The sequence below is a fragment of the Shinella sp. OV683 genome (genome assembly GCF_057787725.1).
This window is the reverse complement of sequence record NZ_CM173543.1, coordinates 2,851,181-2,905,755: the sequence shown is the minus strand read 5'-3', so window position 1 is coordinate 2,905,755 and position 54,575 is coordinate 2,851,181. Positions and strand designations below refer to the sequence as shown.

The 54,575-nt window shown below is 59.2% G+C and carries 58 protein-coding genes and 6 tRNA genes (2 of these 64 running past the window's edge); 29 read left to right on the top strand and 35 right to left on the bottom strand.

The genetic code is table 11. The annotated features are described in order from the left end of the window. A protein-coding gene (locus ACXHRN_RS13880; RefSeq protein WP_488636903.1) for an OmpA family protein crosses the window boundary here: on the top strand, nt 1-1,452 show its 3' portion. The gene continues 483 nt to the left of window position 1, outside the view; only the last 1,452 of its 1,935 coding nucleotides appear in the window; its start codon lies beyond the left edge, outside the window; it ends in the stop codon at nt 1,450-1,452. Between the two features lie 120 nt (nt 1,453-1,572). Beyond that, nucleotides 1,573-2,052, top strand: a complete 480-nt coding sequence (locus ACXHRN_RS13875; protein ID WP_488636902.1) for a hypothetical protein — start codon at nt 1,573-1,575, stop codon at nt 2,050-2,052. A 5-nt stretch (nt 2,053-2,057) separates the two neighbouring features. Here the strand turns inward: ACXHRN_RS13875 and trmFO are convergent, their stop codons facing one another. The 4 genes from trmFO to ACXHRN_RS13855 all read right to left on the bottom strand — a co-directional run bounded on the left by trmFO (nt 2,058) and on the right by ACXHRN_RS13855 (nt 6,417). Next, nucleotides 2,058-3,467, bottom strand: a complete 1,410-nt coding sequence (trmFO, locus tag ACXHRN_RS13870) for a methylenetetrahydrofolate--tRNA-(uracil(54)-C(5))-methyltransferase (FADH(2)-oxidizing) TrmFO (RefSeq protein ID WP_488636901.1) — start codon at nt 3,465-3,467, stop codon at nt 2,058-2,060. 120 nt (nt 3,468-3,587) lie between these two features. Next, nucleotides 3,588-3,731, bottom strand: a complete 144-nt coding sequence (locus ACXHRN_RS13865; protein WP_488636900.1) for a DUF1127 domain-containing protein — start codon at nt 3,729-3,731, stop codon at nt 3,588-3,590. A gap of 411 nt (nt 3,732-4,142) precedes the next feature. Continuing rightward, complete coding sequence (locus tag ACXHRN_RS13860) at nt 4,143-4,880, bottom strand: hypothetical protein (protein WP_488636899.1); 738 nt, start codon at nt 4,878-4,880, stop codon at nt 4,143-4,145. A gap of 13 nt (nt 4,881-4,893) precedes the next feature. Next, nucleotides 4,894-6,417, bottom strand: a complete 1,524-nt coding sequence (locus ACXHRN_RS13855; protein ID WP_488636898.1) for a caspase family protein — start codon at nt 6,415-6,417, stop codon at nt 4,894-4,896. A 218-nt stretch (nt 6,418-6,635) separates the two neighbouring features. On the opposite strand from ACXHRN_RS13855, the gene tpiA reads away from it, so the two are divergent. The 3 genes from tpiA to pyrG all read left to right on the top strand — a co-directional run bounded on the left by tpiA (nt 6,636) and on the right by pyrG (nt 9,847). Beyond that, a complete protein-coding gene (gene tpiA / locus ACXHRN_RS13850) occupies nt 6,636-7,403 on the top strand; it encodes a triose-phosphate isomerase (protein WP_488636897.1) in 768 nt (255 codons plus the stop codon). Between the two features lie 150 nt (nt 7,404-7,553). Continuing rightward, the gene (gene secG / locus ACXHRN_RS13845; protein WP_488636896.1) at nt 7,554-8,078 is read left to right on the top strand and encodes a preprotein translocase subunit SecG; all 525 of its coding nucleotides are present in this window, start codon (nt 7,554-7,556) and stop codon (nt 8,076-8,078) included. A 140-nt stretch (nt 8,079-8,218) separates the two neighbouring features. Continuing rightward, nucleotides 8,219-9,847, top strand: coding sequence for a CTP synthase (gene pyrG / locus ACXHRN_RS13840; RefSeq protein ID WP_488636895.1), 1,629 nt, complete (start codon nt 8,219-8,221; stop codon nt 9,845-9,847). Between the two features lie 71 nt (nt 9,848-9,918). Here the strand turns inward: pyrG and ACXHRN_RS13835 are convergent, their stop codons facing one another. Together ACXHRN_RS13835 and ACXHRN_RS13830 are read right to left on the bottom strand one after the other, a co-directional pair. Beyond that, a complete protein-coding gene (locus tag ACXHRN_RS13835; RefSeq protein WP_488636894.1) occupies nt 9,919-11,064 on the bottom strand; it encodes an NADH:flavin oxidoreductase/NADH oxidase in 1,146 nt (381 codons plus the stop codon). A gap of 157 nt (nt 11,065-11,221) precedes the next feature. After that, complete coding sequence (locus ACXHRN_RS13830; RefSeq protein WP_488636893.1) at nt 11,222-12,127, bottom strand: LysR family transcriptional regulator; 906 nt, start codon at nt 12,125-12,127, stop codon at nt 11,222-11,224. Between the two features lie 144 nt (nt 12,128-12,271). Between ACXHRN_RS13830 and ACXHRN_RS13825 the strand changes: the two genes are divergently transcribed. After that, entirely contained in the window at nt 12,272-13,729 is a 1,458-nt protein-coding gene (locus ACXHRN_RS13825) for an MFS transporter (protein ID WP_488636892.1), read from the top strand. A 74-nt stretch (nt 13,730-13,803) separates the two neighbouring features. On the opposite strand, the gene radC is transcribed toward ACXHRN_RS13825, so the two are convergent. The 3 genes from radC to ACXHRN_RS13810 form a co-directional block, all read right to left on the bottom strand. After that, the gene (radC, locus tag ACXHRN_RS13820) at nt 13,804-14,637 is read right to left on the bottom strand and encodes a RadC family protein (protein ID WP_488636891.1); all 834 of its coding nucleotides are present in this window, start codon (nt 14,635-14,637) and stop codon (nt 13,804-13,806) included. An 8-nt stretch (nt 14,638-14,645) separates the two neighbouring features. After that, a complete protein-coding gene (gene map, locus ACXHRN_RS13815) occupies nt 14,646-15,473 on the bottom strand; it encodes a type I methionyl aminopeptidase (protein ID WP_488636890.1) in 828 nt (275 codons plus the stop codon). Between the two features lie 135 nt (nt 15,474-15,608). Beyond that, complete coding sequence (locus ACXHRN_RS13810) at nt 15,609-17,453, bottom strand: PHA/PHB synthase family protein (protein WP_488636889.1); 1,845 nt, start codon at nt 17,451-17,453, stop codon at nt 15,609-15,611. A gap of 152 nt (nt 17,454-17,605) precedes the next feature. Here ACXHRN_RS13810 and ACXHRN_RS13805 point away from each other — a divergent pair, with 152 nt between their 5' ends. From ACXHRN_RS13805 to ACXHRN_RS13770, 8 genes are all read left to right on the top strand, one after another. Next, entirely contained in the window at nt 17,606-17,926 is a 321-nt protein-coding gene (locus tag ACXHRN_RS13805; protein WP_488636888.1) for an SHOCT domain-containing protein, read from the top strand. A gap of 32 nt (nt 17,927-17,958) precedes the next feature. Next, nucleotides 17,959-18,591, top strand: a complete 633-nt coding sequence (locus ACXHRN_RS13800) for a LysE family translocator (RefSeq protein WP_488636887.1) — start codon at nt 17,959-17,961, stop codon at nt 18,589-18,591. Nucleotides 18,592-18,706: 115 nt separating this feature from the next. Beyond that, entirely contained in the window at nt 18,707-19,924 is a 1,218-nt protein-coding gene (locus ACXHRN_RS13795; RefSeq protein ID WP_488636886.1) for an LL-diaminopimelate aminotransferase, read from the top strand. Between the two features lie 26 nt (nt 19,925-19,950). Beyond that, entirely contained in the window at nt 19,951-21,273 is a 1,323-nt protein-coding gene (locus tag ACXHRN_RS13790; RefSeq protein ID WP_488636885.1) for a homoserine dehydrogenase, read from the top strand. A 48-nt stretch (nt 21,274-21,321) separates the two neighbouring features. Continuing rightward, nucleotides 21,322-23,127 carry a single-stranded-DNA-specific exonuclease RecJ gene (gene recJ, locus ACXHRN_RS13785; RefSeq protein ID WP_488636884.1) on the top strand — a complete coding sequence of 602 codons (1,806 nt, stop codon included), beginning with the start codon at nt 21,322-21,324 and terminating at the stop codon, nt 23,125-23,127. A 227-nt stretch (nt 23,128-23,354) separates the two neighbouring features. After that, nucleotides 23,355-23,429 (top strand) — tRNA-Glu (locus tag ACXHRN_RS13780). A gap of 435 nt (nt 23,430-23,864) precedes the next feature. Continuing rightward, nucleotides 23,865-25,430, top strand: a complete 1,566-nt coding sequence (locus tag ACXHRN_RS13775; RefSeq protein WP_488636883.1) for a glycosyltransferase family 39 protein — start codon at nt 23,865-23,867, stop codon at nt 25,428-25,430. Nucleotides 25,431-25,466: 36 nt separating this feature from the next. Continuing rightward, entirely contained in the window at nt 25,467-26,681 is a 1,215-nt protein-coding gene (locus ACXHRN_RS13770; RefSeq protein WP_488636882.1) for a glycosyltransferase family 2 protein, read from the top strand. Between the two features lie 43 nt (nt 26,682-26,724). Here the strand turns inward: ACXHRN_RS13770 and ACXHRN_RS13765 are convergent. From ACXHRN_RS13765 to ACXHRN_RS13750, 4 genes are all read right to left on the bottom strand, one after another. Next, nucleotides 26,725-26,799: transfer RNA gene (locus ACXHRN_RS13765), tRNA-Glu, on the bottom strand. Between the two features lie 51 nt (nt 26,800-26,850). Next, nucleotides 26,851-26,925: transfer RNA gene (locus ACXHRN_RS13760), tRNA-Glu, on the bottom strand. A gap of 198 nt (nt 26,926-27,123) precedes the next feature. Next, a complete protein-coding gene (locus tag ACXHRN_RS13755) occupies nt 27,124-28,440 on the bottom strand; it encodes a YcbK family protein (RefSeq protein ID WP_488636881.1) in 1,317 nt (438 codons plus the stop codon). Nucleotides 28,441-28,820: 380 nt separating this feature from the next. Then, nucleotides 28,821-29,261, bottom strand: coding sequence for a VOC family protein (locus tag ACXHRN_RS13750; protein ID WP_488636880.1), 441 nt, complete (start codon nt 29,259-29,261; stop codon nt 28,821-28,823). Between the two features lie 187 nt (nt 29,262-29,448). Between ACXHRN_RS13750 and ACXHRN_RS13745 the strand changes: the two genes are divergently transcribed. From ACXHRN_RS13745 to ACXHRN_RS13705, 9 genes are all read left to right on the top strand, one after another. Continuing rightward, on the top strand, nt 29,449-30,027 hold the full coding sequence (locus tag ACXHRN_RS13745) for a cold-shock protein (RefSeq protein WP_488636879.1): 579 nt from the start codon (nt 29,449-29,451) through the stop codon (nt 30,025-30,027). A gap of 508 nt (nt 30,028-30,535) precedes the next feature. Beyond that, the gene (locus ACXHRN_RS13740) at nt 30,536-30,790 is read left to right on the top strand and encodes a YMGG-like glycine zipper-containing protein (protein ID WP_488636878.1); all 255 of its coding nucleotides are present in this window, start codon (nt 30,536-30,538) and stop codon (nt 30,788-30,790) included. 443 nt (nt 30,791-31,233) lie between these two features. Continuing rightward, the gene (locus tag ACXHRN_RS13735) at nt 31,234-31,725 is read left to right on the top strand and encodes a DUF192 domain-containing protein (protein ID WP_488636877.1); all 492 of its coding nucleotides are present in this window, start codon (nt 31,234-31,236) and stop codon (nt 31,723-31,725) included. Nucleotides 31,726-31,816: 91 nt separating this feature from the next. Then, nucleotides 31,817-31,893 (top strand) — tRNA-Pro (locus ACXHRN_RS13730). Between the two features lie 96 nt (nt 31,894-31,989). Next, nucleotides 31,990-32,295: an ETC complex I subunit gene (locus ACXHRN_RS13725; RefSeq protein WP_488636876.1), complete on the top strand. Its 306-nt coding sequence runs from the start codon at nt 31,990-31,992 to the stop codon at nt 32,293-32,295. A gap of 74 nt (nt 32,296-32,369) precedes the next feature. Further along, a tRNA-Arg gene (locus tag ACXHRN_RS13720) sits at nt 32,370-32,446 on the top strand. Between the two features lie 78 nt (nt 32,447-32,524). Then, a complete protein-coding gene (locus ACXHRN_RS13715) occupies nt 32,525-32,989 on the top strand; it encodes a GNAT family N-acetyltransferase (protein ID WP_488636875.1) in 465 nt (154 codons plus the stop codon). A 63-nt stretch (nt 32,990-33,052) separates the two neighbouring features. Further along, nucleotides 33,053-33,265: a hypothetical protein gene (locus ACXHRN_RS13710; RefSeq protein WP_488636874.1), complete on the top strand. Its 213-nt coding sequence runs from the start codon at nt 33,053-33,055 to the stop codon at nt 33,263-33,265. 358 nt (nt 33,266-33,623) lie between these two features. After that, nucleotides 33,624-33,767: a hypothetical protein gene (locus ACXHRN_RS13705; protein WP_488636873.1), complete on the top strand. Its 144-nt coding sequence runs from the start codon at nt 33,624-33,626 to the stop codon at nt 33,765-33,767. 89 nt (nt 33,768-33,856) lie between these two features. Here ACXHRN_RS13705 and ACXHRN_RS13700 read toward each other — a convergent pair whose 3' ends face one another. The 10 genes from ACXHRN_RS13700 to purC form a co-directional block, all read right to left on the bottom strand. Further along, nucleotides 33,857-34,243, bottom strand: coding sequence for a hypothetical protein (locus tag ACXHRN_RS13700; protein ID WP_488636872.1), 387 nt, complete (start codon nt 34,241-34,243; stop codon nt 33,857-33,859). 93 nt (nt 34,244-34,336) lie between these two features. Beyond that, nucleotides 34,337-34,744 (bottom strand): GFA family protein, encoded by a 408-nt coding sequence (locus ACXHRN_RS13695; protein ID WP_488636871.1) that lies wholly within the window; start codon nt 34,742-34,744, stop codon nt 34,337-34,339. A 296-nt stretch (nt 34,745-35,040) separates the two neighbouring features. Next, nucleotides 35,041-35,274 (bottom strand): BolA/IbaG family iron-sulfur metabolism protein, encoded by a 234-nt coding sequence (locus ACXHRN_RS13690; protein ID WP_488636870.1) that lies wholly within the window; start codon nt 35,272-35,274, stop codon nt 35,041-35,043. 14 nt (nt 35,275-35,288) lie between these two features. Then, nucleotides 35,289-37,520 (bottom strand): phosphoribosylformylglycinamidine synthase subunit PurL, encoded by a 2,232-nt coding sequence (gene purL, locus ACXHRN_RS13685; protein ID WP_488636869.1) that lies wholly within the window; start codon nt 37,518-37,520, stop codon nt 35,289-35,291. A 110-nt stretch (nt 37,521-37,630) separates the two neighbouring features. After that, nucleotides 37,631-38,020 (bottom strand): hypothetical protein, encoded by a 390-nt coding sequence (locus ACXHRN_RS13680; RefSeq protein ID WP_488636868.1) that lies wholly within the window; start codon nt 38,018-38,020, stop codon nt 37,631-37,633. A 49-nt stretch (nt 38,021-38,069) separates the two neighbouring features. Next, entirely contained in the window at nt 38,070-38,744 is a 675-nt protein-coding gene (gene purQ, locus ACXHRN_RS13675) for a phosphoribosylformylglycinamidine synthase subunit PurQ (RefSeq protein ID WP_488636867.1), read from the bottom strand. After that, a complete protein-coding gene (locus ACXHRN_RS13670) occupies nt 38,741-39,292 on the bottom strand; it encodes an RNA 2'-phosphotransferase (RefSeq protein ID WP_488636866.1) in 552 nt (183 codons plus the stop codon). Before ACXHRN_RS13670 ends, purQ begins: the two co-directional genes overlap by 4 nt. Before the next feature lie 3 nt (nt 39,293-39,295). Then, on the bottom strand, nt 39,296-39,556 hold the full coding sequence (locus ACXHRN_RS13665) for a hypothetical protein (RefSeq protein WP_488636865.1): 261 nt from the start codon (nt 39,554-39,556) through the stop codon (nt 39,296-39,298). A 16-nt stretch (nt 39,557-39,572) separates the two neighbouring features. After that, entirely contained in the window at nt 39,573-39,815 is a 243-nt protein-coding gene (purS, locus tag ACXHRN_RS13660) for a phosphoribosylformylglycinamidine synthase subunit PurS (protein WP_488636864.1), read from the bottom strand. A gap of 43 nt (nt 39,816-39,858) precedes the next feature. Continuing rightward, nucleotides 39,859-40,632: a phosphoribosylaminoimidazolesuccinocarboxamide synthase gene (gene purC / locus ACXHRN_RS13655; protein WP_488636863.1), complete on the bottom strand. Its 774-nt coding sequence runs from the start codon at nt 40,630-40,632 to the stop codon at nt 39,859-39,861. A gap of 241 nt (nt 40,633-40,873) precedes the next feature. Here purC and ACXHRN_RS13650 point away from each other — a divergent pair, with 241 nt between their 5' ends. Further along, nucleotides 40,874-41,188: a DUF1476 domain-containing protein gene (locus tag ACXHRN_RS13650; RefSeq protein WP_488636862.1), complete on the top strand. Its 315-nt coding sequence runs from the start codon at nt 40,874-40,876 to the stop codon at nt 41,186-41,188. A gap of 54 nt (nt 41,189-41,242) precedes the next feature. On the opposite strand, the gene ACXHRN_RS13645 is transcribed toward ACXHRN_RS13650, so the two are convergent. Together ACXHRN_RS13645 and ACXHRN_RS13640 are read right to left on the bottom strand one after the other, a co-directional pair. Beyond that, nucleotides 41,243-41,812 carry an RBBP9/YdeN family alpha/beta hydrolase gene (locus ACXHRN_RS13645; protein WP_488636861.1) on the bottom strand — a complete coding sequence of 190 codons (570 nt, stop codon included), beginning with the start codon at nt 41,810-41,812 and terminating at the stop codon, nt 41,243-41,245. Between the two features lie 105 nt (nt 41,813-41,917). After that, nucleotides 41,918-43,303 carry a hypothetical protein gene (locus ACXHRN_RS13640; RefSeq protein ID WP_488636860.1) on the bottom strand — a complete coding sequence of 462 codons (1,386 nt, stop codon included), beginning with the start codon at nt 43,301-43,303 and terminating at the stop codon, nt 41,918-41,920. Nucleotides 43,304-43,517: 214 nt separating this feature from the next. Here ACXHRN_RS13640 and ACXHRN_RS13635 point away from each other — a divergent pair, with 214 nt between their 5' ends. Together ACXHRN_RS13635 and ACXHRN_RS13630 are read left to right on the top strand one after the other, a co-directional pair. Further along, complete coding sequence (locus ACXHRN_RS13635) at nt 43,518-45,149, top strand: long-chain-fatty-acid--CoA ligase (protein ID WP_488636859.1); 1,632 nt, start codon at nt 43,518-43,520, stop codon at nt 45,147-45,149. 129 nt (nt 45,150-45,278) lie between these two features. Next, nucleotides 45,279-46,082: a DUF2189 domain-containing protein gene (locus ACXHRN_RS13630; RefSeq protein WP_488636858.1), complete on the top strand. Its 804-nt coding sequence runs from the start codon at nt 45,279-45,281 to the stop codon at nt 46,080-46,082. Nucleotides 46,083-46,153: 71 nt separating this feature from the next. Here ACXHRN_RS13630 and purB read toward each other — a convergent pair whose 3' ends face one another. The 5 genes from purB to lipB all read right to left on the bottom strand — a co-directional run bounded on the left by purB (nt 46,154) and on the right by lipB (nt 50,310). After that, nucleotides 46,154-47,455 carry an adenylosuccinate lyase gene (gene purB, locus ACXHRN_RS13625; protein WP_488636857.1) on the bottom strand — a complete coding sequence of 434 codons (1,302 nt, stop codon included), beginning with the start codon at nt 47,453-47,455 and terminating at the stop codon, nt 46,154-46,156. A gap of 97 nt (nt 47,456-47,552) precedes the next feature. Then, nucleotides 47,553-48,089, bottom strand: a complete 537-nt coding sequence (locus tag ACXHRN_RS13620; RefSeq protein ID WP_488636856.1) for a hypothetical protein — start codon at nt 48,087-48,089, stop codon at nt 47,553-47,555. Further along, complete coding sequence (locus ACXHRN_RS13615; RefSeq protein WP_488636855.1) at nt 48,089-48,844, bottom strand: DUF2259 domain-containing protein; 756 nt, start codon at nt 48,842-48,844, stop codon at nt 48,089-48,091. Before ACXHRN_RS13615 ends, ACXHRN_RS13620 begins: the two co-directional genes overlap by 1 nt. Next, complete coding sequence (rpe, locus tag ACXHRN_RS13610; protein WP_488636854.1) at nt 48,841-49,518, bottom strand: ribulose-phosphate 3-epimerase; 678 nt, start codon at nt 49,516-49,518, stop codon at nt 48,841-48,843. The genes ACXHRN_RS13615 and rpe overlap by 4 nt, the downstream gene beginning before the upstream one ends. A gap of 75 nt (nt 49,519-49,593) precedes the next feature. Next, nucleotides 49,594-50,310, bottom strand: coding sequence for a lipoyl(octanoyl) transferase LipB (lipB, locus tag ACXHRN_RS13605; RefSeq protein ID WP_488636853.1), 717 nt, complete (start codon nt 50,308-50,310; stop codon nt 49,594-49,596). Nucleotides 50,311-50,401: 91 nt separating this feature from the next. Between lipB and ACXHRN_RS13600 the strand changes: the two genes are divergently transcribed. Together ACXHRN_RS13600 and ACXHRN_RS13595 are read left to right on the top strand one after the other, a co-directional pair. Continuing rightward, nucleotides 50,402-50,548, top strand: a complete 147-nt coding sequence (locus tag ACXHRN_RS13600; protein WP_488636852.1) for a hypothetical protein — start codon at nt 50,402-50,404, stop codon at nt 50,546-50,548. Then, nucleotides 50,513-50,597, top strand: a tRNA-Leu gene (locus ACXHRN_RS13595). Before ACXHRN_RS13600 ends, ACXHRN_RS13595 begins: the two co-directional genes overlap by 36 nt. 57 nt (nt 50,598-50,654) lie before the next feature. On the opposite strand, the gene arsK is transcribed toward ACXHRN_RS13595, so the two are convergent. The 5 genes from arsK to ACXHRN_RS13570 form a co-directional block, all read right to left on the bottom strand. Next, nucleotides 50,655-51,851 carry an arsenite efflux MFS transporter ArsK gene (arsK, locus tag ACXHRN_RS13590; RefSeq protein WP_488636851.1) on the bottom strand — a complete coding sequence of 399 codons (1,197 nt, stop codon included), beginning with the start codon at nt 51,849-51,851 and terminating at the stop codon, nt 50,655-50,657. 82 nt (nt 51,852-51,933) lie between these two features. Then, on the bottom strand, nt 51,934-52,362 hold the full coding sequence (arsC, locus tag ACXHRN_RS13585; protein WP_488641902.1) for an arsenate reductase (glutaredoxin): 429 nt from the start codon (nt 52,360-52,362) through the stop codon (nt 51,934-51,936). After that, nucleotides 52,359-53,417 carry an ACR3 family arsenite efflux transporter gene (arsB, locus tag ACXHRN_RS13580; RefSeq protein ID WP_488636850.1) on the bottom strand — a complete coding sequence of 353 codons (1,059 nt, stop codon included), beginning with the start codon at nt 53,415-53,417 and terminating at the stop codon, nt 52,359-52,361. Before arsB ends, arsC begins: the two co-directional genes overlap by 4 nt. A 2-nt stretch (nt 53,418-53,419) precedes the next feature. Next, the gene (locus tag ACXHRN_RS13575; protein WP_488636849.1) at nt 53,420-53,947 is read right to left on the bottom strand and encodes an arsenate reductase ArsC; all 528 of its coding nucleotides are present in this window, start codon (nt 53,945-53,947) and stop codon (nt 53,420-53,422) included. Then, entirely contained in the window at nt 53,944-54,300 is a 357-nt protein-coding gene (locus tag ACXHRN_RS13570) for an ArsR/SmtB family transcription factor (protein WP_488636848.1), read from the bottom strand. The genes ACXHRN_RS13575 and ACXHRN_RS13570 overlap by 4 nt, the downstream gene beginning before the upstream one ends. Nucleotides 54,301-54,342: 42 nt before the next feature. Between ACXHRN_RS13570 and ACXHRN_RS13565 the strand changes: the two genes are divergently transcribed. After that, nucleotides 54,343-54,575: the 5' portion of a DUF6428 family protein gene (locus ACXHRN_RS13565; RefSeq protein WP_488641901.1), read on the top strand. The gene runs 304 nt beyond the window's last position; only the first 233 of its 537 coding nucleotides appear in the window; it begins with the start codon at nt 54,343-54,345; the stop codon falls past the right edge of the window.

The window sequence follows — 54,575 nt, the reverse complement described above, 5'->3', positions numbered from 1 at the left end:
CAAGACCAGCAGATGCAGCAGGACCAGCAGCAATCCGGCGATGCCGAGCAGGTAAAGCCACGCAGGAAGAAGAATGCAGAGGCGCAGGATCAGCAGATCCAGCAGGACAATCAGCAGTCTGGCGATGCGGAGCAGGTAAAGCCGCGCAAGAAGAAGAAGAACGCTGACGCGCAGCAGGACAATGCCAACGGCTCCATCGAGGAAATCGAGACGCAGAAGCCCAAGAAGAACGCCGATGCGGCAGATGAGGCGCAGTCCAGCGACAAGGCTGCGGCCGACAAGCCCGAGCGCATCCGGAAGCGCAAGGAGATTGCAGCCGATCCGTCGAAGACCAGCGATACGATCGAACTGCCGGTCGCCAATGGCGCCGCCGTCCTCGACAGCGACAAGGACGCCGACAAGCGCGGCGGTGATCGGGAGCGCCGCAAGCGCGAACGCGAAGAAGGCAAGCCCGCTCGGGTACCGAAGTCCGACAAGGATGCTCAGGCTGGCTTCAAGGGTGACAAGGGCAAGCCTGTTCGAATCGATCCTGTGCTTGAGGAAAGGGGTCAGCGGATCACTGGCTTCCAAGGCTACGACTATGGCGATGGCCGTCGCGTCGGCAAACACGATGACGACTTCCGCGTCATCATCAACATCGATGGTCGGGTTGTCGTACGCGACGACGACCGCGGCCGTCTCGGCCGTCACGGTGAAACCCGCTACGAACAACTCGGCAACGGTCGTATCCGCGAGGTCGTCATCCGGCCGGATGGCGATCGCATCGTGACGGTTCGTAATCGTTGGGGCGAAATCATTCGCCGCTCGCGCATCGATCGCCGCGATCGCGAAGTGGTGATCTTCTATTCGCCGCTGCTCGAGCAGGGCCGTGATCGCCTCTATCTGCGTGATGCCGGTGAGGACTTGCCGCCGATGCGCCTGCGCGTTCCGCTGCGCGACTACATTGCCGATGTCTCGAGCGAGCCGGACCGCGACTACGAGGAGTTCCTCGAGCAGCCGCCGGTCGAGCCGGTGGAGCGCGTCTACTCGGTCGATGAAGTCAAGTACTCCGCCCGTATCCGCGACAAGGTGCGCCGTATCGATCTTGATACCATCACCTTCGAAACCGGCAGCGCCGAGATCGACATGGGCCAGGCCGGTTCGCTGAAGCGCGTGGGCGCTGCCATCAAGGACATTCTCGACCGCGATCCGGGCGAAACGTTCCTGATCGAAGGCCATACCGATGCCGTCGGCTCCGATGAATCCAACCTGGTTCTGTCGGATGAGCGCGCAGAATCGGTCGCCAACGTGCTTTCGGACCTGTTCGAGATCCCGGCTGAAAACCTGGTGACCCAGGGCTATGGCGAGCGGTTCCTGAAGGTCGACAGCGACGGTCCGGAGCGGCTGAATCGCCGTGTTACGATCCGCCGCATCACCTCGCTGGTTCGGCCGATTGCCGCAAACGAGGAATAGGTCCTTAACCATCTTCTAAAATGCATAACGCCGGAAGCACGCTTCCGGCGTTATCTATTCGTACTTACCAGTAGATCGCGGGGTGTTTCACAGCCCGCGCAAGCTTCGGGGAGTAGGAGCATGACAAATATAGGAATGGAGGATGTCATGGTCGTGTTGCTTTGGTCGGTGATCATCGTGGCGTTTTTGCTGTTCTTCTTCTGGGCTACCAACATGGTCAAGCAACAGACGGAAGACGAACGTTTCGACGCAGGCCTCGCTATCGTCGAATTTGGCCGGGCCTATCCGACGGAAGCCATTCGCAACGTCATCATGTCAGCCGATGGCGAAATGGTGTTCCTGAGATTGTGGACGGGCCGCACCGGCTGCATGCGCCGCAACGGAAACCGCTTTTTCTGCCACATGATCGACCCCTCGGCCGTCAACGTCACGCCGTCTGCGGACGGTTCGGGCCTGGTTCTGGATTTTCCGGGCCTGAAAGCGATGTCCGGAGAATTCCCCTTCCGCTCGTCGCGTGATGCGGCGGAGGTATCGTTGTGGCTGCTCGGCAGCCTCGCGACCAAGGCTGAGACGCGGCTCGGAATGCCGAGCCACGCCTGATCTGATCAGCCTGCGGTTTCCAACCACTCGCGGCAATGCGCCAGCGCGCGTGCTGCGATCGACCGGCGCTTGGCGACAATCTTGTCCTTGCCCTTCAAACGCTTGCCGTCCACAGTCGTGATCACACTACCCGGCTCGGGCTCGGGAAACAGACCGAAATTGATGTTCATCGGCTGGAACGACCGCTTGCCGGGTTCCGCGTCTGAGACGATATGGCCGCCGGTGATGTGATTGAGCAACGCGCCGAAGGCCGAGGTAATCGGTGGCGGCATGATTTGCTTGCCCAGCCGATCCGCCGCTGCAAAACGTCCTGCCAGCAGACCGACGCTTGCGCTTTCGACATAGCCCTCACAGCCGGTAATCTGGCCAGCGAAGCGCAAGCCGGGACGCGACTTCAACATTAATGTCGGGTCGAGCAGTACGGGTGAGTTGATGTAGGTATTGCGATGCAGGCCGCCGAGGCGTGCAAATTCGGCATTCTCCAGGCCGGAGATCATCCGCAGGATGTCCGTCTGGGCGCCGTATTTCAGCTTGGTCTGGAAACCGACCATATTGTAGAGCGTGCCCAGCGCATTGTCCTGGCGGAGTTGCACGACAGCGTAAGCCTTGACTGTCGGGTTATGCGAATTCGTCAACCCCATCGGCTTCATCGGGCCGTGCCGCAGGGTCTCGACGCCGCGCTCGGCCATGATTTCGATCGGCAGGCAGCCATCGAAATAGGGCACGTGCTCCCAATCCTTGAATTCGGTCTTGTCGCCGGTCTTCAGCGCCTCGACGAAGGCCTCGTATTGCTCACGAGTCATCGGGCAATTGATGTAGTCCTTGCCGGTGCCGCCGGGGCCCACCTTGTCGTAGCGCGACTGGAACCAGCAGACATCCATGTTGATCGTATCGCGATAGATAATCGGCGCGATCGCGTCGAAGAAGGAGAGGGAATCGGCGCCGGTTGCCGAGCGGATCGATTCTGCCAGCGACGGCGCCGTCAGCGGGCCCGTGGAGACGATGACATTGTCCCACTCTTCGGGCGGCAGGCCGGAAATTTCCTCTCGTACGATGCTGATCAGCGGATGGTTGGAGATCTCATGCGTCACAGCTTCGGCAAAGCCTTCGCGGTCGACTGCCAGCGCGCCGCCGGCTGGCACCTGGTTGCGATCTGCGGCAGCCATGATCAGCGAGCCGGCAAGCCGCATCTCGGCATGCAGGACGCCGACGGCATTGGAGGTCGAATCGTCGGAGCGAAAGGAATTGGAGCAGACCAGCTCGGCGAGGCTGTCGGTCTTGTGGGCGTCAGTGGCGCGAACGCCGCGCATCTCGTGCAGGATGACCGGAACGCCGCGATTGGCGATCTGCCAGGCAGCTTCTGAACCAGCGAGGCCGCCGCCGATGATGTGAATGGGGGAGGGTAATGTCGTCATGGCGGGCTCATATCACGTGCGATTTAGTTTACCAAGACCGCTATCCGGATGCAAAAGCCGAAATGCAAAACGGCGCCGAAAGGCGCCGCTTTTGTTTCCCTAGACTTGACCGTGCTTCTCTTAACGGAAGGAACGGGCCGCAATGTTGCGGATCTGGTAACGGTTCACACCGATGTCGGAGAGCGTGTCGTTCGACAGGTTGGACAGTTCAGAAATCGTGCGGCGATAGTTGACCCAATTGGATACGATACGGAGCGGGTTCATGATATTTTCCTCTTCAGACTTTTAAGTGCGCCGGCATGTGCCGCGCTTCAAACTTGAGATCCTTATACACTTGTGTAATAAGAATGTGCAGTGCAAAAAATATGCAACTGCCATGCAAATATGCATGCATCGCCTCATTTTCAGGCGGCGATCAAAATTTTGGCTTCCATTAACAACAGGTTGACGGCATTTGCCGAGAGGCCGAGAAACGCACTCGGTTGCGATCAGGTGCAATGCAGCTGAATCGCGTGTTTTTCTAAAAACAATATAGAAATTAACGACTTACAGGTTTGCACGACAAGCGGGCAATGGTTTTGTGCATTGCAGCATGGTTAACGCTATAAACGGGCCAAAAAACCAAGACGCCGCGCGAGGCGGGGCTTGGTCATGCATGATTGTTGTGCAGGTCGATCAGCCCGACCGAAGCAGCGTTTTCGTCGAGTCCACGGCGACCGAGATATCTTGATAATGCGCGTAGCGGCGCTCAGAATTTTCGCCCGAGCGGAGCAACTCTGTGGTGGCTTCATTGATCACATCGGTGGCCTTGGCCATCGCATCCGGAACAGCTTCGCGCTTGATGGCGGTGTATTTGCGGCGCTTCTTGAAGCGCGGATTGGCATCGACCGGCGCCTCAAGTTTCGGCGCATTGCGATCCTGGTAGGCCGACACGATGCGGCCGAGCCGGCCGCTTGCCTTTCTGAGAATCTGCTTGGCCTCGCGATACTCACTGTTGTCGGGCAGCGAGGCGACGAGCATGTCTATGCCCTGCCGCAGGCAGTCGATGCGATAGACTTCGTCATATTGGCCGCATTCCCGGCGAATGGAGCTGAAGTCGAGGACGATCTTGCGGGTCATGAGCTGGGAGAGAGGAAGCTCGATACGGCTTCTGTCCTTATCCGGATTATGGGAATTGCTTTGACTGTCCTTGCCGGGATTGGGGTGATCGACCGACTGCCGAGCCGGCGGTTCGCGGAACGCTGCAAAAATCGTTTCGAGCTCGGACGTTGCCGCGCGCATTTTCGCATCCCGACCGGCGCCGGGCAGGGCGGCTTTAGGCATGATGGATGCAGCGGCCGGCGCCACGCCATAAAATGTCATCGACATCAAGAGGACGGCACGAATGGAGTAATCGGCAGTTTTCCCTAGCATTTCAACGGTTCCCTCAATCCACCTTTTCACCAAAGGCGATCCGCATGCTGCGCTGCGTCCCCTGGCCGATACTGCCATCGATCTTGCCCGAATAGAAACTGTTTTTGGCCAGTTCCGTCTGCAAGGCCTTGCGGGTTGCGGGCTTGAACTGGTTGGGTCGTTCGGAGAGCTGGGCAAGCACATCTTTCACGCCCGAGCGGAGTGCGGCGTAGAGATAGCGGGCCGCATCCTCGGACGTCTTGCCCTTGACCACGCCGTCGTCGATCAGTGCGGCGACATTGTACATCGCCTGCGGATGACGAAGATCGGCTGCCTTGAGGAAGAGGTCGATGCCCTTCTGCGGATCACGCTTGAGACCACTTGCCCCCTGATAGTAGAGGAAGCCGAGATCATTGATCGCATCGGCAAAGCCGAGATCGGCCGACTTTTGGTAGAGGTCGATCGCCTTGGCAAAATCCTGATTGGTGCCGATACCCTTCTCATAGAGTTTGCCAAGTTCGAACATCGCTTCCGGATCGCCATTATCGGCTGCGCGAGTGAAGAGCTCGAACGCCTTCTGTGGCTTGAAACGGGATTTGTCGGGGCTCAGCGACATGTAGCCGAGCCCGATCATGGCGCGGACATTGCCGTCGTCTACCAGCGAGGCAAGCTGCAGCTCCTGATCCGCTGCCAGCGAGCCCCAGGCCACCTTGCGATCGTCGATCGAGGCGACATTCATGTCCGAGCCCGCGAGGAAATACGGGACGCCCGACAGCGAGCCGTAGAAATGCGGCTCCTGCTTGTTCTTGGTCTCGGCCATGACGATGTCGCGCACCTTGCGGAACATCATGCCGATTTCGATGTCGCGGGCCGGCAATTCCTTGATCAAGGCGCGGGCAAACGGACTGTGCCCACCTTCGCCGTCAAGCGCCACTTCGCCTTCCTTGGCGGCATAGACGACTAGCATGCCCTTGTCTGCCGACGGTGTCGCTAGGCCGCCGGAGCGGATCTTGGTGACTTCACCGGTCTGGTAGTCGGGCGAACTTGCCTTGGCGACTTCCTGCAGCGGCCAATCGGCAAAGGGATTGTTGCGGCAGGAATCGAGGATGACGATGCGCAGCTTGCGCGCATTCCCGACGGTTTTGAGCAGCGCCTTGAGCGTGATGGCCTGCGAGGCGATCTGCTCGGGCTTGGAAATCTTCACATCGACCGGAATCAGGAAGTTCTCGCCGCCGAGTTCGACGCCGTGGCCGGCATAGTAGACCATGGCGATATCGGCGGTCTCTGCGTCAAAGGAGAATGTGTTGAGCGTGTTGACGAGATCGGCGAGCGGCTGGTCGATGGAAGTCTTCACCTCGAAGCCGAGCTTTTTCAGCGTCATCGAGATTTCGTTGGCATCCTTGACCGTGTTGGCCAGCGACGGAATGTTCTGGTATTTCGACATGCCGATGACCAGCGCAATGCGGGCCGCAGCCTCGGCCGAGACGACCGAAGCCATGAGCAGCAGGGTAGCCAGCAGTCCGGCAGCCAAGCGTGCGTTGCGGATCAAGGCGGGCATGATGCAGTTTCCTTTGTCGCGGGCGGGGACGTCGCATTAGGCCCGGCACGCGGATTGAAGTCTTCGAAATGAAAACGGTCAATCCTGCCGTTTTATTCTTTGGTCTGCTGCTGGCGTTTTTATGGTCAAGCGAGTCTGCTGCCGAACTTTCGCTTGCGATATTTTTACCGCTTCTGGTACAGCGAAGGCAACACATGGGCAAGCGAGGGGGAAATCGAATGACGCCAAAGGTCCGGCCGCTGGTCGCAGGCAACTGGAAAATGAATGGCACACGCGATTCGTTGAATGAATTGAAGGCGATCGCCGAAGGCATCGCGCCGTTGGCCGACAAGATCGACGCGCTGATCTGCCCACCGGTAACGCTGCTCTATGTGGCAACCGCACTGGTGACCGATAGCCCGCTGAAGATCGGCGCCCAGGACTGCCATGTCGCCAAATCTGGTGCCTTTACCGGCGACATCTCCGCCGAGATGGTCGCCGATTGCTTCGGCACCTATGTCATCGTCGGCCATTCCGAACGCCGTACCCTGCATGGCGAAAACGACGCTCTGGTACGCGCCAAGGCTGAAGCTGCCCATGCTGCCGACCTCACCGCCATTATCTGCATCGGCGAGACCGAAGCCGAGCGCAAGGGCGGCACGACGCTTGAGGTTCTCAAGCGCCAGCTTGCCGGCTCGATCCCGGACGGCGCCACGGCGCATCGCACGGTCATCGCCTATGAGCCCGTCTGGGCGATCGGCACCGGCCTGACCCCGACCGCAGAGGATGTGCGCGAAGCGCATGCATTCATGCGTGAAGAGCTCACCAAGCGTTTCGGCGGCGAGGGCGCGAAGATGCGCATTCTCTATGGCGGCTCGGTAAAGCCGTCCAATGCCAAGGAATTGATGAGCATCGCCAATGTCGATGGTGCCCTGATTGGTGGTGCGAGCTTGAAATCGGCGGACTTCCTAGCCATTTCTCAAGTCTACAGCGAAATCGGTGCCTAGTAGCGGGGCGCGCTAAACGCGAATCCGCCCACAGCCTTTCTCTGCATTTAACCGTGAAAGGCTCTAAGGGGCTTTCAAATTAAACAAGGCTCGTGTAAGAGCGCCCCAATTGTAGGATTTGTCCGGGAACGCTCGGACGGGATTGGACTTATGCAGACCGTATTGATCGTGATCCATTTGATGATCGTGCTGGCGCTTGTCGGCGTCGTGCTTATCCAGCGTTCCGAAGGCGGTGGCCTCGGCATCGGCGGCGGCTCCGGCTTCATGAGCGCCCGTGGCGCGGCCAATGCGCTGACGCGCACGACCGCGATCCTGGCGGCTCTGTTCTTCGTGACCTCGCTGGGCCTCGGCATTCTGGCGCGCTACGAAGGCCGGCCGACCGATATCCTCAACAAGCTTCCGACCACGACGTCGGGCGACAAGAGCCTGCTCGATACGCTGGGCCCGTCGAAGGACAAGAAGACCGAAGAAAAGCCGGCTGATCCGAATGCGATTCCGACCGGCGGCGACAACACCAATGTCGTCAAGCCTGCTGACAAGGCGACCGAAGCCAAGCCCGCCGACGTCAAGCCTGCCGATGCGGCTGCCACCGACGCCAAGCCCGCGGTCGACCCGGCGGCTGTTGCCAAGCCCGCCGACGCGGCAAAGGATCCGGCGCCAGCGCAGGCCAAGTGATCCACTGAAAAACATTCATAAACCGGCGGGATTTCCTGCCGGTTTTTTCGTGGGAAGGGCTTTGCCTTTCCCAGGAAAATTCGTTTTGGTTGAAATTATCACTGGCGGAATCAGCCAGGAAGAAGTAACGGGTAAAGCCCATGGCGCGATATGTTTTCATTACTGGCGGTGTGGTTTCTTCCCTCGGGAAGGGGATCGCAGCCGCAGCACTTGGGGCGTTGCTGCAAGCTCGGGGATACCGGGTCCGCATACGCAAACTTGACCCTTACCTCAATGTCGATCCCGGTACGATGAGCCCGACCCAGCACGGGGAAGTGTTCGTGACCGACGACGGCGCCGAGACCGACCTGGATCTCGGCCACTACGAGCGGTTCACGGGGCGCTCAGCCAGTAAGGCCGACAACATCACCACCGGCCGCATCTACAAGAACATCATCGACAAGGAACGTCGTGGCGACTATCTCGGCGCGACCGTCCAGGTCATTCCGCACGTCACCAATGAGATCAAGGATTTCGTGATCAGCGGCAACGACGGCTACGACTTCGTCATCTGCGAAATCGGTGGCACGGTCGGCGATATCGAGGCAATGCCATTCGTTGAGGCGATCCGCCAGCTTGGCAACGACCTGCCGCGCAACACTGCCGTCTATCTGCATCTGACATTGATGCCCTATATCCCGGCGGCCGGCGAACTCAAGACCAAGCCGACCCAGCATTCCGTCAAGGAACTGCAGGCGATGGGCATCCATCCCGATATCCTGCTGGTCCGCGCCGATCGCGAGATTCCGGAAGCCGAGCGCCGCAAGCTGTCGCTGTTCTGCAATGTCCGACTGTCCGCCGTCATCCAGGCGCTTGATGTCGCCAGCATCTATGACGTGCCGATCGCCTACCACAAGGAAGGCCTTGACGACGAAGTGCTTGCCGCCTTCGGCATCGAGCCGGCGCCACAGCCGCGTATGGAATCGTGGGAAGAGGTTTCCCGCCGCATCCACAATCCGGAAGGCGCTGTTACGATTGCCATCGTCGGCAAATATACCGGCCTCAAGGATGCCTATAAGTCCTTGATCGAGGCACTTTACCATGGCGGCATCGCCAACCAAGTGAAGGTCAATCTCGAGTGGATCGAATCCGAGGTCTTCGAAAAGGAAGATCCGTCGCCTTATCTCGAGAAGGTGCACGGCATCCTGGTGCCGGGCGGCTTCGGTGAGCGCGGTTCGGAAGGCAAGATCCAGGCAGCCAAGTTCGCCCGCGAGCGCAAGGTACCCTATTTCGGCATCTGTTTCGGCATGCAGATGGCCGTCATCGAAGCGGCCCGCAACCTGGCCGGTGTCGAGAAGGCCTCGTCCACCGAATTCGGCAAGACTTCCGAGCCGGTCGTCGGCTTGATGACCGAATGGATCAAGGGCAACGAACTCGAAAAACGTTCTGCCAGCGGCGACCTCGGCGGTACGATGCGCCTCGGCGCCTATCGCGCGGTTCTGAAGAAGGACACCAAGATCGCCGACATCTACGAGTCCACCGAGATTTCCGAGCGCCATCGTCATCGCTATGAGGTCAATGTCGACTACAAGGACCGGCTGGAAAAGTGCGGCCTGGTGTTCTCGGGCATGTCACCGGACGGCGTATTGCCGGAAACGATCGAGTATCCCGACCATCCTTGGTTCATCGGCGTTCAGTACCATCCGGAGTTGAAGAGCCGTCCGTTCGAGCCGCATCCACTGTTTGCCAGCTTCATAACCGCCGCTCTGGAGCAGAGCCGGCTGGTTTGACCTGCCTTGCTTGCTGAAATCAGGAAACCCCGAAAATCGTATGATTTCCGGGGTTTCCTTTTATCCGCATTTTACTCTACGAAAGCGCGCTGCTTGAGCGCCCTGTCCTTGTTTCTGATCGCGTAGCCCGCCTGCTTCGGCCAGGCCAAATAGCCGTCGTCGGATGGCAGGAGCTGGTGATGGGCATGCAGCGGCCATTGAGGGTCTTCGAGCGCTTCGCGGGCGAGTGCCACGAGATCTGCCTCGCCGTGCTCGATGATTGACTCGGCTTCCTCCGGATCGGTGATCAGGCCGACGGCCATGGTCGCAATGCCGGTCTTCTCGCGCAGTTCTGCAGATAACGGCACCTGGTAGAGCGCTTTGGGCCGGAAGGCCGCGCCGTCGAAGCCGCCGGACGAGCAATCGACGACATCGACGCCGAGCGCCTTCAGCTTCTCGACCAACACCACGCTGTCCTCGATCGTGCAGCCGTCGGGATGATTGTCCGTTGCCGAGATTCGCACGAAGAGCGGTTTCTGGTGAGGCCATGCTGCGCGAACCGATTCCGTCAGCTCCAGCAACAGTCGCATCCGGTTGTCTCTGCTGCCGCCATATTCATCGCTACGCTTGTTGGCCAGCAGTGACAGGAACTGGTTCAGAAGATAGCCATGTGCGGCATGGATTTCGATCACGTCAAAGCCTGCTTCCTCGGCGCGGCCGACGGCGGCAATGAAATGTTCCTTGTATTGCTGGATATCGGCAAGCGTCATTTCACGCGGCTGAGTGAAGCCTGGCATCTTCTCAGAATGGATGACCGCGCTCGGCGCGATCGGCTGCCACTCCTCATATCCGATGGAAGCCTTCTCCGTGTCCTCGACGTGGGGGCGAAAGGGCACCGGCGTCGAGGCCTTGCGCCCGGCATGGGCAAGCTGGATGCCGGCTGCGGCACCCTGCGAATGCAGGAAGCCTACGATGCGGGCCAGCGGTTCGATCTGATCGTCGTCCCAGAGGCCCAGATCACCATAGGAGATCCGACCCTCGGGCGACACTGCTGTCGCCTCTACCATCACCAGGCCGAAACCGCCGATACCAAACCGACCGAGATGAGCGAAATGCCAGTCGGCGGCAAAACCGCCAATGGCGGAATACTGGCACATCGGCGAGACGACGAGGCGATTCTTGAGAGTGAGCAAACGGATGGGAAACGGGGTGAAGAGCTGGATAGAGGACTGGAGCATGGGTCTCGTCGCTTTCGGCTTGAAAATGATCAGGGCGAATCTCGACACCCCGCGGGCAGGGCGTTCCAAGCTATCTAGGAAACTGATTGACCATTACCAGAGGATCAAAGAATTAAATCTGTCGCACCGCCCCATCGGGCCGACAGTGCTCTGGCCGTCAATGAATCGGTGATTGCGCCGCACAGACGTCGCGAACGCATTCGCGCAGCCATCGATGGGCTGGATCAGCGTCCAGCCGTGGGTGCCAGAGCAACGAAATCAGGATTTCCGGGATGAAGACCGGTAGAGGGAAACAGAACATTCCATCGCGCAGATTTCCCGTATAGCGTTCGGGAACGCTGGCGATCAGGTCGGAGGCCCGCGTCAGGGCCAGCGCCTCCGAAAAGCCGCCGACGGTCGTGACAATCTCTCGTTTCAACCCGAGCAGTTCAGACGCGTCGTCGATCGATCCCCCGCCGAGCCCGCGACGAGACACGAGAATGTGCCGGCCGTTTGCGTAACGCGCGGCCGTGATCGTCCCCTCGCATAACGGATGCCCCATCCGTACGACACCGACGAAACGATCGTGAAACAGCGCTTGTGCGCGCATCTCCGGTCCCGTGGCCCCGCCGACCACGCCGGTTTCAAGATCAATGGTCCCGTCACGCAGCGGCGCGCTGTCCTTGTCCAGTTTCGGCAAAAAACGCAACCGCACGCCCGGCGCTTGTTCGCCCACGCGCGCGATCAGACCCGGCCCGAAATTCTCGACAAAGCCCTCCCTGTTTCTGAGCGTGAATGTTCGCACGAGGTGTTTCAGGTCAAGCATCTCAGCAGGACGCAGAACGGCTTTGGCGTCTTCGACGATCTGGCCCACGCACTCGCGAAGCTCAAGCGCCCGGGGCGTCGGAACAAGGCTGCGTCCGGCCCGCACCAGCAATGGATCGCCCGTCGTCTCACGCAGTCGCGCCAGCGCCCGGCTCATCGCCGATGGGCTCAGCTGCAGCCTTTGAGCTGCGCGTACGACGCTGCCTTCCGTCAGGAGCACGTCGAGGGTGATGAGCAGATTGAGATCGGGATGCGACATACACCGATCTTAGCATGTCCGGCGCAACTTGGCATAGCGTCAAACGCAATGAATGAGTGCAAATGCTGCGGCTTCCGCCATGCTTGGCGAAGAACTACTGTTCTGGAGGGCTCCGTTTCGAGGGGCGCCGGAAAAGGGAAATTCATGTTGAGGAAAGTTACTGAGGAACGCGATGAGCCGGCAGCAGGTGTCAACCTGACAGCTTCGGTTCGCTGGGCGCTGGCCAGTCTTTCACTATCCATGTTGCTGTCGTCGCTGGGCACGAGCATCGCCAATGTCGGATTGCCGACATTGGCCCAGGTTTTCAATGCTTCGTTCCAGCAAGTCCAATGGGTCGTGCTGGCCTATCTCCTCGCGATCACCACCTTGATCGTCAGCGTCGGGCGGCTCGGTGACATCATCGGTCGCCGACGCCTCCTGTTGGCCGGCATCGTCCTGTTCACGGCGGCTTCGGTCCTTTGTGGTGCGGCACCCACCCTTTGGCTGTTGATTGCCGCACGGGCGGTGCAGGGTTTGGGCGCGGCGATCATGATGGCGCTCGCCATGGCCTTTGTCGGCGAAACGGTGCCAAGGGCAAAGGCCGGCAGCGCCATGGGGCTGCTCGGAACGATGTCAGCGGTCGGCACCGCCCTCGGTCCATCGCTCGGCGGCGTACTGATCGCCGGCGCCGGCTGGCGGTCGATCTTCTTGGTCAACGTGCCGCTGGGTATACTGGCTTTCGTTCTCGCTTACCACCATCTGCCCGTTGATCGCCTAGGACCGAAGGCGGATCGTGCCGGCTTCGACATTGCGGGCACGCTGCTGCTTGCTTTGACGCTCGCGGCTTATGCACTCGCCGTGACGACGGGGCGCGGTAGTTTCGGCCCGCTCAACATGGCTCTGCTGTTGGCTGCAGTCTTGGGCGGCGGCCTCTTTGTGCTGGCGGAGGCTAGGGTGGCATCGCCATTGATCCGATTGGCGGCGTTCCGCAATGTAGTGTTGAGTGCCAGCCTAGCCACAAACGCGCTCGTCGCTACAGTGATGATGGCGACGCTGGTGGTCGGTCCGTTCTACCTCTCGCGAGCGCTCGGGCTCGATGCGGCTGTTGTTGGGCTCGTTATGTCGATTGGCCCAATCATCTCCGCACTGAGCGGCGTCCCAGCCGGTCGTATTGTCGACCGTTTGGGCGCGCCATTCGTGGTCATCGTTGGACTTATCGCAATGGCGGCTGGTTCCATTGCTCTATCCGTGCTTCCGGCTATATCAGGCATCGCGGGCTACATCGCTGCCATCGCCGTCTTGACCCCCGGTTATCAATTGTTCCAGGCAGCCAACAACACCACAGTGATGTCAGATATCCGCCCGGACCAGCGGGGCGTCATGTCCGGCATGCTCAACCTGTCGCGTAATCTCGGCCTCATGTCGGGTGCATCCGTGATGGGCGCTGTGTTCGCCTTGGCATCGGCCACGTCAGACGTCACCACAGCGCGCCCCGAGGCGGTTGCCGCTGGTATGCGGATCACGTTCGTCGTCGCGTCGATTCTGATCGCCGCAGCACTCGCCATTGTGATTGGAAGCCACGTTCTCGCAAGGCGCCGTTCGCTCCCTCAGGATGCGTCATAACGTGGGGCCTGCACCACAGTCCCAACGCAAATCGGAGCTTCGATGCGAAACCAATGCATGTCGAAATAGGTCGGTTAGATCAGCCTGAGGCCCTTCATGCTCGCATGCCCGTCCTTGCCGATGATGATGTGGTCATGCACGGTGATGCCCAGCGGCTTGGCGGTGTTGATGATCATATGCGTCATGTCGATATCGGCGCGCGAGGGCGTCGGGTCGCCGGAGGGATGGTTGTGGACGAGAATGATCGCGGTGGCCGAGAGCTCCAGCGCCCGCTTCACCACTTCGCGCGGATAGACCGGGGTGTGGTCGACCGTGCCACGCTGCTGGACCTCATCGGCGATCAGCTGGTTGCGCTTGTCGAGAAAAAGGATGCGGAATTGCTCATTGGTCTCGTAGGCCATCGCCTGATGGCAATAGTCGATCACCGACGACCATGAGGCCAGCACCTTCTTGCCCTTGATCTCGCTTTTCAGCGAGCGATGCGCCACTGTGGAAATAAGCTTGAGGTCGGTGGCGACTGCCTCGCCGATGCCCTTGACCTCCTGCAGCAGGTGGATCGGCGCACCGAACACACCACCCAGCGTTCCGAACCGGTCGATCAGCGCCTTGGCGATCGGCTTGGTGTCGCGGCGCGGGATCAAACGGAAAAGGATGAGTTCGAGCAATTCGTAATCGGCAAGCGCCGTGTCGCCATAGTCGCGGTACTTCGTACGCAACCGTTCGCGGTGGCCATGATAGTGGAGTTCGGGCGCTGGTATGAGCGACGGTGCCGCCGTCTTGCGGGCATTGACGCGCGGCTGCACCGTCTCCGAGAAGAAGCCGCGCTCGTCGGCGGGCTCGTCATGGTCGTTGCCCTCCGGCGCCACCGGCTCATTTTCATCATCGGAATGGCCGGCGGGGGAAATCATGCTGTCGTTCAGACCTTCAAGCCGGGGGTGAAGAGGTTGGCGGGAGACAGCGTAAAGATCTCGCAGCCGTCCGCCGTAACGCCGATGGCATGCTCATACTGTGCCGTCAGCGAACGGTCGCGCGTCACCGCAGTCCATCCGTCGGATAGCACTTTCACATGCGGCCGGCCGAGATTGATCATCGGCTCGATCGTGAAGATCATGCCTTCCTTGAGCTCCGGCCCTTCATTGGCCTGGCCATAGTGCAGGATATTCGGCGCGTCATGAAACAGCTTGCCGACGCCGTGGCCGCAGAAATCTCGCACGACGGAGCAACGTTCCTTTTCTGCATATGTCTGGATCGCTTCGCCGATCGCGCCGGTGCGGGCGCCGGGCTTCACGGCAGCAATGCCGCGCATCAACGATTCGTAGGTGACTTCCATCAGCCGTTCGGCAGCACGCTTGACCTCGCCGACCGGATACATCCGGCTGGAATCGCCGTGCCAGCCATCGAGCACAAAGGTCACGTCGATGTTGACGATATCGCCGTCACGCAGCGGCTTGTCGTCGGGAATACCGTGGCAGACGACGTGATTGATCGATGTGCAGCAGGACTTACGGTAGCCGCGATAATTCAGCGTGGCGGGTAGGGCGCCATTGGCGATGCCGAATTCGAACACGAAGCGGTCGATCTCGTTGGTGGTTACGCCCGGCTTGACCAGCGGCACCAGTTCATCGAGGCAGCGCGCGGTCAGCTGGCAGGCCTTGCGCATGCCGTCGAAAGCCTCCGGTCCGTAAAGACGGATCACGCCGGTATTCTTCATGGGCGCGGAATAGGCTTCGATATAGGTAACCATGCGTAGTGCTTTCCGAAATCATAGCTGTCGTTGCCGGAAATTTGCAGTCCCCGGCCTTGTCATACTCTATGCCGGGTTCGGCGGCCGCAATCAAGCATTTCCACCGATGTGACAGTTCACGCTCAGGCGGCAGGATCAGACCCGCACCCGCACATAGGAGCCCGGCGCTTCCTCGATCGGGTTGAGCTGGTCGCCGCCAGGCTTGCGCGGCTTGGCCTTCTTGTCGTCGTGCGCCTCGATCCATTCGTGCCAGTTCGGCCACCAGGATCCAGCGGTTTCCGTCGCATGCGCGAGCCAGTCCTCGTACTCGCCCTCGACCGCGCCATTCGACCAGTACTGATACTTCTTCTTGTCGGGATGATTGACGACGCCAGCGATATGTCCCGAGCCAGACACCACATACTTGACCTCGCCACCGAACAGCTTGGAGCCGATGAACACCGATTTTGCCGGTGCAATGTGATCCTCGCGGGCGGCGAGATTATAGACCGGGATTTTCACCTTCTTCAGATCGAGCTTCTTGCCGTCGAGCACCATTTCGCCACGGGCGAGATTGTTGTCGAGATAGCAGTTGCGCAGATAGTAGGAATGATTGGCCGCGGCCATGCGGGTGGAATCGGCGTTCCAGAACAACAGATCGAACGGTGTCGGCTCCTGCCCCTTGAGGTAGTTGTTGACGAAATACGGCCAGATCAGTTCCGAAGCCCGCAGCATGTTGAAGGCCAGCGCCATCTTCGAGCCATCGAGATAGCCTTCCACTGCCATGCTCTTTTCGAGCGTCAGGATCTGCGGCTCGTCGACGAACACCTTCAGGTCGCCGGCATAGGTGAAATCGACCTGGGTGGTGAACAACGTTGCCGTCTTGATGCGCTTGTCGCCGCGCTCCGCATGCAGCGCCAATGTCGCAGCAAGCAGCGTGCCGCCGACGCAATAGCCGATCGCATTGACTTCCTTTTCGCCCGTCGCCTTGGTGATCGTGTCGAGCGCGAAATCGATGCCTTCCCTGGCGTAGTCCGCCCAATCCTTGTCGGCATGCCGCTCGTCGGGGTTGACCCAGGAGATCACGAAGACGCTGTGACCCTGCTCGACGCACCACTTGATGAAACTCTTCTGCGGATTGAGATCGAGTACGTAGAACTTGTTGATCCAGGGCGGGCAGATCAGCAGAGGGCGCTTCAGCACATCGTCGGTTGCCGACTCGTATTGCAGGATCTGGCAAAGGTCGTTCTCGGCAATCACCTTGCCGGGCGTGATCGCCATGTTCTCGCCGACCTGGAACTTGGTCATGTCGGTCTGGCGGATGCGAAGCTCACCGCCGCCAGCCTGCACGTCCTCGGCAAGCTTCTTCATGCCTTCGACGAGATTGGCGCCGTTGCGGGCGACCGTCTCCTTATAGAGAACCGGATTGGTCAGCACGAAATTGGTGGGCGACAGCGCCGCGGTCACTTGGCGGACGTAGAAGGCGGCCTTGTGGCGTGTGTGCTCGTCAAGCCCGTCGGCATTGGCAACCAGCTTTTCAGCCCAGTCAGCGGTGACCGTGTAGATCTGGCGGAGAAAGCTGAAGAACGGATGCTGCTTCCATTCTTCGTCCGAGAACCGTTTGTCGTCCCGCACGACAGGAGCGTCCACACCGATGGCGCCAGCTGCTGTCTGCATCGACTGCATCCAGATCTGGAAATATGTCGAAAACAGCAGCGTCTGGGCCTGCAGCGCTCGATTGGGATCGGCAACCCAATATTCCACGACCTGCGATAGTGTGCGGACAATGTCCGTCATCGGCTCGCTGACCAGATCGAGCTTTTCGCCGTTTTCGCGTGGCGCCAGCCATTCAGTGGCTGCCTTGCCAAGATTTTCCAGCGAACGCGCGAGGTTGACCGTCAGCGCTTCCGGATTCTTGATGAGGAAAGGCTCGAAGGTCTTGGGGTCGAAACCGGGCAGCGCCTTGCCGGATTTGTCGTCGGCCGTGCTGTTGTCGGTCATTGCTTTGTTCGCTCCCCGAAGCGTCTGTTATCGCCGGCTCCGCGCCGACTTAGTTGTTCATTGGCGGTCACTGTGCATGAAACGCGTTGCAATTTCTAGCGTTTAGGACCAAATGTCGTTAAATTCATGTCAGGGCCCAAAGCGAGCGGAATATGACTTTGCAGAAGCGTAAGCCACCACTGAAATTGAGCCTTTCCGCGACTTCCTGCGCCATTCTGGTTGCTGCGGCCTTGTCTGCCTGCTCGTCCACGCGGACAGCCGATGACGGACCGCGCAGCGATGTCTATCCGGATTTCTCCAAGCCGCTCACCCAGGCGATGCCGCAGATGAGCAACGAAGATGCCGCCAAGCAGGAGAAGCAACTGTCCTATCTGGCTGCCCGCAAGCGGGCCGGCGCGATCTCGGAAGCCGAGTATCGCCGACGCGTCAAGGAACTGCAGGATCTCAACGCCGAGACCCAGAAACCCAAGTGATCTCCAAGACCGCCCGATAGGAAAACGGTGACATGCCGACCACGACAAGCCTCTTTCTCTTTGCCTTGATATGCATTGGCATGGTGCTGACGCCCGGACCGAACATGGTCTATCTCGTGTCGCGCTCGATCTCGCAAGGGCGCACGGCGGGCCTGATCTCGCTGATCGGCGTCGCTGTCGGCCTTGTCTTCTATATGTGCTGCGCGGCCCTCGGCATCACCTCGCTCCTGCTTGCCGTTCCCTATGCCTATGATGCCCTCAAAATCTGCGGCGCGGCCTATCTGCTTTATCTGGCCTGGCAGGCCGTGAGGCCTGGCGGCCGCTCGCCTTTCCAGGTCAAGAACCTTCCGGCCGACAGCACGCGCAAGCTGTTGTCGATGGGGCTTGTGACCGCCTTGCTCAATCCGAAGATCGCGGTGATGTATTTTTCGCTTCTGCCGCAATTCATCCATCCGGAGCAGGGCAGCGTGCTCGGCCAGTCGCTGATGCTCGGCTTCACCCAGATTATCGTCAGCGTCAGCTTCAATTCGATGATCGTATTCATCGCCGGATCGATTGCCGCCTTCCTCGCTTCCCGCCCGACATGGCTGATCATCCAGCGCTGGCTCATGGGCACCGTGCTGGCCGGTTTTGCCGTCAGGATGGCAACCGAGGCGCAGCGCTGACGCGACTTATTCCCTTGCCAGGTCTCGGCGGTCTTTTTGCACTTGCCTTTCAGTCGATTTGGTCGCAAAGCGTGATTTGCGGCATGATGAGGCCGCAATCAAACAGAGGTCAGAGATGGAAGAGTTTCATAAGGTCCGGCGCCTTCCGCCATATGTGTTCGAACAGGTCAACCGTTTGAAGGCATCGGCGCGAGCGGGCGGCGCAGACATTATCGACCTCGGCATGGGCAATCCAGATCTCCCGACCCCCAAGGCGATCGTCGATAAATTGTGCGAAGTGGTCCAGGATCCGCGCACCCACCGCTATTCGTCTTCCAAGGGCATTCCGGGCCTGCGCAAGGCCCAGGCCAACTACTATGCCCGCCGTTTCGGCGTGAAGCTGAACCCGGACACCCAGATCGTCGCGACGCTTGGTTCCAAGGAAGGCTTCGCCAACATGGCGCAGGCGATCACCGCGCCCGGCGACGTCATTATTTGCCCGAACCCGACCTATCCGATCCATGCCTTCGGCTTCCTGATGGCGGGCGGCGTGATCCGTTCCGTTCCGGTCGAGCCGAATGAGGCTTTCTTTGCGCCGATCGAGCGCGCCGTGCGCCATTCGATCCCAAAGCCGATTGCACTGGTCATCAATTATCCTTCAAATCCGACGGCGCATGTGGCGACGCTGGATTTCTATCGGGATGTCGTTGCCTTCGCGAAGAAGCACGAGATCGTCATACTCTCCGACCTCGCCTATGCGGAGATCTACTTCGGCGACACGCCGCCACCGTCCGTGCTCGAAGTCCCGGGTGCGATCGATTGCACCGTCGAATTCACCTCGATGTCCAAGACCTTTTCCATGCCCGGCTGGCGCATGGGCTTTGCCGTCGGCAACGAGCGTTTGATCAGCGCGCTGACGCGGGTCAAATCCTATCTCGACTACGGCGCGTTCACGCCGATCCAGGTGGCTGCAACCACGGCGCTGAACGGCGACGGTTCGGATATTGCCGAAGTGCGTGACATCTACAAGAAGCGCCGCGACGTCATGGTCGATGCCTTCGGCAAGGCTGGATTCGACATCCCTGCGCCGGAAGCGACGATGTTTGCCTGGGCTCCGATCCCGGAAAAGTTCAAGCATCTCGGCTCGCTCGAATTCTCCAAGCTGCTGATCGAAAAGGCTGACGTCGCCGTCGCCCCTGGCATCGGCTTCGGCGAATATGGCGATGACTATGTACGCCTGGCGCTTGTGGAAAATGAACACCGGATTCGCCAGGCGGCGCGCAGCATCAAGAAGTTTCTTTCCTCCGCGGACGAGAAGCTGCACAACGTCGTCGCCCTGAAATCCGCCCGTTAGTAAAAGACAAAAGACAGGAATTTGATATGGCTGATGCCCTTAAAATCGGCATTGCAGGTTTGGGAACTGTTGGCGCTTCGCTGATCCGTGTGCTGCAGACGCGTGCCGACATGCTGGCAGTGGCCTGCGGTCGCCCGATTGTCGTCACCGCTGTTTCGGCACGCGACCGCTCACGCGATCGCGGCATCGATATTTCCGGGATGGAATGGTTTGACGATGCCGTCGAAATGGCCAGGCATGCCGATATCGAAGTCTTTGTCGAACTGATGGGTGGTGCCAGCGATCCGGCCTATGCCTCGGTCAAGGCAGCGCTGACGCGTGGTCTCCACGTGGTGACGGCCAACAAGGCGCTGCTCGCCAGGGCGGGCGTCGAGCTTGCTGGTATCGCCGAAGACAAGGGCGCCATCCTCAATTTCGAAGCGGCGGTGGCCGGTGGGATTCCCGTTATCAAGGCGCTGCGTGAATCGCTGACCGGCAACACCGTGTCGCGCGTCTACGGCATCATGAACGGCACCTGCAACTACATCCTGACCCGGATGGAGAAGGAAAAGCTGAGCTTTGAGGCCTGCCTCAAGGAAGCCCAGCGTCTTGGGTATGCCGAAGCCGATCCCGCTTTCGACATCGAAGGCAACGATACCGCCCACAAACTATCGATCCTTACGACACTGGCTTTCGGCACGCAGATCGCGGCCGACGACATCTATCTGGAAGGCATCACCAACATCTCGCTCGAGGATATCGAGGCGGCAGCCGACCTTGGCTATCGCATCAAGCTGCTGGGTGTCGCCCAGAAGACTGCGTCCGGTATCGAGCAGCGCGTCCACCCAACCATGGTGCCGCAGGATTCGGTGATCGCCCAGGTCGATGGCGTCACCAACGCTGTGGCGATCGAGTCCGATGTGCTGGGCGAACTGCTGATGGTCGGCCCAGGTGCCGGCGGCAATGCCACGGCCTCCGCCGTCATGGGCGACATCGCTGACATCGCCAAGAGCCGCCCCGGCGCACAGCTGGTGCCTAGCCTCGGCCGTCCTGCCAAGCAGCTAGACACGTACAAGCGTGGCGAGATCCAGAGCCATGAAGGCGGCTACTTCATCCGCCTGACGGTCCAGGACAAGGCCGGCGTCTTTGCCAGCATCGCCACCCGCATGGCAGAAAACCAGATCTCGCTGGAATCGATCATGCAGCGCCCCAAGGCCCACAACGATAAAGCCGAGCGCCAGACGGTGATCCTTGTCACCCATGCGACGACGGAGCAATCCGTGCGCAAGGCCGTCGTCGCGATCAAGACCGAAGGCTATCTCATCGGCGAGCCGCAGGTGATCCGCATCGAGCGGCCTGTGGCGGCTTGATCTGGCAGATATAATCTATACTTCTCTGTTCGAAATGGAGAAGTATGCATGATCGACCAGCCAGCAGACCCGGTGGACAGAGCGTTTCTGGGCGTCGAGCGCTCGGTAAGCGGCCAGCGCTGGGTCTCGCGGCTGGATCAAGCCGGTCTCAACCGTGCGCTTGCCATGTCCCAGCATCACGGCATGCCTGAACTGATTGCCCGCGTGCTGGCCGGGCGCGGCGTTGCTGTCGACGATGCCGAGGCGTTTCTCGATCCGACGCTACGCGGCCTGATGCCCGATCCCTACACGCTGACCGATTGCGAAAAGGCCGCCAGGCGCATCGCCGACGCGATCGATCGCCACGAGCATGTCGCCATATTCGGCGACTACGACGTCGATGGCGCGGCTTCTGCAGCCCTGATGCACCGCTTCCTCTGGAACTTCGGCATCGACGCCACGATCTACATTCCCGACCGGATATTCGAGGGCTACGGCCCCAACCCAACTGCGATCAACCAGCTGATCGACCAGGGCGCTCAACTGATCGTCACTGTCGATTGCGGCTCGACAAGCCATGAATCGCTGGCGGCGGCGGCTGCGCGCAACATCGATGTCGTTGTCATCGATCACCATCAGGTGACACATGAATTGCCGGTCTGCCATGCGCTGGTCAATCCCAACCGCGAGGACGATCTGTCGGGACAGGGTCATCTCTGCGCCGCCGGCGTCGTGTTCCTCGTGCTGGTGGCCACGCACAGGCTGATGCGCGAGCGCGGCGATCCGCGTGGCGCAGGCCTCGACCTGCTCTCGCTGCTCGATCTGGTGGCGCTGGCAACGGTGTGCGACGTGGTGCCGCTCAAGGGCCTCAACAGGGCCTATGTGGTCAAGGGATTGGTCGCGGCCCGCCATATGCAAAATCCCGGCCTTGCGGCCCTGTTCGCCAAGGCCGGCATTGGTGGCCCGGTGACGCCTTATCACCTCGGTTTCCTGATCGGCCCGCGCATCAATGCCGGCGGCCGCATTGGCGACGCGGCGCTCGGCTCGCGCCTGCTGACGCTGGATGATTCCGGCCACGCCGAGGAGATCGCGGCCAAGCTCGACGAGCTCAATCGCGAGCGCCAGGCGATGGAAGCCGCGATGCTGGCCGAGGCCGAGGCCGAGGCGCTTGCCGAATATGGCACGGGCGAGGGCGCCTCGGTGATCGTCACCGCGCGCGACAAGTGGCATCCCGGCATCGTCGGCCTGATTGCCGCCCGCCTCAAGGAACGATTCAACCGTCCCGCCTTTGCAATCGCCTTCGATGCCAATGGCAAGGGCACCGGCTCGGGCCGCTCCATCAATGGCTTCGACATGGGCAAGATGGTGCGCGCAGCCGTCGATCTGGGCCTGCTGATCAAGGGCGGCGGACACTCCATGGCGGCGGGCTTGACGGTCGAGCGCCCCAATCTCGGTCCGCTCAGGGGCTATTTCGAGGATACGGCACGCGACACGGTCAGCCATCTCACAGCCAACCGCACACTGAAGATAGACGGGGCAATGGGGGCATCCGCAGCGACATTCGAATTTGCAGACCAGATCGAGGCAGCGGGCCCCTATGGTTCGGGCCACTCACAGCCGATCTTCGCACTCCCGGCTCACCGTATTCGCGACAGCCGCTTCGTCGGCACCAATCATCTCAAGGTGACGCTCGAAGGCATGGACGGCTCACGGCTGGACGCAATGGCATTCCGCTCGGGCGACACAGATCTTGGCAAGATGTTGCAATCCGGCCGAGGCGATCTCGTCCACGTCGCCGGCACGATCTCGGCCGATAGCTGGCAGGGAACCAAGCGAATCCAGCTTCGCATCCTGGACGCGGCAAAAGCCAACTGAGCAGCTGCTCGAGTTTCTTGAGTTCGGAAATGGGAGTGGTACGTCTCAAAACATTCCCCTTATTTGCTCATAGAACCGGGTGGAAAAATTCGGGCTTCACGGTGCCGATGGTGCCTTAGGCCCCCGGAACTTGAATTAAGAAGTTTGCACAAAAAAAATCGTGAAAATGTCCCCCAGTGCTTGCAGGAATCTAATGTGCTGAATATAAGGGCGCCACCACGAAGGATGCGCCCTTCGTCTATCGGTTAGGACACCAGATTTTCATTCTGGGAAGAGGGGTTCGACTCCCCTAGGGCGTACCAAAAAATAAACAAAATCAGTGATTTAATGATTTTAATCAGGGCGATTCCAAATGGGTTCGCGCGCTGTGTCGTGACGTCGGCTTTTAGTACCAATCGTTCGAATCGGCTGAATGTTCGTGGCGACAGCCCCCATTGAAAATGAGTATCCCTTCATAAGTAACGCCTGAATTGAGCGCTAGGGACAATCGATACGTAGAATTTGGAGGGTGGTATGAACGAAAATCGTTCAGTGTTAGAAGCGAAGGCGGCAGAAGGGCGATGCCTTCAAGCTTTGGCAACGACACAATGGACGATTTTCGCCACAGGGGAACGCGTCAGATTTGCCGCTTGAATGCGTCGAAAGCAGAACATGCGTCCGCTGTGATATGGCTTGTCGAAATCCTTCGAGGTTTTGACGAGTACCGCATTCCAGCATGATCCCTTGGTGCTTCGCTCATGTTTCAGAGGTTCGATATCGTGTCGACGGAGAAGGCGCAGGACAGGGCTGGCGCGTTTGTCGCCCTATTCTTCTGGGCGATCGTCGCTCTGGTTCTCGCTTTCGGGCTGATCTTGCGCCTGCCAGGCCTCAGCAGTCGCTCGCTTTGGATCGACGAACTCTACAGCGAATGGTTTTCGTCCAGATCGTTTGACGAGCTTTGGCGAGAGGTGCCGTTCTACGAGACGCACCCGCCGACCTATTACACATTGCTCAAATTATGGACGTTCCTCTTCGGCAATTCCGAACTTGGCCTGCGAAGTCTGTCAGTTGCCTTTAGCATGGCGACGATTCTTGCCATTGCCGTTTCCGGCCGGTTTATAAAGGCCGGTTGGCGCGGCCAAGGTGCCGGCCTCTTCGGTGCGGCTCTGCTTGCGGTGAACTACGCCAACATCCGTGAAGCGCAGAATGCACGTCCCTATGCGCTGCAGACCTTCGTCTGCACGGTCGCCATCCTCGCCTCACTCGTGCTCGTTGCGCGTCTCAGGGCGCACGCAAGAGCCATCGGACCATCGGACGGCTGGCTGGCGCCCGCACTGGTTCTCGGCCTGTTCGCCGGGTGCGCCTTGTGGATCCACAATACCAGCCTGTTCATTGCTTTCGGCATCTGGTGCGGCCTGGCGCTGTCGCTCATCGTCACCTCGGCCAAACAACGGCTGCGGAATCTTGGCATCTTCTTCGCCGCCGGAATCCTGGCGCTCGCCGTCTGGGCGCCCTACGTCCCGCTCTTCGTCGCCCAAAGCAGCGCTTTCGCGGGCTTGGGCTTCTGGCTCACGCCGAAGATTCGGGATCTCTACAGTGCATGGATGCTGCTTATCGGAGACAACTGGCCGGCTTTTTCCCTGAGCCTTGTGCTTCTGGCGCTCGGCCTTTTCCGCCTCGCTCGATGCGCGCCGATACTCGCCTTTCCTGTCGCGGCAATCCTGCTCATGCCGCTCTATACTATGTTGGCCGTGAGCTTCGCGGTAAAGCCGATCTACATCCAACGCCTGTTCGCATGGACGGTGCCTCTGGGGCTTCTGGTCATCGCGCTCGGCATAGTGACCGCAACCCGCCAGCAATGGCCCAGATTTGTGCTCGCCCTTGTCGTCGTCTCGTTTGCCGCCGCCAGATCTGTCGAGGATTATGACAGACCTATCGATGACTGGAAGGCGATCGTGGCCGAGATCGCTCGCAATGCCCGGCCGGGTGATGTCGTCATCGCCGTGCCGGCTGAGGGCAGCATTGCCGTGGATTACTATGCGAGGCGCCAGGCGCATTTTCCGCCGGTCGTCTGCATTCCCGGCTGTTATCCTCAACGCAACCTGCCGCGGACCTATGGGAGCAATTTCGGTGCTCCAAAGATCATCGAGCAGGACGGACAGATCGTCGATCGGGCGCTCGGGACGCATGGCCGCGTCTGGCTGGTGCAGGTCTCCGTGCAACTTTATGACCCGAAGAGCATTGTACGGTCGAGAATTGCAGCCGCCAGGACATTCGTGCGGTACTATGGCAATTCGCTCGCACGGGTCGATCTATTCGAGTGAGCCAATCGTTTGTGGATGGCGGTGGGCAGGCAAGCCATGATGCAGATCGACAATGAAAGTGGTATTTTGGGCGGTCGCGGCAAGCCGGCCTCGGATAGTCCGGATGCGGGCGTGCGGCCGGCTGCCCGCGATGCGGGACCCACCCCTCCTGCCAGACCGTTGCGTCAACCTGTCGCGGAATTGACGGTCGTTGTTCCCACCTATGCCGAACGCGATAATATCGCCGAACTGGTCAGGCGGCTGACGACGATCCTTGCCGGCATTGATTGGGAGGTTGTCTTCGTTGATGATGACAGTCCGGACGGAACCTCGGCGCTGGCGAAATCGATTGCGTCAACCGATCCTCATATTCGGTGTATCCGCCGGGTGGGTCGGCGGGGCCTCTCCGGCGCTTGTATCGAAGGCGTCCTGTCTTCGTCTTCTCCCGTTGTCGCCGTCATGGATGCCGATCTCCAGCATGACGAAACGCTGCTGCCACAGATGCTGCAATCCATTCACGAGGGTGCCGAGCTGGTTGTCGCGAGCCGCTACATCGCGGGCGGGTCGGCAGATCAGGGCTTTTCAGGGATACGACGCTGGGGCAGCGGACTGGCGACGGGCATGGCACGGATTTTGACGGGCACCGAGGTGTCGGATCCCATGTCCGGTTTCTTCATGATCCGCCGCGACGCGATCGAGGAACATGCTGAGGCGCTGGCCGGGGAAGGCTACAAGCTGCTGCTGGACATTCTCTGGACGGCTGGGAAGTCGCTGAAAATCGTGGAGCTTTCCTATCGCTTTCGCGAAAGGCGGAGAGGCGAGAGCAAGCTCGATGCGCTTGTCACCGTCGACTATCTGGGTCTGCTGTTTTCGAGATTGCTGGGCGGTGTGCTGCCTGTCCGGTTCCTGATGTTCGGCGCGGTGGGCGTCTCGGGCATCGCCGTGCATCTTCTTGTACTCAGCTATGCGCTCTCGTTCCATTTGACTTTCGCATTGGCACAATTCACCGCCGTCATCGTCGCCATGACCTGGAACTTCGTCATCAACAATCAGCTGACCTATCGCGACGCCCGCCTGTCGGGCTGGCGGTTCGTCGGGGGGCTCCTGATGTTCTATCTGGCCTGTTCGATTGGTTCCGTCGGCAATGTCGGCGTGGCGAGCTGGATCTACTCCTTCCACGCAACCGCCTGGGTCGCCGGTCTGGCCGGCGCCATCATCGGCTCGGTGTTCAACTACGCCGTCAGTTCCGCACTGATCTGGAAGCGCAAATGATCGCGGCAGCGACCGCGGAAAAAATGAAATGAAATCAATTGGCTGGTACGCCCTAGGGGAGTCGAACCCCTCTTTCCAGAATGAGAATCTGGCATCCTAACCGATAGATGAAGGGCGCTTGCGAGCCGTGCGGTATCCGCAGTATCTATGAAAATCCACATGAAAACAATGGTACGCCCTAGGGGAGTCGAACCCCTCTTCCCAGAATGAAAATCTGGTGTCCTAACCGATAGACGAAGGGCGCTTCCTTCGTGGTGGCGGGTATATAGCCAGCTTGACCGGGCTCCGCAACCCCAAAACGCTCAACTGTTTCAAAAAAATGACAGTCGTGCAGATCCACGAAACAACGCACGAGAATTCAACGGAATCATGTTGTTAGCGAACCGTTGCTCTCACAAGGGCGGAAGATTGAACGTGATGAGGAGGTGTTGGCGCGCGAGAATCAGCCGCGACGATGCTTGCGGCGGCAGCGCCAGTTCCAGTCGCGCTCACCGCCAATGTCGATATGCACCGAATCCGTATGGCAATAGGTGCCGACGCCGCCACGGCCCGGAACCGAGCGAAGATAATCGGCGAGCTGCCACTTCGATACGCCCTCGACCTGGATATCGGCGGCAGCGCAAAGCGTATGCAGCGAATGGCGGACACCGCCGGCACGGCGATTGTGCCCGACATCGCGGAAGCCCGATGTCACGATGACATGACGCTGGTAGTGGGCCTCGACGCTTTTCAGAATGCTCATCAGTTCCGGCCGCAGGCAGCGCACCTCGACCTTGTCGGTCTGGGTCCAGAGGCCGTTCGGGGCCACGCGCATCATCCCCGACAGCGATGCCAGCTTCATCAGGCCTTCGGGCTCGTCGCCACCTTCGCCAAGCTCGTCGTCCGAAAGGTTTTGCGTCGGAAACATCGCATTGGTATTGACGCCGGGAAGCTGGCTGTCCGACAGTGCTGCAGTCTGCATGTTCGGAATGGCCGCCGTATTGATGACGCGGCTCTTCTTCTTGCCGAAGCGGTTATCGTCGAAGGAGGCGGTCTTGGAACTGCTGCGGAAGAAATCCGCCAGCGTCCGCTTCTTCTTGACAGGCTGAGCCTGCTGTTCGGCAACCACCGGCGTCGCTGTCGCCGTATCCTGCAACGGGATCGTCTCAAGACCGCGGGTCGTGTTGGGTGTCAGTTCCTGCGCTGCTTTGGCAAGCCCGGGATCGGCCTCGATCGGCATGGCGGGGTCAGCTGAGGCAACTTCCTGCTGCAACTCCTCGGGAATATCCATACCGGCAAGCGCCAGGTCCTGAACTTCGCTGACTTTCCTGGCGTCGGGCAGGGGGACAGCAGACGTATCGCGCGGCGCATCTTCGAGCCCGCCTGCGTAAATGCTATTCTGGGCGGCATTCAGCGCCTGACCAGGCTGTGCGCCGTTTTCGATGCCGTTGAGCGCCACCTGCTGCGGCTCGGCGTCAGGGGTAACAGTTGACGTATCGAGACTCGCGAAAATGCTGGACTTGGCGGCTGCTATGTTTTGCTTGCCGGTGACGACATTGGCATCGGTAACCGGTTGATCGGCATTTGCCGGAGCACTGTCCAGCGCCGGGTAGGCCGCAGCATTGAGCGAATTGGCGTCTTCGGCCGCTTGATTGGCAATGGCGGACTGGTCGGCGACGTTTGTCGTCGTCTGCGACTGGAGATTGTCGGTCTGGGTGGTGGTCACTGGTTTCGTCGGTGCGGAATGAACCAGGGCAAGCTGATCGCCGGGAGCGGACATACATCCATGCACCCCGAGCACCGTGGCTGCGAGCAAACTCAGCCGCAGGCAAAGCAGAGGCGTCGAGAATTGTCTCCGGTCTCCTCGCAACGATTATTCCCCGCTTCAATTTGTCTTTTATCGCGTCCCGGCACGGCTTGTTTAATCAACAAATCGCGAAATGTAAACTGCTGTCAACTTTTCGTGATCGTCGGCCCAAGGTCCCGCTTGGCCGCATCATAGAAGCTTGAAGGAAACTCCCCACGGAATCTGTGCGAGCCAATTGCGGCGAAAACGTGAACCCGCCGCAATTGATCATACTTTTGGCTTGCGTGTACCTTGCATCGCAGCATTCGCGATCGATCCGCAAAAGTGACCGCAATTGCCAAGGACGCGTGCTCTTACCAGGCGCCGGTGTTGCCCATCGACAGCCAGGGTTCGGCAGGCGCCAGCGCCTCGCCCTTCTGCAGGATCTCGATCGAGATGCCATCAGGGGAGCGAACAAAGGCCATGCGACCGTCGCGGGGCGGGCGGTTGATGATGACGCCTTTGTCCTGCAGGCTTTTGCAAAGCGCGTAGATGTCGTCGACCTCATAGGCGAGGTGGCCGAAATTGCGCCCGCCGGCGTAGTCCTCGGTATCCCAGTTATAGGTGAGCTCGAGCAGCGGCGCGCCATTGGCCTTGCCGGCGGCCACATCTTCCTGCCCAGCCAGGAAGATCAGCGTGTAGCGGCCTGCCTGGTTCTCGTTGCGGCGAACTTCGACGAGGCCGAATTTGTTGCAGTAAAAGTCGAGTGCGTCATCGACATTCTTGACGCGAACCATCGTGTGCAGATAGCGCATTGTATTTCCTCATTTCTGATCAAACCGGTGCCGTATCTGGACATAAAGCCAGCTTGAGGCAAGCCATTTGTGTCATCAATTCCTCACTGGATTATAACAGCTAGGACTTGCATATGTTTCATTTCGGGACGTTAATCTCGTAAATGAAGAATCAGTTAACCAGGGTTGCGTAAAGGGGCAAGGCAGTATGGCGGACAGGATTTCTTCCAAGAACATCTCTCTCTTCGAAGAGGTGGCTGGGGATCCGGTGGATCTGGTCGAAATTACCGGCGTTATCAAATGGTTTGATGTCGCAAAGGGTTTCGGCTTCATCATCCCGGACAACGGTACAGCCGATGTTCTCCTTCACGTGACTTGCCTGCGGCGCGACGGCTACCAGACCATTCTAGAAGGTACACGCGTGGTTGCCCTCATCCAGAGGCGTGACCGCGGCTACCAGGCCTTCCGCATCCTGTCGATGGACATGTCGACGGCTGTTCATCCTTCGCAGCTGCCGCCGGTCCGTACCCATGTCCAGGTGACGCCGTCGAGCGGCCTCGAACGTGTCATCGTCAAGTGGTTCAATCGCACCAAGGGCTTTGGTTTCCTGACGCGCGGTGATGGCACCGAGGACATCTTCATCCACATGGAAACCCTGCGTCGCTACGGTATCACCGAACTTCGCCCTGGACAGAGCGTGCTGGTGCGTTTTGGCGACGGCGACAAGGGCCTGATGGCAGCCGAAATCCATCCGGATATCGCCAATCCCGGCAGCCGGTCGCACTGATGGCCGGTTCGATGTCAAGCATGATGAAAAGCGCCGTTCTGGCGCTAAAGTGCTAATAATTTCTCTAGGGAATTTCTGCCAACTGCCTGCAAACTAGGCGGTTGCGCTTAACCATACTAACACTGTTGACCATGGTATCCACCACAGGCTTTATCGTAAGCAATATGGTGCGGCACAAGCTGACTGACGCAAAAATCAAGGGATTGAGCAAGCCTGGCATCCACGCGGACGGTGCCGGGCCATATCTGCGAGTCCACGCCGGCGGAAGCAGATCATGGGCTCTTCATTTATTCAAGAAACAAGATTCGCCGCGAACTTCCAACAACCTAACTGCGGTGGTGGCCGCTCTTCTAAATCTTGGAATCGTATTTATTCCCGCAAACGGCCAAGGCCCAGTCGTGAGACCGCGGAAGGATAAGGTGTAAGATCCTCCGCCTGCACTCTCGACAATCCTAAGAATTGCGCAGATGCTATGCCTAGGTTTATGTCAAGCAAGGAGGACGAAAACATGCGAAAGCTCATAATTGCGATTGGTTTAGTTGGTATCCTCGCGTCCTGCACACAAACAGAGCGAGGAACCGCAATCGGTGCTACCTCGGGCGCCGTCATTGGTGGTGTTGTCAGCAATAGCTGGAGCGGCGCGGCCGTCGGCGCCGTAGCAGGTGGCGTTGTAGGCGCCCTTATAGGCCACTCTCGCGAGCATCCCGGATATTGTATTTACCGGGATCGGCACGGTCGAAAATTCGAGGCTCGCTGCCGGTAACTGCAGCCCGATCTTTCGAAGCGGTGGGGGCGTCTCCCTTTCCGCTTCGTGACTTCTGATCTGGCAAGTGGGTTCCGATCGCAGAGACCCTACTACCCTCATTTCAGGTAACTCTTAAGGCCGCCGGCGTGATCTTCATCGATGCCAACGGCAACGGACTAGGCATGACGTTGAGAGATCGGTTGTAGGAGAAAACGGGCCGCTCTCCGCTGCGCCTTTCCGGGCAACGAGCGGGAGCGGCCAATGGGCAGGAGGCACCGGGGAAAGCAGTGCGATTGGAGGGCATCTCTCCCGCCAGCGGTGAGCATTCGGTTCGGAGAAAAGTTCGGCGGCGCAACTAGGCAGGCAGGGAAGGCGCCTTGATTCCCTGAATAGACGCGTGCATCATGTAAATAAGGGTTCTAAATAGATTTATGCTTGGCGCTGTGGTAAGGTTTCATAAAATGAACAAAAACAACATGTTACTGGTAAAAATAAGCGCCGTTCTGGCGCTTTTTTGCATTCTGGCCGCCACGTCCGTCAGAGCAATGGATTTCCGCACCGAACCGCTGGAGATTCGCAAGCAGGACGGCACCGTGCAGCATTTCACTGTGGAGATTGCCACGACCGCGGCCGAGCGCGAGCTTGGCCTGATGAATCGCCAGGAGATGGCCGACGATCATGGCATGATCTTCGACTTCGGCGAAAGCCGGCCGGTCTATATGTGGATGAAAAACACCTATCTGCCGCTCGACATGCTGTTTCTCTCCGACGCCGGCAAGATCACTCATATCCATCCCGACGCGCAGCCCTTTTCCGAAAACATCATCGGTTCGCACGGCCTGGTGCATTTCGTCATCGAACTGAATGGCGGCCTCGCGGCCAAGCTCGGAATCAAGGAGGGCGATGTCGCCGTCAGCGATCAGATCACCAAAGCGGCAGCCGCGAAGAAATAGAGCGGGATAGAAGAAATAGAATGGGTAGCCGGGCAATTAGCTATTGCAGCATGGATATGAAGCGTGTAATCGGACAGCGCTTCAGATGGTTCGGAGTGTAGCGCAGCCTGGTAGCGCATCTGGTTTGGGACCAGAGGGTCGGGAGTTCGAATCTCTCCACTCCGACCAGTTCTGAAAAGAACTTCGTCATTTTCCTGTTCATGTTTTTATGGCACAAGAGATGGCGCGAACCACTGAAGCCAGGATCCAGAGGGTACTTCCAGCATGACGGCAAAAATCTACCGCCCCGCCAAGACAGCGATGCAATCGGGCAAGGCCAAGACCAATCTTTGGTTGCTGGAATACGAGCAGGAAGCACCGCGCGTCATCGATTCGGTCACCGGCTATACCGGCTCCGGCGACATGCGCCAGCAGCTGAGACTGACCTTCGAGAGCCGCGAGCTCGCCGAAGCCTATGCCCAGCGCAACGGCATCGACTATCGCGTCATCGAGCCCAAGGATGCGACCCGCAAGTCGCTCTCCTACACCGACAATTTCCGCTATTCCCGTACCCAGCCCTGGACGCATTGATCCGGCTGGATTGTTTTGCCAAAAATGTCATAGAATAGCCAGATCGTCCGCGGCGCCTGTCCGCGGACCAGAGCGGTCCCTTAGCTCAGCTGGATAGAGCACCTGCCTTCTAAGCAGGTGGTCGCTGGTTCGAATCCAGCAGGGATCGCCAACATTTATCGCCCGACACATCTGCGCGGACGAACGACAATCTTTTCGGGCTTGAACGTGGCCCAGACAGTGAGTCTCCATGACGGTAGAATTCCGACCGCTAAAACTCGATGAAATGGAAGAAGCCGCCCGCGTGCTTCGAAGATCATTTGATCAACAATTGCCGTGGCTGGCTGGCCTCCATACCCCCGACGAGGACACATGGTTTTTCAGAGAAAACGTATTCAAGGAAAACCATGTTTGGGGTGCTGTAGAAGCAAGCAAAATTGTTGGGATAATTGCGTTTACATCCGACTGGATCAATCAGCTCTACGTATTGCCTGAGGCTCAAGCGCAGGGCATCGGATCAAAACTACTGGCAATCGCGCAAGCTGACGCCTCGCGGCTTCAGCTTTGGACTTTTCAGAAAAATGCTTTGGCTCGGCAATTCTATGAGGCAAAAGGTTTTGTAACCATTAAAGAAACTGACGGTTCAGAGAACGAGGAAAAGGAACCCGACATTCTCTATTCATGGTCAAAATCTAAGATATCGCCGTCACCATAACCGCGCAAAAAGGTACGCGCATAACTCAAGCCATGAATGATAGGCTATTCCAAGGTAAGCGCTATGCTGCTGTTGCAAATTATCTTTGTGTGGTTGGCGGTTGGTTCGGTATTGTTCTGCGTGCTTGCCGCAGTGACGCCAAACCGTGATCTCAATCGCGCCAGCCCGGAATGGATGGCGGTGCTCGCCTTCTTGTGGCCTCTGCTGCTGCTTTACGCTGTCGTCGGCGGAGCGCTTGCGCTTGTCGAAATGGTCTTTCGAAATAAACGTGCCTAAGCGCGGTTGCGCTTGCGTGAGGCGTTGAGTTTCCCGTCAGCAGCGCCTATGGTCCTCGTCATGGCCATAAAATTTCAAGCGAAAGACCCCGCTCTCGTCAAGCCCGCGGCAAAGCCGAAGGCTGGTGAGTCCCAATCCTCTCCGGAATTCGAGCTCGAGGCTTCGGAGTCCCCGAAGACGGACAAGCCTGCCTCAAAACGCGGCGCCGCGAAGTCCAAAAGCACCAAATAGTCCGGCTTTCACATCATTCGAAAAGATGATGGTTTTCTGCTCGCCAACTGAGCCCGAAAAAATAAATTCCTTGCTTTTTCTTTGCGTTGGGTGGCCACTGGACACCTTGCATCAAAGGGAGATCACGATGGCAAAAGGTCAGGTTCGTAGCAACAAGGAGACCCGAAAGCCGAAGAAGGACAAGGCTGCGTCTTCATCGGCCAGCACCGAAGGTTCGCAGGTCAAACTCGCCGGCAGCTCCTCGCCTTTCGGCAAGAAGGACAAGAAATAATCTTTCGGGTCATATGCCAATCAAGCCCGCTATTCCCAGGGATGGCGGGCTGTTGATTCAAGGGCAGCCGGCATTGCCGCTACCCGCAGTCAGAGAAGCCCCAGCTCTGAACACATCTGCCAGATCTCACCGGTCTCTGCGGTGGTTTTGCCAATCCTGACATCGGTGAATGCGGGTTCATCCGCCCCTTCGGGCTGAAACACGCCGTAGAAGTATCTGGTCTGTCTGCCCTCGTTGGCGCCCTCCTGCGAGGTGACCTTGCCGCAGACGGGAAATCCGCCGGCAGCCAGTGGCTTGTGGCCGTAGAACATGCGACTGAATTTCGCGTGCTCACCGCCGGTCAGCCGATTGCGAAGCCCATCCTTGATGACCAGCATCCAGGTACCGGGTGGTGTCGCGGAATCCGCACGGACCTCGCCGGCCGACAGAAGCAACAATCCGGCTGCCAAGGCGCCCATCGTTCTATTCAGTGTCACGATTGATCCGCAATCCGAGTTACTTTTCTTCGCTCGACCTTAGCGGATTCGCACGCGCCCTGCATGGCGCTGGCGATACTATTTCTGGGCGGTTCAATTGCCTTCCAGCAGCTCGATATCGCCTTTGATTCCTATCCATTTCGGCCGCACCTCCGACCAATGCACATGTGCCGGTGGCGCGAAGTCCGGATCTGCGAATGTGCCGACATTGAACCCGATCGTTCCCGGCAGGTAATCGCCGCTTTTCCAGAAGCCGCCGCCGCCGCAGATGCTGCAAAAGGCCGACATGACGTCCGGTTCAGCCTCCCCATTCCTGTACCAGACGGAATAAGGTCCGGATATGTCGGTGACATCGTCTGCGGCAAACCAGGCCGCCCAGCCCATGACGCTTCCCGTCGACCTCTGGCAGCGTGCGCAGGAGCAGGCGTGGTTGTGCACGGGTTCGCCCGTAACCGTGAGCGTCAGCCCGCCACAACGGCATTTCGAAATATATGAAACCATGACTACCTCCTATCGACCGTGATAGTCGGATGGCCGCGCTTGAAATCGACATGTCAAGCCGAGGATTGATAGCAGGTCGGGAGTGATACGGTCGCGCCATTTTATGCGGCACTGCGTGGTCCGCAATCCTGGACATAGGCCAGTTTGGGACAAATTCTGAGACTCGAAAGCGCACGCCGGGCCTCGACGGATGCCTCCGCCTCGCGGGCGATGGATTGGGCGGCAGACCGGATATCCGATCGCTGAGACGATCTCGCCCGGCCTGCGTCGGAAGGCGACTTTATCGCGGAGGGCGATCAGTCCGGCGCGGAGGTCTGCAGCGCCAGAGCATGCAACACGCCGCCCATTTTGCCCTGCAGCGCGTCGTAGACCATCTTGTGCTGCTGCACGCGATTCTTGCCGCGGAAGGCTTCGGCGACGACTTCGGCCGCATAATGGTCGCCATCGCCGGCGAGATCGCGGATCGTAACCTTCGCGCCCGGGATGCCTTGCTTGATCATGTCTTCGATTTCGCCCGGATTCATCGGCATGGTACTACTCCTGCTTATTCGGTGACGGGCAGTTCACCCGCCATGAACTCAGGGAACCATGATTCATGTGCCTTTTGCAATTGTTCAATTGCGATGGGTCGAGCCGAGCCCAGCGTCACCGTGGCGCCGCCCGTCATGCCGATCACAGGCGCATAGACGCCGCTGGCTTCGGCGAGCCGTGCGACTTCCTCGCGGTCCGCCTTCTCGACGGTGACGACGTAGCGGCTCTGGTCTTCGCCATAAAACACGGCAACCGGATCGGCGCCTTCGAGCACATCGATCGTTGCACCTATTTCGGACGCCATGGCCATTTCGGCAATCGCCAGTGCCAGACCGCCGGAAGAGCAATCATGCACAGCAGTTGCCAGGCCGTCGCGGATCAGATCGCGGACGAAATCGCCGACCTTGCGCTCAAGCGCCAGATCGACCGGCGGCGGCGGACCATCGGTGCGGCCATGGATATCGCGCATATAGACGGACTGGGCGATATGCGTACCCCAGCCGGATGGCGCGCCCATGAGGAAAATGGTTTCGCTTTCCTGGGCAAAGCGGATGCGCGCCATGCGCTTCCAGTCGTTGATCAGCCCCACGCCGCCGATTGTCGGTGTCGGCAGGATGGCCTGGCCGTTGGTCTCGTTGTAGAGCGACACATTACCCGACACGATCGGGAAATCGAGCGCAATGCAAGCCTCGCCGATGCCCTTGATGGCATGCACGAGCTGGCTCATGATCTCGGGCTTTTCAGGATTGCCGAAATTCAGATTGTCAGTCGCGGCCAGGGGCAGGGCGCCTGTCGCCGTGATGTTGCGCCAGCATTCGGCAACGGCCTGCTTGCCACCTTCGAATGCGTCGGCCTCGACGTAACGGGGGGTAACGTCGGAGGAAAAGGCGAGCGCCTTGTACTCGTGGCCTTCGACGCGGACCACACCGGCATCGCCGCCCGGCAGCTGCAGCGAATTGCCCTGGATCAGCGTGTCATACTGCTCGTAGACCCAGCGGCGCGAAGAGTTGTTGGCTGAGCCGACGAGCGTTATCAGGGCGTCGGCCACGTCAGCCTGCGGAATGTCGTTCTGGGCCAATGGCACAGGCTTGACGGCAGGTGTCCACGGACGGTCATATTCAGGTGCCTGGTCGCCGAGATCCTTGATCGGCAGGTCAGCGACCTCAATGCCCTGATGCAGCACGCGGAAACGCAGGTCGTCGGTGGTCTTGCCGACGATGGCGAAATCCAGGCCCCATTTGACGAAAATCGCCTTGGCGACATCTTCCTTGGAAGGTTCCAGCACCATGAGCATGCGCTCCTGGCTTTCCGACAGCATCATCTCATAGGCGGTCATCTGCTCTTCGCGGACGGGTACCTTGTCTAGCAACAGTTCGATACCGAGATCGCCCTTGGCGCCCATCTCGACGGCCGAGCATGTAAGACCCGCCGCACCCATGTCCTGGATGGCAATGACGGCGCCGGTCTGCATCAGCTCAAGGCAGGCTTCCAGCAGGCACTTTTCGGTGAAGGGGTCGCCGACCTGCACGGTCGGACGCTTTTCCTCGATCGATTCATCGAATTCGGCCGATGCCATCGTTGCGCCGCCGACGCCATCACGGCCGGTCTTGGCGCCGAGATAGACGACGGGCAAGCCGACGCCTTTGGCTTCCGACAGGAAGATGCCGTCGGATTTGGCGAGACCGGCAGCAAACGCATTGACGAGGATGTTGCCGTTGTAGCGCGCGTCGAACTCGACTTCGCCGCCGACCGTCGGCACGCCGAAGGAATTGCCGTAGCCGCCAACGCCCGAAACGACGCCCGCCACCAGATGCCGTGTCTTCGGATGATCCGGCGCACCGAAGCGCAGCGCGTTCATCGCAGCCACGGGGCGGGCGCCCATCGTGAAGACGTCACGCAGGATACCGCCGACGCCGGTTGCCGCACCCTGGTAGGGCTCGATATAGGAAGGGTGATTGTGGCTCTCCATCTTGAAGACCACGACGTCGCCGTCATCGATATCGACGACGCCGGCGTTCTCGCCCGGTCCCTGGATAACGCGCGGACCCTTGGTCGGCAGCGTCTTCAGCCACTTCTTCGAGGACTTGTAGGAGCAGTGCTCGTTCCACATCGCCGAGAAGATGCCGAGTTCCGTAAAGGTCGGTTCGCGGCCGATCAGCCCCAGTATGCGCTGATACTCATCCGGCTTCAGGCCGTGGCTGGCGATCAGGTCCGGGGTGATGGGGCGGTCGTTGGAAACGGTCATCTGGTTCTCGGAAGCTGTTGGGAGGCTTTGTGCTTGCCTATAGCCCATGAAAGGCCCGAACGCGATAGGAAAATCGGCGGATCAACAGACTCGAAGTCGAGGTGGAAAGTTCAGCAACCGGCGCCGTTGCGCGCCCAGCCATTGACGTCCTTGTGAACGCGAGCAGAGACCGCGGCATCGTCCATCAGCGGGCCGAACGCGCTCATCTTGGCCGGTGTGCCACTGGCCTGGATGACGAGCAATGGCCGCGATTCCGGCGAATGCTTCCTGACGATCAGGATACGCGGCGTGCCGGAGAACGAATTGAGTTCCGGTGCGAGCTTGTAGGCGGCAAACATCGGATCCTTGGACTTGAACCAGCAACGGTTCGCACCGAGTGCCACGCGTTCCATCACCGGCAATGCCCCGACCGACAAAGCCGACACGGGCTGCTTGCTGGTGCTGCAGGCAGCGAGCACGGCGAGCGTGGAAAAGGCGGCGATGGTGAGGAAAAGGCGCATGAAAACACTCCGGTAAACGGGCTGATCGGCAGGTTCTACCGTGTAAAGCTTAAGCGGCGATGACTTCCAGCGCCGAAGCGAAGATGCCGCGACCGTCGCTGCCACCATGGGCAGCCTCGATCAGGTTTTCCGGATGCGGCATCATGCCGAGCACATTGCCCTTGGCATTGATGATGCCGGCGATGTGGTTCATCGAGCCGTTGGGATTGGTTTCCGGCGTATAGCGGAACACCACCTGGCCTTCACCCTCGACCTTGGCCAGCGTTTGCTCGTCGGCGAAGTAATTGCCGTCGTGATGGGCGACCGGGCTGCGGATGATCTGGCCCTTGTCGTAGGCACGCGTGAAATCGGTGTCGTTGTTGGCGACTTCCAGCTTGATCTCGCGGCAGACGAATTTCAATGACGCGTTGCGCATCAGCGCGCCCGGCAACATGCCGGCCTCGAGCAGGATCTGGAAGCCGTTACAGACGCCCATGACCTTGACGCCCTTTTCGGCCTTTTCGCGGATCGCCTGCATCACAGGCATGCGCGCGGCAATTGCGCCGCAGCGGAGATAGTCGCCGTAGGAAAAACCGCCGGGAATGACGATGAGATCGACGTCGTCCGGGATCGAGGTCTCGGTCTGCCAGATGGTGATCGGCGCCTTGCCGGAGATCTTGGTCAGGGCAGCGATCATGTCGCGATCACGGTTCAGACCGGGCAGCTGGACGACGGCGGATTTCATATCTCGATCTCCGGAATAGGGGATAGAAACTCTGGGGGAACTTTCGCGGTGAGCCATACGCCATTGTCGGCGACATGGAAAGAGCAACCTTCTGCGGTCATTCCGACGGTGTCGACGGTCAACAGGATATGTGCGCCTTTGCGGCGAATGGCGACGACCTTCGCCGTCTCGATGTCCGGCGACAGATGCACATGTGTGCGGCTCATTGGCTGCAGACCGCTTTCGCGAATCTTCGCCCAGGCCTGCGCTGTCGTGCCGTGATAAAGAATGGTTGGCGGCACATCTGCGGCAAGTCCCAGATCTATATTGACGCTGTGGCCCTGCGCAGCACGAATTCGATTGCCGTCAAGCGTAAAGCGCTTCTTGGGATTCTCGTCGAGGATGCGGCGGAGTTCCGTGTCGGAGATAGCAAATTTCGCACAAATCTTGCCGCTGAGTTCCGGATAGCCTGTCCACCCCTCCGAATTGAGTGATAGACCCAGCTCCTGAGGTGCATGACGGAGCACATAGCTCAAGAACTTGGAAACCTCGGTATCGTATTTCGCCATAGTTCAGCTGCTGGCATCCAGCGGCCGCTGCGCCGCTTCGGAAAGCTCGCGAAGATCGAGACGGTTTTCGATCCGATCGAGACGCTGGTCGTGGCGCGCCATAATCCCATAAATGTTGTGAATGTCTTGCTGAATGGAAATCACAGTCCCGCGCATCGCGCTCATCTCAGCACGAAGCTCCGAAAGCCCGTTATCAACTTTATCAAATCGCTGATTGAGCTTCTTCATGAGCTCAGGCATCAATTCCAATGAAGCATCCGCCATCACCCACCCTCAACCCTTACGAGAGGTTGATAGTATAGTTCTCGATTACCGTGTTGGCGAGCAGTCTTTCGCACATGGATTTGAGGTCGGTCTCGGCCTTTGCCTTATCGTCGTGGTCGATCACCAGATCGAACACCTTGCCCTGGCGCACGCCGCCGACGCCGGAAAAATCGAGCGCCGAAAGCGCGCCTTCGATCGCCTTGCCCTGCGGATCCAATACACCGTTCTTCAGCGTTACAACGACGCGTGCCTTGATCATCTTATCCTCTGTTTTATCAAGATCGTTCTAGCGGGAGCCGGGCTCAATCAGTCTTGACGAGCACCGGACCCGAACTACGGATCGGTTCATTCTCGTTGATGATGCCGAGCCGGCGCGCCACTTCCTGGTAGGCTTCGAGAAGGCCGCCGAGATCCTTGCGGAAACGGTCCTTATCGAGCCGTTCGCGGGTCTCGATATCCCACAGGCGGCAGGAATCCGGCGAGATCTCGTCGGCAAGAATGATGCGCATCATGTCGCCTTCGTAAAGGCGGCCGCACTCGATCTTGAAGTCGACGAGCTGGATGCCGACGCCGAGGAAGAGACCGGTAAGGAAGTCGTTGATGCGGATGGCGAGCGCCATGACATCATCGAGTTCCTGCGGGCTGGCCCAGCCAAAGGCGGTAATGTGCTCTTCCGAGACCATCGGGTCATCGAGCGCATCCGACTTGAAATAGAATTCGATGATCGAGCGCGGCAGCACAAGGCCTTCCTCGATGCCGAGGCGTGTGGCGAGTTCGCCGGCCGCGACATTGCGCACCACGATTTCGAGCGGGATCATCTCGACTTCGCGGATCAACTGCTCGCGCATGTTGAGGCGGCGAATGAAATGCGTGGGGATGCCGATGCGGTTGAGATGCGTGAAGATGAATTCCGAGATACGATTGTTGATGACGCCCTTGCCATCGATAATCTCGTGTTTCTTCTTGTTGAACGCAGTCGCATCGTCTTTGAAAAACTGCACCAGAGTACCCGGTTCCGGACCTTCGTAAAGGATCTTCCCCTTGCCTTCGTAGATCCGGCGGCGACGGTTGTTCATATTTTTCTCTTTTTGTTGGCGGCGAGACTCACGTTGCCGTGCCACCGCATGATACTCTTTTATGCGGTCATTAACTGAAAAGATCGCGGTTAACAATGACACATGGATCCGATCCCCTGTTTTCGACCGTGTTGGTCATGTGTCCGTCACAGAGCGAAACACCGATTGCACTTTGCTTGAGCTTTTGGTTTATGTGCTGCGACATTATAAACGTAGTTCAAGATTCTCGGGAGACAAGCCAATGTCGGGTCTGACAGATCGCGAAAAAGCCTTCGAAAACCAGTACGCGCATGACCAGGAAAAGAAATTCCGTATCATCGCGCGCCGCAACAAGTTGCTCGGCCTGTGGGCCGGAACGCTGCTCGGAAAGTCCGATCTCGACGCTTACGCGAAGGAAGTGGTTGTCTCCGATTTCGAGGAAGCCGGTGACGAAGATGTCCTCCGCAAGGTCCAGGCAGATTTCGCGGCTGGTGGCGTGTCCCTGGGGCATGACGACATTCGCGCCCAAATGGTCGAATTGCTGAACGCTGCCGCCGAGCAGATCGAAAACAGCTAAGTCCCCACGCTCGCGACAGAAAAAATCAAGCCGCCCCTTCAGGGGCGGCTTTCTTCATGGCTTGAGGCGCGACAGGAACTGCGCGAACACCATCGTGCCTTCTGGCCATGGGCCATGGCCGGATTCGATGTTGATATGACCGGAATTGCCGGCGTCGACGAGGAACGAGCCCCAGGCATTGGCGATATCGCCAGCGTGGTCATAGGTGCCGTAAGGGTCGTTCTGGCTGGCGACCATGATCGACGGGAATGGCAGCGGCGAACGCGGGTAGGGACCGAACGCGTTCAGCTTCTCGAGTTCCAGCCCCAAGGACAGTTCCGGCGGTTTGATCAGGTTCGGTGGCGACACCAGGAAGGCGCCGGCAACCTTGTCGCCGCATTCTTCCAGCGCATGCACGGCAGCGCTGATGCCGAGCGAATGGGCGACCAGCACCACGGGCTTTTCCGCCGCCTTAATCGTGTCGGCAATCCGCTGGACCCAGGCCGCGCGTGACGGGTCGTCCCATGATGCCTGCTCAATGCGGCGCGCCGATGCCAGCCGCGATTCCCAGCGGGTCTGCCAATGGTCGGGGCCGGAATTGCCGTAGCCCGGCACCATCAATATATCTGCTTCAGACGCTTTCATGATCCTCAAATGCGTTCGACACAGCCTGTTGTCAAGCATTTCGGCATCCAGAAAAGCAGAACCCCGCCGTCGGTGGGCGGGGCTCGTTCTCAGGTAGGCTTGGCTTTACTCCTCGCCGCCGCTGTCGTCACTGCTGCTGTCATCGGCAGAGCTGTCGTCAGCGGCACTGTCGTCGCTCGAATTGTCGTCGGCAGCGCTGTCGTCCGCGTTGTCGTTGCCATCCATGCTTGAATCATCGGCTGCATCATCGGCGTTGGCGCCGTTGTCATCCGACGTATCGTCGGCTGCAGAATTGTCATCCTGGTTGTTGTCATCCGTGGCGCTATTGTCATCGGCAGCATTGTCGTCCGCCGTGACATCGTCGCCGCTGCTGTCATCGACATAGGAACTATCGTCGTTGTTGGCATCGTCGGCCGCGTCAGCCTTGTCTTCCTCTACATTCGAGGCCGCATCGGCGTCCGGATCCGGATTGTCGGCGGCATCATCGACGGTCTCCTTGGAATCGTAGTCGTCGGCCGCCTCGATCGCCTTGTCCTCGTCGGTTGCTGTGTACTCTTCCTCTGCCGAGGCATCGAGCGTCTCTTCGGTGCTCCCATATTCGCTCTCGAAGGACTGGTATTCCTCCGAAGTATATTCGAAGTCGTAGCTTTCGCTGATCTCTACACTCTCCTCGTAGCTCGCCCACGAATAGGATTCGTAATAGGAGTAGCTCTCGCTGTAGAAGTAGCTCGAACTGGTCTCGAAGTAGTCCCATGAATCCTTGTAGAAATCGTAATACTGCGGCTCATAGGCCGCGTACCAGTAATAATAGCCAGCATAATATCCGTTGAAGTCGGCAATGAGCATGGTCGTATACCACTGCTCGTTCGGCCGCTTGTTGGCGCCCTGCGCCTTGGCGAGCAGCTTCCGCAGCTTGTCGAGCTCCGCCTTCTGGCGCTTGGTCATGTTCTTGTTGGCGGCCATCTTGTCGAGCCGCTTGTTCATATCATTGATGCGCCGGCCGTTCTTGGTGGCTTCTTCTTGCGCGTTGGCGGCTTTGCCACCCATGACGCGCTTGAGATAGTCCTTCCAGACCTTGTTCAGCGTCTCGATGCCCAGCGCCAGCTTCTTTTCTTTCAGGCCCGAGAGCTTGTAGGTGGCATTGACCTCGGCGATCGCGACGGCGAGTTCCGGCAAGCTCGATGCCAGCTTCTTGGTGTCCTTGGCAGTGGCTGCAGCGCGCACGGTCTCGATGTTCTTGGCGGTGGCCGCAAGCGCCTTCAGGAACGGTGCGGACTTGCCGCGCTTTTCCTTCGGGATGGCCTTGAAATTCTTCAGGATGAAGCTGACGGCTTGACCCTGCTTTTGCAGCATCTGCTCGGCATTGAGCTTCTTTGCCTGGAAGTCGATTTGACTTGCGGCGAAAGCCGGTGCTGTCGGCAGGACAGCGAACATCAGGCCGGCAGAAAGCAGGACCGCAGGCAGTGCGGCCGCACGAAAATAGCGTTTCATATGTTTCCCCTCTAGGCTGCCAGGCCCTCATTTTTCCCTGGCACAGTGCTTGCCCTACGCCCGTTTTTTAAAGGCCGCAACACACGCTTTGAGACTATAGTTGAGCAAACGTGCACGTTGACTTAAGGGCCGCCAGCAAAACATGCGCTCTTGCGCAATATCATCCAATCTCTAAGCTGAGACGTAGATAAAAAGCATGCCTGGGGAGGAATACATGCTTGGATTGATGCAGGAGTGGCCGCTTCTCTGCCACAAGGTTATCGACCACGCCGCCAACTATCATGCGGCTCGCGAAGTCGTCTCGCGCTCGGTTGAAGGCCCGATACACCGGACAAATTACCGGGATGTCCGGATTCGGTCGCTGGGTTTCGCAAAGCGCCTGGAACGCGAAGGCATCAAGGCTGGCGACAGGATCGCCACCATGGCCTGGAACACCTGGCGACATCTTGAGGCGTGGTATGGAATCACCGGCGCAGGCGCCGTCTACCACACGCTCAATCCGCGCCTCTTTGCGCAGCAACTCGTCTGGATCATGAACGATGCCGAAGATCGCATGCTGTTCGTTGACCTGACCTTTCTGCCCCTGATCGAGAAGATCGCATCGCTGGTCCCGTCGCTGGAGAAGGTCGTCATCCTGACGGACCGGGCGCATATGCCTGAAACGGCTCTCCCGAACGTCGCCTGCTACGAGGAATGGCTCGCAGAGAGCGACAGTGATTTCGCCTGGAAGAGCTTTGACGAACGCACCGCTGCCGGCATGTGCTACACGTCAGGCACGACGGGTAACCCCAAGGGCGTCGTCTATTCCCATCGCTCCAACGTGCTGCATGCCATGGCGTCGGTCTTTCCCGACGTGATCGGCATGTCGTCGGGAGACACGGTGATGCCGGTCGTGCCGTTTTTCCACGCCAATGCCTGGGGGACGACCTTCGCCGCGCCAATGTCGGGCGCGCGCTTCGTTCTGCCTGGACCGGGCATGGACGGCAAGTCGATCTACGAGATGCTGACCAACGAGAAAGTCACGGTAACCGCAGCCGTGCCGACAGTGTGGCTGATGCTGCTGCAATATCTGGAAAAGGAGAATGGTAGCCTGCCGGATCTCGACCGGGTCTTCATCGGCGGTTCGGCGTGCCCGCGGTCGGTCATTGCGGCATTCCAGAACAAGTATGGCGTCAAGGTGCGCCATGGCTGGGGCATGACCGAGATGTCGCCGATCGGCAGCGTCTGTGTGCTCAACCCGGACCATGCAGGGCTGAGCGATGACGAGAGGCTCGATGTGCAGGCCAAGCAAGGCCAGCCTTTCTTCACCGTCGAGATGAAGATCACCGATGACGACAACAACGCCATGCCGCATGATGGCCGGACTTTCGGGCATCTGAAGGTGCGCGGGCCGGCAGTTGCATCGTCCTACTACAAGGGGGAGGGCGCCGAGCAGTTCGATGAAGATCTGTGGTTCGACACGGGCGACGTCGCCCATATCGATGCGCATGGCTATATGCAGGTCACCGACCGCTCCAAGGATGTCATAAAGTCGGGTGGCGAGTGGATTTCCTCGATCGAACTGGAGAATCTCGCCGTTGGCCATGCCGGTGTCGCCGAGGCTGCCGTGATCGGCCTGCCGCATCCCAGATGGGACGAGCGACCGCTGCTGGTCATTGTCCGCAAGCCGGATTGCCAGCCCGAAAAAGATGACATCCTGGCTTTCATGGAGGGCAGGGTCGCCAAATGGTGGATGCCCGACGACGTCGTCTTCGTCGATGCGATACCGCATACTGCAACCGGCAAGATCCTCAAGACTGAACTTCGAGCCCAGATGAAGGACTACCGGTTTCCGGGATGCGGCTGAAACCGCGCCGCAGCTTTTGCGGCGACACAAGATGCGGTTTGTACTATAGTGGCGGTGTTGCCTGTCGACTCGACCGGGGCATTTGATACTTCGGCCAGATGACGGCTTAACCCAGCGGGAGGATCCGATATGGGCACATTGCATGTGGTATCAAACGCCGAGGGCACTTTCGTCCGCCCGGAAGTCCGGGAAATCGGCATGCTCGAAGTCTTTGACGCGTTGCGTCTCGGTCTCAAGGATTTTCAGGAAAAACCATCGCACTATGTTTTTCTCTGTATCATGTACCCCATTGCCGGCGTCGTGCTGATGGTCTGGAGCGCGGGTGCCAACCTGCTGCCACTGATGTTCCCTCTGGCCTCCGGCTTTGCATTGCTGGGTCCAATCGCCGCGATCGGCCTTTACGAGATCAGCCGGCGTCGCGAAGCGGGGCTCGACTCGTCATGGTATCACGCGCTTGAGGTTCGCCATTCCCCGGCGATGTTTTCGATCATCGCGGCCGCCGCCGTGCTCTTTGCCCTGTTCATCGTCTGGCTGCTGGTCGCGCAGAACATTTACGTCGCCCATTTCGGCAATGTGCCGCCGGCCTCGCTGAGCGTCTTCCTCCACGACGTTCTCTACACATCGAATGGCTGGTCGATGATGTTCTGGGGCAACCTCGCGGGCCTTGCTTTCGCCATCGCCGCGCTTGCCGTTTCGGTCGTGACCTTTCCGTTGTTGCTCGAGCGTGACGTCGGGGCGCTGGCGGCAATCGTCACCTCCATCCGGACGCTGATCCGCAATCCCATACCGGTTCTTCTGTGGGGCGTGATCGTCGCCGTGCTGCTGGTGATCGGCTCGATCCCGATCTTTGCCGGACTGGCCGTCGTGCTGCCGGTGCTCGGTCATTCGACCTGGCATCTCTACCGCAAGATGATCGGCCCGCCGAAGCTCTGAACCAACGTGTATTTGAAACGAAAGCGCCGACCTCATGGGCCGGCGTTTTGCGTTTTGGTGGGATATTGGCCTCAGCCGAACACGCGGCCGAAGATCGTGTCGACATGCTTGGTGTGGTAGCCGAGGTCGAATTTCTCGCGGAGATCGGCTTCGGAAAGTGCTGCCAGCACTTCCTTGTCGCCTAGCAGTTCCTCAAGGAAATCCTTGCCTTGTTCCCAGACCTTCATCGCGTTGCGCTGGACCAGGCGGTAAGCGTCTTCACGAGATACGCCGGCCTGGGTAAGCGCCAGCAGCACGCGCTGCGAATGCACGAGGCCGCGGAACTTGTTGAGGTTCTTCATCATGTTGTCGGGATAGACGAGCAGCTTGTCGATCACGCCGGTCAGGCGCGACAGCGCGAAATCGAGCGTCACCGTCGCGTCCGGCCCAATCATCCGCTCGACCGACGAATGCGAAATGTCGCGTTCGTGCCAGAGCGCAACATTTTCCATCGCCGGCGCAGCGAACGAGCGCACCATGCGGGCAAGGCCGGTGAGGTTTTCGGTCAGCACCGGATTGCGCTTGTGCGGCATGGCCGACGAGCCCTTCTGGCCGGGCGAGAAATATTCCTCGACCTCAAGTACCTCAGTGCGCTGCAGATGGCGGATTTCGGTGGCCAGCCGTTCGATCGACGAGGCGATGACACCCAGGGTGGCGAAATACATGGCGTGGCGGTCGCGCGGAATGACCTGGGTCGAAACCGGTTCCGGCTTCAGGCCCAGCGCCTTGGCGACATATTCTTCGACACGCGGATCGATATTGGCAAATGTGCCGACCGCACCCGAAATCGCGCAAGTGGCGATTTCCTCGCGAGCGGCGACCAGACGCTGGCGGCAGCGTTCGAATTCGGCATAGGCGAGCGCCAGCTTGACGCCGAAAGTCGTGGGCTCGGCATGGATACCATGGCTGCGGCCGATGGTGACCGTGTCCTTGTGCTCGAAGGCGCGGCGCTTGAGGGCTGCGAGCAACTTGTCGAGATCGGCAAGCAGGATATCACTGGCACGGGCAAGCTGGACGCTGAAGCAGGTGTCGAGCACATCGGACGAGGTCATGCCCTGATGGACGAAACGGCTGTCCGGACCGATGAATTCGGCGAGATGGGTGAGGAAGGCGATGACATCGTGCTTGGTGACAGCTTCGATCTCATCGATCTTGGCGACGTCGAATGTCGCGGCGCTGCCCTTTTCCCAGATATTCTTTGCCGCGTCCTTGGGGATCACGCCAATCTCGGCGAGTGCGAAGCAGGCATGCGCCTCGATCTCGAACCAGATGCGGAAGCGGGTTTCCGGCGACCAGATGGCGACCATTTCGGGGCGGGAGTAGCGCGGGATCATGGGATAGGTCCTTCGGAAAACGGCAGTTGCCGCCCCTCTAACAAATCGCAGAGGCAATCACAATGCGGGTTTGGCTCAATGGAGCTATGCGATTGAGCTAAGCACGAGCGCGGAACGCGAACCAGACGCCAAGTCCCAGGAAAATCACGGGAGCCAGCGGATAGTAGACGTAGAGGCTGTCGACTGTGAACTGGTAGACTGCGCCTGCCGAGGTGAAGACCAACTGATAGCACCAGGTGATTGACGGAAACGATGCATGCCAGTGGGCGTAGAACATGCGGTATTGAAGTGCGAAGATGGCAGCCGTCGCCGTATGCACCGACAGGGAGAGAATGACCGTGCCGATGATGAAGCGTCCGACCTGCCCGGCGTTGCCGGCGGCGAGGTTGGCAAGCATCAATCCGGGGCCGAACCCGGCCGCCGCGCCATAGAAATACAGAAGCACGATCACGTCGCGCGAAAAGATCAGAAAACCTTCGCGCAGATAGAGACCGAACATGGCCGAGAACGCGCTCAATGCGCCGACGAGAACAGACCCGATAAGCACAGTCCAGGGTGAGGGGATGCAGTCACCGAGCCGCACCAAAACCCTTGCGGTCGTGCTCTTCTGAACCAGCCCTTCGGCGGTCGCCATTACGGCGTCTCTGTGAGACGGACGGGAACTGCAATCCAGCGCTCGTCATTGCCTTCGAAGCCGAAGGACGACACTTGGATCATCGCGACCATGGGTGCTGATGAAAGTTCACTGGTGACAATGGCGCCGAGCCGGTAGCCATTCGGGCAATTGCGGCTCGAGGGCACCTGCCTCTCCTCGTAAATCACTCGCGTGGATGGCTCGGAAAAGGCTTCCGTAAAGGCCAGCGAGAAGCCGCTGAAAGCGCCCACCATGTTCAGGCACGCCTTGGGTGCCGGAAACGCCTTTTCCGTCAATTCCATCGTAAACGTCTGGCTGCGCGGCGGCAACGACGGATACTGGTAATAGCGTAGGCGATGTGGATTGCTCTCGGCTTCGGAGACTGGATTATAGGCGACCATCAGGCCGGGATTGTTTTCCAGTTCGAATTGGGCAATCAGCGGCTCCGCTTTTGCGCGTGCCAGCTTGCGGATCTTGCCGATCGATTCTTCATCCTCGACCAGCACCTTTACAGGCGTGTTCGGCAGGAACTTGTCCGTCTGTGTATCGATGAAGAAGATATTGGAATAGGCAAAGCCGGAGCCGTCCTGCACGCCGTATTCTTCGAATGCAAAAATCTTGCCATCTGCGGAAAAGCCGATGACATCAAGCTGCGCGGAATCGCCGGCCTGGGCGGCGCAAGCAAGCGCGACAAACCAGAAAAGCCCCAGTGTCAAACGGTTCTGCAGCAATCGCAGCACTGTGAAGGATTTCATCCCCTGGCTTTCTCCGCAGCACTGCGGATCGCATTGATGTTGGCGCGATAGTCTTCGAGTCCCGCACCCTTGTAAATGGCGGAGCCAGCCACAAGCACGTTAACGCCGGCGGCGGCTGGAATATCTGCCGTTTCAGCGGTAATACCGCCGTCGACTTCGAGTTCGATCGGCCGGTCACCGATCATCTTGTGAATGCGCCGAATCTTTTCAGTCACCGCAGGCACATATTTCTGGCCGCCGAAGCCAGGATTGACGCTCATGACCAGCACGAGATCGACCATGTCGATGACATAGTCCAGCACGCTTTCAGGCGTGGCCGGATTGATCGAAACGCCAGCCTTCTTGCCCAGTGCCTTGATTGCCTGCAGCGAGCGATGAAGGTGGGGGCCAGCTTCGGCGTGAACTGTGATGATGTCGGCGCCGGCCTTGGCGAAGGCCTCGATATACGGATCGGCAGGCGCGATCATCAGGTGGCAGTCGAATGTGGCTGATGTCAGCGGGCGCAATGCCTTGACCACGTCCGGACCAAAGGAAATGTTCGGCACGAAATGGCCGTCCATGATGTCGAGATGGATCCAGTCGGCGCCGGCGGCCACCACATCGGTGACTTCCTGTCCCAGCCTGGCGAAGTCAGCGGCGAGAATCGAGGGGGCAATGCGGATCGGTCGCGTCATCGGGTTACTCCGGCGTGTTGTTGCCGCCGCAATATCATCGCTTCAGGCGCGCGGCAATCGCCCAGCACGCAAACGCTATGCGGCGTTGCGCACATCACCGAAGACCCGCTCGAAATTATTGCGGATCAATACGTCGACATCGCTCATCATCACCAGTTGGCCGAGATCAACGAGGCTGGTCACGCCATAACCGGTAATTCCGCAGGGCACGATCCCCGAGAAATGCTCAAGCTCGGGATCCACATTGAGCGAAAAGCCATGAAAGCTCACCCACTTCCTGAGGCGAATGCCGATGGCGGCGATCTTGTCTTCGGCCGGCTGTCCCGGCGCAAGCGGTGGCCGCTCAGGGCGTTCGACCCAGACGCCGACACGATCTTCGCGCCGTTCGCCCCTGATGTTCATGTCGGCAAGGGTGCCGATCACCACGTCCTCGAGCGCGGACACGAAGGCACGCACATCCTGCTTGCGGCGTTTGAGGTCGAGCATTACGTAGACGACGCGCTGGCCAGGTCCATGATAGGTGTATTCGCCGCCGCGGCCGGTCTGATGGACAGGGAATCGTCCTGGCGTCAGCAGATCCTTGGCCTCCGCAGACGTGCCGGCGGTATAGAGGGGCGGGTGCTCGACCAGCCAGACAAGTTCGTCTGCCGTCCCATCGGCGATCCCGGCCACTTCGTCTTCCATGGTACGCACGGCGTCATCATAGGCTACCGGCTGGTCCGAGATGCGCCAGCGCACCGGCGCCGAGCCAGAAGTGGCGAACATCGGGATTGTCAGATCGGCGCGTTGCATGAGAGCGGTCCATAAGTGTTCTTGAAGCCTATGTGGATAAAAACGACTGCTTCCGCAAGATGCCAGGCGTCAGGGCGGTGGAAATCAGCTGATGTACAAGGCTCGTGAAAATAAGCCGAAAATTATTGTCCGGCGCTCTTGTGTGGTGAGAATCCTTTTGGTACATGCTGCGCCGCCGGACAAGTTCGGCATCTACCACGATGCGGTCGTGGCGGAATTGGTAGACGCGCAGCGTTGAGGTCGCTGTGGGGCAACCCGTGGAAGTTCGAGTCTTCTCGACCGCACCATCTAAAAAGCCCGCCCTTGTGGCGGGTTTTTTGTTGCCCGGATTTTGCCTGAAAGCCTCAAGTGCCCCGGCGGATTGCCGCAAATCCCAGCATCCCCAGTGTGCCGAGCGCCGCGGTGAAGGCAAGTGCGGCTGAAGTACCGGCCTGCTGCGAAATCACCGCGAAGACGAACGGCGCCGTCGACGACAGAATCAACCTGAGCGCCGACATCTGCCCCGTAACTGTGCCATAACCCTCCGAGCCGAACAGATAGAGCGGCAGCGAACCCTGCACGATGCTGTTCAGCCCCGAGCCGAGTCCGAGCAGGGCGGCGAAGACGATCGCACCGGGCAACCAGCTCCCCGAGACAAGCAGTACGACGATACCACTAACCATGAAGAATGCCGACAGCACCGCCAGCATCGGCGGCTGGATATTCCGACCGAACACCATATTGATGAAGCGGCTGAGCACCTGCGACGGACCGAACAGCGCGCCCACCATCACGGCGCTTGCGCCAAGTCCCAGCGTCGTCAGCATCGGCACCATATGCACCAGCATCGCTGAGAGCGTGAAGCCCTGCAGCGCAAATGCGCCGGACGCAAGCAGGAAGCCCAACCGTCGTTTTGACGGTGGTAGCGAGCCTTGAACAGGAATACTCGAAACGGCGTCGTCATCGCTACCGCGATCAGCGGCCGCGCGACGTTGATGGACGATCCAGTAATGCAATGGCAGGCAAATCACCACATTCAGCGCCGCATAGAACAAGAAGATCTCCCGCCATGTCAGCAAGCCATGCAGCCATGTGGTCAGCGGCCAGAACAGCGTCGAGGAAAATCCGGCGATCAGCGTCAGATAGGTGATGCTTCGGGCCGCGGCATGCGGTGCGATTTCGACAAGCGTCGCAAAGGCCGCGGGGTAGAGCACCACGGCGGCTGCCAGTTCAAGCGCAATAAGGCTGAATGTATAGGTCGCGGGGTGCGACGACGAGGCCAGCAGCGCCAGCGTCAAGGCTGCAAAGATCGAGCCGGCGACCATCAGCCGGCTGGCGCCGAAGCGATCCATCCAGCGGCCAGCAACAGGCGCCACAACGCCACCCACCAGCAAAGCTCCGGAAAAGACACCGAACACCTGATCGACGCTCCAGCCCAGATCGCGTGCCATGTCGGGCGCCAGGATGCTGAAGCAGTAATAGAGCGTTCCGTAGCCGATGATTTGTGTGAGGCCGAGCGCCAGGATGGTTGCAGTCGGAGCCGGCTGATGCGGGGTGGTCATGTCAATGCAAACTCTGGGAAAACTCTGAAAATTGCTTCCGCTATTTAGCGCTAACATCGTGCGCGGGGCTGGCCGAAGTAAGTCAGACGATCCGCTTTCCCTGCTCATCGAGCACGCGTTCGCCGTCTTCCTTGGTGAAAGGGCCGCTGAACGTGTCCTGCAGGATATCGAGCACCGCTTCGGACGGCCGGCATAGCCGCGTCCCCAGCGGCGTGATGACGAAGGGCCGATTGATGAGGATTGAATGCTTGAGCATTGCGTCAAGTAACTGTTCGTCGCTAAGGCTTGGATCGGCGAGGCCAAGCTCCGCATAGGGCGTGCCTTTCTCCCGTAGTGCCTCACGAACCGAAAGTCCGGCGTCTGCTATCATCGTCACCAACGCCTCGCGGCTTGGCGGGTTGTTCAGATATTCGATCACCGTCGGCTCGATGCCGGCATGGCGAATGAGCGCCAGCGTGTTGCGGGAGGTGCCGCAATCCGGATTGTGGTAGATGGTCACGTCCATGGTCAGGCTCCTTCGACCGATGATGTCTTGGATACGGGAATGCCGCGCTCGTACCAGCCCTTGCTGCGGTTGACGATCCAGACGACGGTCAGCATCACCGGAACCTCTATCAGCACCCCGACCACGGTCGCCAATGCAGCTCCGGAATTGAAGCCGAACAGGCTGATGGCCGCAGCAACGGCGAGTTCGAAAAAGTTGGACGCGCCGATCAGCGCCGAAGGTCCCGCGACACAATGCTCCTCGCCCGTCATCCGGTTGAGCAGATAGGCCAGTCCGGCATTGAAATAGACCTGGATCAGGATCGGCACTGCCAATAGGGCGATGACGGCCGGTTGAGCGAGGATCTGTTCGCCCTGGAAGCCGAACAGCAACACCAAAGTAGCCAATAGAGCGACAAGCGACAACGGCTGAAGCCGATGAAGCAGGGCATCCAGCCGCTTTGAAGTGCCGTCTGCCATCAGCAGACGCCGCAACAACTGGGCAGCGATGACTGGTAGCACGATGTAGAGCACAACGGAGAGGATCAGCGTATCCCACGGCACCGTGATCGCCGAGAGCCCGAGCAGCAACGCCACGATCGGTGCAAAGGCGACAATCATGATGCTGTCGTTCAGCGCCACCTGCGACAAGGTGAAATGCGGTTCGCCCTTGGTCAGGTTGGACCAGACGAACACCATGGCAGTGCAGGGGGCGGCTGCGAGGATGATCAGGCCGGCGATATAGGAATCGATCTGCGCCTCAGGCAGCAGCGGCCGGAATAGCCATCCGATAAACAGCCAGCCCAAAAGCGCCATGGAGAAGGGCTTCACCGCCCAATTGACGAACAACGTCACGCCGATGCCCCGCCAGTGCCGCCCGACCTGACCGAGAGCGGCAAAGTCGATCTTGAGCAGCATCGGAATGATCATCAGCCAGATCAGCACCGCGACGGGTATGTTGACCTTGGCGATTTCCGCAGCACCAATCATGTGAAAGACACCGGGAAAGAGATGTCCAAGCGCGATGCCGGCAATGATGCAAAGGCCGACCCAGACGGTGAGGTAGCGTTCAAAAGTAGACATGATCATGCGACTCCTGGATTGCGCCGCGACGCACCATCCATTGAGCCGATCTCTTGGAGATGGGTGTGAAGTGCAAGCTTGTCGATAGAGGCAAGCGGCAGGCTGACAAAGGCCGAGATGCGGTTTTTCATGAAGCGGGCGGCTTGTGAGAATGCCTGCCCTTTTTCAAATTCCGAGCCTTCGACGGCGGCGGGATCTTCGACACCCCAATGGGCCGACACCGGATGGCCGGGCCAGACCGGGCACGCTTCGCCCGCAGCAGTATCGCAGACGGTGAAGATGAAATCCATCTGCGGAGCGCCGGGTTCGGCAAACAGATCCCAGCTTTTGGAGCTGAACCCGTCTGCGGGATAGCCCATGGCCTTGAGCGTTTCGAGCGCCAACGGATGCACCTTTCCCTTGGGATAGCTGCCACCAGAATATGCGCGGAAACGTCCTTGCCCGTCCTTGTTCAGGATCGATTCAGCAAGGATGGATCGCGCTGAATTGCCGGTGCACAGGAACAGGACGTTATAGACAGGTTCGCTCATAGCGTTTTCTCCTTCAGGTCGGCGGCGCAGCAGACATTCGTGGCGCCGACCGGTGCACAAATTTCGGGATGTCCCGAGCAGCAATCCTCCATCAGGAAGCGGACGAGGCCGCCCAGCATATCATATCTGGCGCGATAGATGATCGAGCGGGATTCGCGCTCGGCCGTTACCAGTCCGGCATGTTCAAGCTCTTTCAGATGAAAGGAGATGTTGGAGGGCGAGACCTCGACCTTTCCCGCCAGATTGCCGGCGGCTAGCCCGTTCGGCCCGGCCACGACTAGCAGGCGGATAATTTGCAGGCGGGTTTCCTGAGATAGCGCACCAAATGCAGAGAGGGCTTGACGTTCGTCCATATTTCAATAATCCTTGAATCATTGAAATTAGGAATAGACGATATGATCCCTCCAGACAAGATGGAAATTCAGCGCAGCGATATTTCGCTGGGAGAGCTGCTCGAGATTTTGGCCGTACAGCCAGATCTGCCCCTGGTCTTCACTTACGGAGGCAACGCCGTCAAACCCGGTTATCATGTCACGGAGGTCAAGGCCGGGCAGTTCTCGGCGCTTGATTGTGGCGCCAATCCCGAAGCCTGGGCGGAGATATTTGTCCAGCTTTGGGATATCGAGGA

Excerpts from the sequence above, each read along its gene's own strand:
- ACXHRN_RS13630 (WP_488636858.1), top strand. The coding sequence starts at position 45,279 with ATGGGCACATTGCATGTGGTATCAAACGCCGAGGGCACTTTCGTCCGC.
- secG (WP_488636896.1), top strand. The coding sequence starts at position 7,554 with ATGCAGACCGTATTGATCGTGATCCATTTGATGATCGTGCTGGCGCTT.
- ACXHRN_RS13650 (WP_488636862.1), top strand. The coding sequence starts at position 40,874 with ATGTCGGGTCTGACAGATCGCGAAAAAGCCTTCGAAAACCAGTACGCG.
- ACXHRN_RS13800 (WP_488636887.1), top strand. The coding sequence starts at position 17,959 with ATGCCGACCACGACAAGCCTCTTTCTCTTTGCCTTGATATGCATTGGC.
- recJ (WP_488636884.1), top strand. The coding sequence starts at position 21,322 with ATGATCGACCAGCCAGCAGACCCGGTGGACAGAGCGTTTCTGGGCGTC.
- ACXHRN_RS13695 (WP_488636871.1), bottom strand. The coding sequence starts at position 34,744 with ATGGTTTCATATATTTCGAAATGCCGTTGTGGCGGGCTGACGCTCACG.
- ACXHRN_RS13770 (WP_488636882.1), top strand. The coding sequence starts at position 25,467 with ATGATGCAGATCGACAATGAAAGTGGTATTTTGGGCGGTCGCGGCAAG.
- radC (WP_488636891.1), bottom strand. The coding sequence starts at position 14,637 with ATGATTTCCCCCGCCGGCCATTCCGATGATGAAAATGAGCCGGTGGCG.
- ACXHRN_RS13810 (WP_488636889.1), bottom strand. The coding sequence starts at position 17,453 with ATGACCGACAACAGCACGGCCGACGACAAATCCGGCAAGGCGCTGCCC.
- ACXHRN_RS13725 (WP_488636876.1), top strand. The coding sequence starts at position 31,990 with ATGACGGCAAAAATCTACCGCCCCGCCAAGACAGCGATGCAATCGGGC.
- ACXHRN_RS13640 (WP_488636860.1), bottom strand. The coding sequence starts at position 43,303 with ATGAAACGCTATTTTCGTGCGGCCGCACTGCCTGCGGTCCTGCTTTCT.
- ACXHRN_RS13740 (WP_488636878.1), top strand. The coding sequence starts at position 30,536 with ATGCGAAAGCTCATAATTGCGATTGGTTTAGTTGGTATCCTCGCGTCC.
- ACXHRN_RS13830 (WP_488636893.1), bottom strand. The coding sequence starts at position 12,127 with ATGTCGCATCCCGATCTCAATCTGCTCATCACCCTCGACGTGCTCCTG.
- ACXHRN_RS13825 (WP_488636892.1), top strand. The coding sequence starts at position 12,272 with ATGTTGAGGAAAGTTACTGAGGAACGCGATGAGCCGGCAGCAGGTGTC.
- ACXHRN_RS13645 (WP_488636861.1), bottom strand. The coding sequence starts at position 41,812 with ATGAAAGCGTCTGAAGCAGATATATTGATGGTGCCGGGCTACGGCAAT.
- purC (WP_488636863.1), bottom strand. The coding sequence starts at position 40,632 with ATGAACAACCGTCGCCGCCGGATCTACGAAGGCAAGGGGAAGATCCTT.
- lipB (WP_488636853.1), bottom strand. The coding sequence starts at position 50,310 with ATGCAACGCGCCGATCTGACAATCCCGATGTTCGCCACTTCTGGCTCG.
- ACXHRN_RS13575 (WP_488636849.1), bottom strand. The coding sequence starts at position 53,947 with ATGAGCGAACCTGTCTATAACGTCCTGTTCCTGTGCACCGGCAATTCA.
- ACXHRN_RS13570 (WP_488636848.1), bottom strand. The coding sequence starts at position 54,300 with ATGGACGAACGTCAAGCCCTCTCTGCATTTGGTGCGCTATCTCAGGAA.
- purQ (WP_488636867.1), bottom strand. The coding sequence starts at position 38,744 with ATGAAATCCGCCGTCGTCCAGCTGCCCGGTCTGAACCGTGATCGCGAC.
- ACXHRN_RS13745 (WP_488636879.1), top strand. The coding sequence starts at position 29,449 with ATGGCGGACAGGATTTCTTCCAAGAACATCTCTCTCTTCGAAGAGGTG.
- ACXHRN_RS13600 (WP_488636852.1), top strand. The coding sequence starts at position 50,402 with ATGTACAAGGCTCGTGAAAATAAGCCGAAAATTATTGTCCGGCGCTCT.
- rpe (WP_488636854.1), bottom strand. The coding sequence starts at position 49,518 with ATGACGCGACCGATCCGCATTGCCCCCTCGATTCTCGCCGCTGACTTC.
- ACXHRN_RS13635 (WP_488636859.1), top strand. The coding sequence starts at position 43,518 with ATGCTTGGATTGATGCAGGAGTGGCCGCTTCTCTGCCACAAGGTTATC.
- ACXHRN_RS13860 (WP_488636899.1), bottom strand. The coding sequence starts at position 4,880 with ATGCTAGGGAAAACTGCCGATTACTCCATTCGTGCCGTCCTCTTGATG.
- ACXHRN_RS13790 (WP_488636885.1), top strand. The coding sequence starts at position 19,951 with ATGGCTGATGCCCTTAAAATCGGCATTGCAGGTTTGGGAACTGTTGGC.
- ACXHRN_RS13775 (WP_488636883.1), top strand. The coding sequence starts at position 23,865 with ATGTTTCAGAGGTTCGATATCGTGTCGACGGAGAAGGCGCAGGACAGG.
- tpiA (WP_488636897.1), top strand. The coding sequence starts at position 6,636 with ATGACGCCAAAGGTCCGGCCGCTGGTCGCAGGCAACTGGAAAATGAAT.
- ACXHRN_RS13805 (WP_488636888.1), top strand. The coding sequence starts at position 17,606 with ATGACTTTGCAGAAGCGTAAGCCACCACTGAAATTGAGCCTTTCCGCG.
- purB (WP_488636857.1), bottom strand. The coding sequence starts at position 47,455 with ATGATCCCGCGCTACTCCCGCCCCGAAATGGTCGCCATCTGGTCGCCG.
- ACXHRN_RS13795 (WP_488636886.1), top strand. The coding sequence starts at position 18,707 with ATGGAAGAGTTTCATAAGGTCCGGCGCCTTCCGCCATATGTGTTCGAA.
- ACXHRN_RS13710 (WP_488636874.1), top strand. The coding sequence starts at position 33,053 with ATGCTGCTGTTGCAAATTATCTTTGTGTGGTTGGCGGTTGGTTCGGTA.
- ACXHRN_RS13755 (WP_488636881.1), bottom strand. The coding sequence starts at position 28,440 with ATGTCCGCTCCCGGCGATCAGCTTGCCCTGGTTCATTCCGCACCGACG.
- ACXHRN_RS13855 (WP_488636898.1), bottom strand. The coding sequence starts at position 6,417 with ATGCCCGCCTTGATCCGCAACGCACGCTTGGCTGCCGGACTGCTGGCT.
- pyrG (WP_488636895.1), top strand. The coding sequence starts at position 8,219 with ATGGCGCGATATGTTTTCATTACTGGCGGTGTGGTTTCTTCCCTCGGG.
- arsK (WP_488636851.1), bottom strand. The coding sequence starts at position 51,851 with ATGACCACCCCGCATCAGCCGGCTCCGACTGCAACCATCCTGGCGCTC.
- arsB (WP_488636850.1), bottom strand. The coding sequence starts at position 53,417 with ATGTCTACTTTTGAACGCTACCTCACCGTCTGGGTCGGCCTTTGCATC.
- ACXHRN_RS13705 (WP_488636873.1), top strand. The coding sequence starts at position 33,624 with ATGGCAAAAGGTCAGGTTCGTAGCAACAAGGAGACCCGAAAGCCGAAG.
- ACXHRN_RS13750 (WP_488636880.1), bottom strand. The coding sequence starts at position 29,261 with ATGCGCTATCTGCACACGATGGTTCGCGTCAAGAATGTCGATGACGCA.
- ACXHRN_RS13835 (WP_488636894.1), bottom strand. The coding sequence starts at position 11,064 with ATGCTCCAGTCCTCTATCCAGCTCTTCACCCCGTTTCCCATCCGTTTG.
- ACXHRN_RS13680 (WP_488636868.1), bottom strand. The coding sequence starts at position 38,020 with ATGCGCCTTTTCCTCACCATCGCCGCCTTTTCCACGCTCGCCGTGCTC.
- map (WP_488636890.1), bottom strand. The coding sequence starts at position 15,473 with ATGGTTACCTATATCGAAGCCTATTCCGCGCCCATGAAGAATACCGGC.
- purL (WP_488636869.1), bottom strand. The coding sequence starts at position 37,520 with ATGACCGTTTCCAACGACCGCCCCATCACCCCGGACCTGATCGCCAGC.
- trmFO (WP_488636901.1), bottom strand. The coding sequence starts at position 3,467 with ATGACGACATTACCCTCCCCCATTCACATCATCGGCGGCGGCCTCGCT.
- ACXHRN_RS13875 (WP_488636902.1), top strand. The coding sequence starts at position 1,573 with ATGACAAATATAGGAATGGAGGATGTCATGGTCGTGTTGCTTTGGTCG.
- ACXHRN_RS13715 (WP_488636875.1), top strand. The coding sequence starts at position 32,525 with ATGACGGTAGAATTCCGACCGCTAAAACTCGATGAAATGGAAGAAGCC.
- ACXHRN_RS13735 (WP_488636877.1), top strand. The coding sequence starts at position 31,234 with ATGAACAAAAACAACATGTTACTGGTAAAAATAAGCGCCGTTCTGGCG.
- ACXHRN_RS13620 (WP_488636856.1), bottom strand. The coding sequence starts at position 48,089 with ATGGCGACCGCCGAAGGGCTGGTTCAGAAGAGCACGACCGCAAGGGTT.
- ACXHRN_RS13865 (WP_488636900.1), bottom strand. The coding sequence starts at position 3,731 with ATGAACCCGCTCCGTATCGTATCCAATTGGGTCAACTATCGCCGCACG.
- ACXHRN_RS13690 (WP_488636870.1), bottom strand. The coding sequence starts at position 35,274 with ATGCCGATGAATCCGGGCGAAATCGAAGACATGATCAAGCAAGGCATC.
- ACXHRN_RS13665 (WP_488636865.1), bottom strand. The coding sequence starts at position 39,556 with ATGGCGGATGCTTCATTGGAATTGATGCCTGAGCTCATGAAGAAGCTC.
- ACXHRN_RS13615 (WP_488636855.1), bottom strand. The coding sequence starts at position 48,844 with ATGAAATCCTTCACAGTGCTGCGATTGCTGCAGAACCGTTTGACACTG.
- ACXHRN_RS13670 (WP_488636866.1), bottom strand. The coding sequence starts at position 39,292 with ATGGCGAAATACGATACCGAGGTTTCCAAGTTCTTGAGCTATGTGCTC.
- purS (WP_488636864.1), bottom strand. The coding sequence starts at position 39,815 with ATGATCAAGGCACGCGTCGTTGTAACGCTGAAGAACGGTGTATTGGAT.